Below are 57,671 nucleotides of genomic sequence, written 5' to 3' on the forward strand. Positions count from 1 at the left end.
GGCTGGCAAATTGTTTCAGGTCAAGATATTCCTGAAACAGTAGTCGCTACTCCAACTGGAGTGCCAACAGTAGTTGTGAAAGTAACGCATAGCACAATTACTGTTACTCCAGAAACACCAGAAAAAGATATTCCAACAGGTCCAGTATCGGGCGATCCAAGCAAGAACTACGAGAAGATGGAAAGTATAACTGCTTCACCAACTCGTACGATTGTTGTAACTGATCCAAGCGGTAGGACTACTAAAGTCACTCAAACTGTAAACTTTACTAGAACGGCAACGTTTGATGAAGTAACAGGCGAGATAACTTACAGTAACTGGGCAAGTTCTGAACCAGCAGAATGGTCAGAATACACAGCACCAGAAGTGGCAGGCTACACCGCAACTCAAATGGTAAAATCACAAGCTGTTAGCGCTGAAACTAAGAATGAAACAGTAAGCATTTCTTACACTGCAAATAACCAAACAGGTAAGATTTCTTACGTTGATAGTCAAGGCAATGAAGTTGGTCAAACTGCATTAACAGGCAAGACTGATCAAAGCGTTGCAGTAACTCCAGAAGCACCAACAGGCTGGATAATTGTAGCAGGCCAAGATATTCCTAAGAGTGTTACAGCAACAGCTACTGGTATTCCAACAGTAACTGTTAGAGTAGAGCACAGTACAACGATCGTTACTCCGAAAACCCCTGAAAAGGATATTCCAACAGGTCCAGTACCTGGTGATCCAAGCAAGAATTACGAGAAGATGGAAAGCTTAACAGCTTCACCAACTCGAACAATTGTTGTAACTGACCCAAGCGGTAAGACTACTAAGGTCACTCAAACTGTAAACTTTACTAGAACAGCAACGTTTGATGAAGTAACAGGCGAGATAACTTACAGTAACTGGGCAAGTTCTGAACCAACAGAATGGTCGCAATACGCAGCACCAGAAGTGGCAGGTTACACTGCAACTCAAATGGTAAAATCACAAGTTGTTAGCGCTGAAACTGCAGATGAAACAATACGCATTTCTTACACTGTAAATACTCAAACAGGTAAGATCTCTTATGTTGATGGCGATGGTAAGGAAGTCGGTCAAACCACAATATCTGGCCAGACTGGCGAAACAGTCAACGTAACTCCACAAGTTCCATCGGGTTGGAAGATTGTACCAGGTCAAGATATTCCTAAGACAATAACAATTAGCGAAAATGGTATTCCAACAGTAACTGTAAAAGTAGAGCATGGAACAGTTATCGTAACTCCAGACACACCAGAAAAGGATATCCCAACAGGTCCAGTACCTGGTGATCCAAGCAAGAATTACGAGAAGATGGAAAGTTTAACAGCTACACCAACTCGTACGATTGTTGTAACTGACCCAAGCGGTAAGACTACTAAGGTCACTCAAACTGTAAACTTCACTAGAACGGCAACGTTTGATGAAGTAACAGGTAGAGTTACTTACAGCGATTGGAAACTTCAAAATTCAAATGCTTCTAATCATGCAGCCCAATGGGATAGTTACACTCCTCATGTCATTACTCACTATGTTCCAAGCGTAGCTGAAGTACCTGCTAAAGTAGTTAATTCACATACTGCTAATAGCCAAGTTGAAATTACTTACGCTCCTGCTTCAGAAAGCCAAGTAATTCGCTATGTTGATCAGAATGGTAAAGAAATTAGTACCCAAATTGTTTCAGGTAAGTACGGCTTAGATACAACATTTACACCAAAATTACCTAACAACTGGCAAGCTGCTAATACTATTCCAACTTCAATCAAGATTGGTGAAAATGGTGGTTTAACTACAATTGTCATTGAAGCTAAGACTGAAAAAGTACAACAATCTAAGACTGTTACTGAAACTATCCATTATCACACTGCTAATGGCAAACAAATCGTTGCCGATAAGGAAATGAAAGTTAACTTCACTAGAACTGGTGTAAAGAATCTTGTAACTGGTGAAATTACTTGGAATAGCTGGAATAATGCTGAAGAAATCTTTAATGAAGTTCCTTCTCCAAAAGTTTCTGGATACACGGCTTCTCCAGCTAAAGTTGCAGCTCAAACTGTAACTCCTAACTCAGAAGACCTAGTATTTAACGTAATTTACACTAAGAATTCACAAACTTATCCAACAATTCCAGAAAATAAACCAAATAAGCCACAAGAAGAAAATGTTTCTAAGCAAGAAACTAAGACTCAAGATAAACTCATTCACGAATATGGATATAAGAAACGTGCAGATGGTCGTTTAGTAGACCATACTGGTCATGTATATCCAGCAAGTAGCAAAGTTAAAGAAAATGGAGCTATCTACAGTGAAAAGGGTGAACTATTATCAGTTGGTTCAAGAAGAAAACATGAATTGCCGCAAACTGGTCTTCATGACAATAGTTTAATTGCTGCAATTGGATCACTTCTTGCTGGTATTAGTATCTTTGGTTTACTTGGTGGACGGAAGAAAAAGGATGACGATAAATAAAACTGAATAGGTTTTGAAAGAGGCAATTTGCCTCTTTTTTTTAACTCTCGTGCAAAATAGCTCATTAATTGCTAGACTGAATGTAAGAGTTTTAGAGAAAAGGGTGAAAAAATGCACGGCAAACAGAATATTCAACCAGATGATGAGATTAAGCTTCATTGGCTTCTATTAGGTGAGTTATTTACCTGGATTGGAGCTAGTTTTATCTGGCCATTGACTTCGGTTTATTTAAATAAGAGATTACACGTATCTTTGGCGATGATTGGAATTGTACTGCTCTTTAACTGTTTAGCTAATATGCTTGGCTCCTTTGTTGCAGGTTGGGCGTATGATCATTTCAATCCCTATTATTTAATTATTGCAGGAGCAGGTTTAGATGCCTTAGTTTTGTTTGGAATGGCTGCTAATCATACTTGGCCGATTTATTGGGTTTGGATGACTTTGACTGGGCTACTTGGTGGATGGAATGGGGCTTTAATTAATTCAATTGCAACTAGTATTAAGTCTAAGCCTGGCAGGTATGTTTTCAATACGATCTATTTTGCACAAAATCTAGGTGTGGTACTTGGTACTTTAATCGTAGGTTATATTTATGATTACTCTGTTACGATTTTATTCATTATTGCGGCCAGTCTTTTCGTAATTGTATGTATAAACTCAATTATTAATTATCGTCCAATTATTAAGTTTCATTTGGAAAGAAAAGCTCAGCAAAATACTAATAGTAAAAATAAGATAACCCCAATGCCTAGTGCTAATCTAAAATTAACTATTGGCTTTTTTACTACTTTGGCTGTGATCTGGCTAATGTACATGAACTGGGAGTCTAATCTTTCAGTTTATATGGTTTCTTTGGGCATTCCATTTCACTTATATAGTTTACTTTGGACAATTAATGCCAGCATTATTGTGATTGTACAGGCTTTTTTAAGTCGTTTTCCTAATACTTTTAAGAATTTATTCCATCAAGTTGTGTTCGGAGTTACAATGTTTGCTATCTCTTTTGTAACTTTAATTTTCGCAAAAGATTATGCACATTTTGTATTCTCAATGGTTACTTTGACTTTAGGTGAATCCACTGCCATGCCCGCAATGCCAGCCTATGTAAATGATTTATCTCCAGTTGAAAGTAAAGGAAAATACCAAGGATTAACAATTTCAACGTCTGCGATTGGTAGAGCCTTTGGTCCTTTATTCGGAGGACTAGTGATTGATAAGTTCGGCTATATCAATTTCTTTATTGTAGCTGCAGCTGGAATCTTTATGATGTTGGCAATTATTGTGCCGCTCCACGCACAATTGAAAGATAAGTTGAAAATATTTAGGTAAACTTTTACATGATTTTTCTCTTTAGATGAAAACCTTTACAGAATGTAAGCGATCTCTTCTATTTGTGAAAGCGCCATCTTATAATATAGATGTGCGGTTAAGTAAAAGGAGATACACAATGAGAAAAATTTCACCTGAAGTTGCAAAACATATGGACAATTTATCTAATGAAGCTGGAGTAATCAGCGCATTAGCAATTGACCAAAGAGGATCATTAAAGAGAATGTTAGCTGAAGCAGCAAATAAACCTGCCGATGAAACAACAATCGTAGATTTTAAAGAAGCTGTTTCTAAAGAATTAACACCATATGCTTCCGCAATTTTAACGGATCCAGAATATGGTCTTCCTGCAACTAAGGTAAGGGATAAGAATTGTGGTTTATTACTATCTTATGAAAAGACTGGTTATGACACCACTGAACCAGGTAGAATGTGTGATTTAATTGCCGACCAATCAGCTTTAAGAATTAAAAATGATGGTGCCGATGCAGTTAAATTCTTGCTTTACTACGATCCAGACGAAAGTGATGAAATTAATGATAAGAAGAAGGCTTTCGTTGAAAGAGTAGGAGCTGAAACTAAAGCAAACGGTCTTCCATTTTTCCTTGAATTATTAACTTATGATGGCAAGATGGATGACGTTAAGAGCGAGGAATATGCTAAAGTAAAGCCTGAAAAAGTATTTAAGACAATTGAAGAATTTTCAAAACCTCAATATGACGTTACTGTTCTTAAGGTTGAAATTCCATTCAATATTAAGTACGTAGAAGGTTTCAATGGTGACAACAATGTTGTTTATACTCAAGAAGAAGCAAAGAAGTTGTTGAAGAAACAATCAGACTTAACTGATTTACCATACATCTTCTTATCAGCTGGTGTAACAAGTGAAGAATTCATTGCCGAAATTAAGATGGCTGAAGAAGCTGATGCAGACTTCAACGGTGTTCTTTGTGGACGTGCAACTTGGAAGCCAGCAATTAAGCCATTTGCTGCCGAAGGTGAAAAGCAAGGTAGAGAATGGTTATCAACTGAAGGTAAGAAGAATATCGAGAACTTGAACGATGCACTTAAGGGTGCTAAGTCATGGAAAGATAAGCTCGAAGTTGAAGATTAATAGATTAGTTTAATAACTAGAAAAAACAAGGCTAGAAAGTTAGCCTTGTTTTTTTGCTTTTTTTAAATTAATTGATTTTTATAGAAAGAATGCGATAGTTATGCACTTGAAAAGATAAATGCAAGCAATTAGAATGAAAAAAGATGTTAATGGAGGAGAAAAATGAAGGGATTAAGAACTATAGTAGCTATGCTGTTAACTACAACAGCTCTAGTTGGTATGAATGGCTATTGTGCAAAAGCTACTACAACGGGAAATGACGATACAGTTATTGTCAAAAAATCAGATAGTGAAGAAAAAAAGGATAGTTTAAATATAGAAAACGAAAAAAATAAATCTGATTCTACTGAACAAAGTAAGTTAGATGAATTGAACAAGAAGGCTAATAGTGCTGGTAAGTCAGACTCTAAGCCTGAAAATAATAATCAAACACCTGCTAAACCAGCAGCTAAGCCAGGTTCAGAAACTACAAATACTGAAAAAACAACAACTAAACCTGAAACCAACACTCAAGGATCTGATGAACCAGCTGTTAAACCTGAGCCTAATACTCCAAATTCTACCGAATCTGGATCAAAGAAGGAACAAGACACTGAGACTGAAAAGCCAGAGATGAAGAACGAACCTAAGTCCGACAAGACTAAGGCAGAAGCAAAATCATCTACTGTAAAAATTGTGGATAGCAACGATAATGCAGCTGCATCCGTTGTTTTAACAGGTTCTAATACTGCGGTTAAAGTCTATGATGAAAAGACCGTGAATGGCACAACTTACTACAAGGTTGAAGCAAATCGCGGGGTTAAAGCTGATAAAGCACATGTTGTTTCTATTGGTGGTCAAGCAACTACTAAACACTTGCCACAAACTGGTGCTAAGAATGAAATTATTGCAGCAATCTCAGGCTTAACAGTTGCTTCAGTTGGTATTGCTAGTGCAATGGGCATGAGCCGTAGGAAAAAGAATAACTAATTTATAAAATTTAAACATTTATACAAAAAGAGTTGATAAACAAATGGTTTATCAACTCTTTTTTCTATCTTTAAAATCAAGCATTAACAATAATTATTGCCTAGCAAAACCTGTTCTAACTGAATAAGCATCTGAAAAGATCCGAGTCATAATCTGTAAAGGTAGTCTAGAACGTACTTCATAGTCGGGGAAGTAGTTGGTTTTAGACATGTATCCCATAAAAGTTAATGTCGAAAGCGAAGCGAGTTGGCCGTTGGGATTAGTAGTAAAGGTAATAATAGGAACATCGTGGTGAGATAAGCTTTTAGCTGCATCAACTAATTCGGGCGTATTGCCGTTTAGGCTAATAAAAATAACCAGAGCGTCTTGTTTAATTCGCTTAGAGGCGGTTTTAATAATGTTAGGATCAGCATGGAACTCGACATATTTACCAGTTAGTTGAAGTTTAACCATGATTTCTTGACCAATCGATTCGGATAAGCCACGCGCAAAGATATAGACTACTTTTGCTTGTTTGGTCATAGAAATACTATCTTCAATATTGCTATAGCTAAGATTATGGAGAGTATTATTCATCTCAATCTCATTTTTGGTGATTACGCTCTTAATTTTATCGTCAGCGTCATTTAAAACGTCAAAGTTGCTATTAGAACGATCTTGCAACTTTAAAGATTCTCGATAAGAAGTATAGCCACTATAGCCCATCTTTTGCATTGTTCTAACAATAGTAGCTGTTGAAACATGAGCAAACTGGCTCAATTTTACAATTGACATTTTTGCAATTTTTTGCGGATTGTTTTGAACTATTTCCCATAAATGTAATTCCGCATTACTAAGATCATTATTTTGCATATTAGTACTTCCCTTTCTGTAAAACTTTACCACTTATTTTATAAAACGCTTTCAATTCAGAAAATCCTTACGTTCATATCTAAGTATACTAATAATGTAAGCGGTAAGAAAAGGGAGAAAACTCATGATTTATACAATAACACTTAATCCAGCGATCGATTTGGTAATTATTACTAAAAAATTAGAATCAAATACTGTTAATCGAACTGAAAATTTTGAGCTTCAACCTAATGGTAAGGGTGTAAATGTATCGTTTATTTTGAAAAAAATGGGTATAAAAAACATGGCGACCGGAATTGGAGGAGGCTTTACTCTTGATTACATTACAGCAGGTTTAGAGGAAAAAGGCATCAAGACTAAGTTTCTTAAGGTAAAAGAACCAACTAGGATTAATGTCTTTACACGAGTTTTAGATCAAAATGTGGAATACAAAGAAGTAAATCCTGGTCCAGAAGTTGGACAAGATGTTCAAGATAAGTTCTTGAAATACTTAAAAGACACCTTAAAAGCAGACGATACTTTAATTATTTCAGGTAGTTTTTCAAGAGGAATTAAAGCAGAATATTTGGTTGAAATTGCGAAGATTACAGCAGAAAAGAAGGTCAAACTAGTAATTGATTCTAGTTCTAAAGTTGTGTTAGATACGCTTGAGTATCAGCCGTATTTATTAAAACCAAACGATCAAGAGCTAGCTAGTTTCTTTGATCTGAATGAAAAATTAGATCAGAAAAAGATTATTGAATTAGCTCGTAAGTTAATTAGTGCTGGCTGTCAAAATGTCTTGGTTTCACTTGGAGAGAATGGGGCAGCCTTAATTAATAAAGATCATGCCTACTTTGGCAATGCACCGAAAATTCAAGCACTTAATACGGCTGGTGCTGGTGATACAATGCTTGGAACCTTTATTGGAGAAAAAGAAAAAGATAAAAGTGATACTGCAGCTTTAAAATCTGCAATAGCAGCGGGTAGCGATACAGCTAGCCGATCTGGGTTAACAGATTTTAAATTAGAAAAATATTTAAACGAAATTCAAGTAAGTGAAATTAAGTAGTAGGAAGGATGAAATAAGATGGCTCAGTATGATTTAGTTGGGGCAACGGGATGTGCTACTGGAGTTGCCCATACTTTTATGGCTGAAGAAGCTTTAGAAAAAGCTGCCCAAAAATTAGGCTATAAGATCAAAATTGAAACACACGGGCAAACTGGTGTTGAACACGAACTTACACCAGAAGAAATAAAAGAGGCAAAAGGTGTTGTTATTGCTTCTGATGTTGACGTTGATCCAGATCGGTTCGCTGGAAAAAGAGTGGTAATTGTTCCAGTTGCCAAAGGTATTAAAGAACCTGAAACTTTAATTAGAGAGGCATTAAGTTCGGACACGCCAATTTATAAGCCAGGGCAAACGGCTAAAAGTTCTACTGGAAAAAGTAGTGCTGGTGCTGAGAAATTAGGTACTAAAATTTATACTTCATTAATGAATGGTGTTTCCCACATGTTGCCATTTGTTGTGGCTGGTGGTGTTTTAATTGCTGTTTCATTCTTCTGGGGTATTTATTCAGCTGACCCTAAGAGTAGCCAGTATAATCAATTTGCCTACATGCTAAATACAATTGGTAGCACAACAATGGGATTGATGGTTCCAATTTTAGGTGCTTTTATTGCAGAAGCTTTAGCTAAAAGATCAGGGCTAGTTGTTGGTTTTGCAGCCGGGATGATTACTAGCGTTGGTGGTGGCGGCTTCTTAGGTGCGATCATTGTTGGTTATTTAGCTGCTGTTGTAGTACTTTTATTGCAAAAATTAATGAAACCATTGCCAGACAAAGAATTTAGAGGATTAAAATCAATTTTCTTGTTGCCTGTATTAGGGGTATTCATCACTGGTGCAATTATGTTCTGGTTGAATGGACCAATTAAGGCAATTAATACAGGAATGATGTCTTGGCTAAAAGGTTTTGAAAATTCAAGTCCAATTCTTTTAGGTATTATCATTGGTGTAATGTGTGCCTCTGACTTTGGTGGACCAATTAACAAGGCTGCTTATGTAACTGGTACTGCACTTCTTGCTCAAGGTAATTACTACTTCATGGCAGGTGTATCTGCTGCATGTATTGCACCGCCTCTAGCAACTGGTTTTGCAGTTTTGTTAAACAAGAAAGCATATTCTAAGAACGAGCGTACTGCCGGATATGTTAACTTCTTATTAGGATCAACGCACATTACAGAAGGTGCAATTCCATTTGCGGCTAAACACCCATTATGGAATATTCCAGCATTTATGGTCGGTTCCGCAATTGCAGCAGCTTTGACTTATGTTTCTAGAATTCAAGTTCCAGCTCCTCATGGTGGTTTTATTATTTTGCCACTCGTTAACAAGCCATTTCTATGGGTATTATGGATCGTAGTCGGTGCACTAGTTTCCGGAATTTTACTAGCTTTAATTGCCGGTAAATTTGCTAAGACAGAACCACAATTTGAAGATGGTCCAGATATTGATGTCTTTGGTGAAGAAGAAAATGTTAACAAACCAGTAGCTGAAAAAGAAACTACTGACTATAACCCTAAAGATATTTTGGATACTCAAAATATTAAAATTAATGTTGATGTTCCAGATAAAGATTCAGCACTAAAGTATTTAGCCAACTTAGCTGTAAAGAATGGCTTAGCTTCTGATAGCGAGGAAGTTTATGATAAATATTTAGCTAGAGAAAAGGAAAGCCCCACAGGGATGACTGATGGTTTTGCAATTCCACATGCACAATCTACTGCTATTAAGCAATCTGCCATGCTTGTTTTGAAGTTGAAAAATCCGATTGATTGGAATTCCTTAGATGGGCAAAAGATTGATACGGTGATTTCTTTCTTAATTCCAGCAAAGGACAGTAAGACTCACTTACAGTACTTATCTAATACAGCTAAGTTGCTTACGCATAAAGACTTTATTGAAAAATTGAAGCAAGCTAACACGCCAGAAGGGATTAAGAAGTTATTTGATAAGGAATAGAAAGTTGGATTTTATAATTATTTAAGTTTTAGACGTTTAATTATCAAAAAAATTAGAAAGCCTATTAAACCTAAACTCATTCCTAGTAAAGTTGGTTTTAAACTTGAATTGAGTTTAGGTTTTTTCTTATCTTTTTTTGTCGAATGTTTTATATTGCGTGTTGCTTTTTTAGTAGAAGAATTATGTGTTGTTTTTTTAGATGAATTAGAGCGTGAAGCATTAGAATAAGAAGATGTACTTTTGTTTAAAGATGATTGGTAGTTAGTTGAATGTTTATAATTTTCTTCTTTAGTTTTATTAGGATCATAACCTAGATATTTTTGGAATAAATAAAGAGCATGCGAGCTGGGATTATAACCAGCTCTATCAGAAGGAAGGGGATGTCCTAGAAAAGACATATAAGAATGATAAAGATCATGAAGATTTACATTACCTTCATCGTCCACTTGTAAGCCATCTTCATTAAGTTTAGGATTAGCTGTTTTATTGCTATTTTCATTATTTTTTATGTTATCTATAGCTTGTTGAGTTTTTTTGTAGGTTTCAGAATTGGTTTTAACCATTGTCCATTTAATTTCTGTTACTCCACTTTTATTTTTCCAATTTACTGGAATCATAGCTGAAGGACTGCCTACAAATGCGTAACCATCAATATGAACAGGATTAATACCATCGGCATCAAACATTCGATGAGGACTATTTGTATATCCAACTTGAGTAGCTAATAAAAATCTTCCTAGATATTTATCTGTATCTTGATCATAAACTTTCGCATATAGTTTTTGTACACTACGTTCATGCGTTGAGGAAGATTGAATTTTTGAATTAATATTTGTATTTTCAGCATAGACTATATTATTGGAAAATATACATAGAAAAACTGTAAATAAAATTGAGGTTAAACTAAACAATTTTTTGCTGTATGTTTGAAGTAATAAATTATTTCTTTTCATAATATTTTTCTCCATTATTTTTACCTATCTCTATTATCTAGGAGTAGAAATAAAAAGACTAGAAAAGAATAAACAAATGTTAGATTTTAATAATAGACTAAAAATTTTAATAATGATATCATCTATATAACCACTTATGAATTACAAGGAGGAATTAATTAATGGCATTATTCAATGTACGTGGCGGTGCTGGTGATATCACTAAGCCAGATCTTAATGCAAGACCACAAGATAATCTTTACTTAGCAGTGAACTCTGAATGGATTGAAAAAGCAAAGATTCCTTCAGACCGTTCAAGAATTAGCTCATTTGACGGCATTGACTTGAATATTGAGAAGAGCTTAATGCAAGACTTTGCTGATTTTGCAGATGGTAAAAAGAAATTGCCAGAAGTTCCTAATTTTGAAAAGGCAGTTGAACTTTATAAGATCGCTAATAATTTCGATAAAAGAAACGAAGATGGTGCGAAGCCAATTAAGGCTGACCTTGAAGAAATTACTAGTTTGCGCAACTTAGCTGATTTGAACTTAAGAGCAGCTGATTTCTATAAGAATGCCTTTGACTTGCCAATTAGCGTTTCTGTTGATGCCGACATGAAGGATACAAAAGTTCACGTTGTTTACTTTGGCGGACCTGGTTTGTTCTTGCCTGATACAACTACTTATGACAATCCTGCAGCTGCTGATTTATTAAAGGTATTGCAAGACCAATCTGAAAACTTGTTGAAGATGGCTGGTGTAAGTGAAGCGGATGCTAAGAAGTATGTCGAAGATGCATTGAAGTTTGATAAGAAACTTTCTAAAGTTCTTAAGTCAACTGAAGAATGGGCAGATTATCCAGCAATGTACAACCCAATGTCTTTGGCTGAATTTGAAGCAAAATTTGATAGCTTTAAGATTGATAACTTCTTAACTAGTTTATTTGCTCAAAAACCTGAAAAGGTTATCGTAACTGAACCAAGATTCTTAGATCATGTTGAAGAATTGATCAACGAAGATAATTTTGACGAAATTAAGGGATGGATGGTTGTTAAGTTCATTAACGGCGTAGCTGCATATCTTTCTCAAGACTTCCGTGAAGCTGCCTTTCCATTTAGTCAAGCTTTATCAGGTCAACCTGAATTATCTTCTGGAACTAAGCAAGCTTACCGTTTAGCTAATGGTATGTTCAGTGAAGTAGTTGGTGTTTACTATGGTCGAACTTACTTTGGTGCAGAAGCTAAGGCTGATGTTGAAGATATGATTCATAAGATGATCGATGTTTATGAAAAGCGTATCTCTGAAAATGACTGGCTATCTGAAGACACTAAGAAGAAGGCAATCGTTAAGTTACGTGCTTTAATTTTGAAGATTGGTTATCCAGAAAAAATTGAAAAAATTTATGATCGTCTTCAAGTTACTCCTGAATCAGAAGGTGGCAGTCTTTACTCAAATGAAAGTGCTGCTGCTGTTGAATCAATTAAGTACAACCTTGAAAAATTGACTGAACCAGTTGATAGAACTGTTTGGTTAATGCCTGGTAACTTAGTCAATGCATGTTACGATCCACAAAGAAACGATATTACTTTCCCAGCTGCAATTTTGCAAAAGCCATTCTATGACTTAAAGCAATCACGTAGCTTGAATTACGGTGGTATTGGTGTGGTTATCGCCCATGAAATTTCTCACGCTTTTGACAACAATGGTGCTAAGTTTGATGAATTCGGTAACTTAAAGAACTGGTGGACTGATGAAGACTTTGCTGAATTTAAGAAGCGTACACAAGATGAAATTGACTTGTTTAACGGCATTGAATATGGTCCAGTTACCTTAAACGGTAAGCAAATTGTTTCTGAAAACATTGCTGATCAAGGTGGTTTGACTGCTGCTGTTGAAGCTAATAAGGGTGAAAATGGCAACATGAAGGAAGTCTTTGAAAACTTTGCTCGTGTTTGGGCAAACAAGCAACTTCCTGAATCAATTAAGACGCAAGTCTCAGTTGACGTTCACGCTCCTGGTCCTGAAAGAGCTAATGTTCAATCACAATGCCAAGAGGAATTCTACAAGGCATTTGATGTGAAGCCAGAAGATGGTATGTGGCTTGATCCAGAAAAACGTGTTGTAATTTGGTAGAAATTAAATAAGAATTATTAAGAATCAAATGGTAAAAAGCTGTTTGATTCTTTTTTCATAGTTTGCAAAAAAATTTCGTTAATAATATTATGGATTGGTATTCTTATTATCTAAGATAATCTTCTTAATTAGAAAAGGTTAAAAATGTTAGAAAAAATAAAAACTAATAAGTTTTGCCAATTTATTTGGCCATATCTATTAATTGCTTTGGCCACTACAATCGTTATCTCGCCACAATTAATTTCGCATACTATTCTAGCTAGCGATGATACAGCAGATACTTTGTTTCACTATAGTCGTTTTTATGATGCAGGAATGCAGTTAAAAACTGGAATTTTTAGTATCTTTCAAACTAATTTTACTTTCCAGCAAAGCGGCAGAATTATTAATGCGATTTACGGGCCATTATTTGCCTACTTTAATGGAATTTTAGTTCTTATTGCTGGTAATTGGTTTAACTACCAAGTCATTTTAGCCTATGTCATTTCGCTATTAGGCGCTGGTAGTATGTATTACTTACTTCAAAAAGTAGGTATTAATAAGCTACTAGCTACAGTAATGGGAATTATTTACATTAATATCGGGATGATTCCAGCCTTTATTAACCGTAGTTCATTTAACGGTTGGGGACAAGCATTAATGCCGTTAGTTGTGTTATGCGGCGTACGCATGATTCAAGATAGAGAAAAGCCAATTAACTGGATTCAGTTAATGTTAGTAATGAGTTTGTTAGTGCAGGTTCATGTTTTAAGTACCTTAATGGCAGCTCTTTTATTACTTCCTTTCTTTATCTATTCCTTAATTATTAATCAAAATTCTAAAAAGATATGGATACCTTTTATTAAGGCTGTTGTCGGAACAATTGTACTATCAGCTAATGTCATTGGGGCCTTTTTAGTTTTAATGCCGAATAATCACCTAGCTGCAAATACTGAATTTGATCTATCTCGTGGTGGCTTACGTCCACATGTGCTATGGCATAATGAATATGGCACAGCCTTTGCCTATATTTTGCCAATTTTTGTTTTATTAATTATTGCGCAATTTGTCTATGTTGTAATGCACTACAAAAAAGATAAATTAAATACTTTCGTGACTATTTGGGGTACGGTCTTACTAGGATTATCTTCATTTGTTTTTCCTTGGGGATTGGTTCAAAGTATTTTTCCAAGTTTAAAGTCATACTTCCAATTTCCGTTTAGATTAACTGTTGTTGCCTATCCGCTAATTCTGCTAGGGATGACGCTAACTGTTAATCATTTACTAAAGCAAGGAGTTAAGCCGAGGGTAATTGGAATTAGTTTAGTAGTAGTTCTTCTTTTAGAAGCTGCTTTGCCGAATATCATTACTAATCACATCTTTACTGTTGCTTGTGGAAAAGATACGCAAGTTCAAACAGTAGCTAAAGCATCAAACAGTGATCAGATGCTTAAGATATTGAAATGGCACTACTTGCCTGATTATTTACCAACTAAAGACAAGTCTATTGACCAAAACGCAGCTTATCTTTACAAAATAAATGTAGTTGATCAATATCAAAAATTTAATCATAAAGTTGCTAAAAATGGTGATTTGATTCTTTCTTGGAAAGGAAAAAAGGATAAAGATATTGTTTTGCCCGTTGTTTTATACAAGCAAAGTGAATTAACTGTGAACAGTAAAAAATTCACTGGTGCAAAAAACGTAATTGGAAATCCAATTATTTCTCAAAAATCAGGTCTAAATCGTGCTGTTTTACACTTTATTGCTCCGGCTTGGTTCTATGTAGTCAGCGCAATTTCGTTAATAGCATGGCTTAGCGTACTCGTATTTTACTTGTGGAAGAAATTTATTAATAATAAAAACAATAAAATAAAAGTTGCTTAATCATATACAAAAGTAGTCTTTTAATAAGATAGTCTTATTAAGAGGCTGCTTTTTCTTTGTATGGTTTTACTTACTATTAATATCAATTTATTTTTTGATTATTACATGGCTATAGCTGTCTTGTTATGTTATGATTTAATTGTAATCATTGAAACCGCTTTCTATGGTTTCAGAGGAGGAAAAATAAGTTGAGTACACAAGAACGTTATTCTCATGATGAGTTAAGAAAAGCTAACAAAAAATTTAGTCGGGTTCGTTCTACTATTGAATCTGCCTTTTATGGCAACAATGTACACGAAGTAACTAGTGTTGCTGAAGCTTATAATTTAGCTAAGAAACAATCTGGTGTTATCGAAACTGACCTACCAATTTTACATACTAAGGAACTAGGTTTGCCACAAGGAGCAAAGCAGTTAGTTTATAACCACGGTAAAATTTTGGGTAGAACAGCAAGTGCACGTCACTTTGTTGATGATCCAAAAGAAGATCCAGAGGCATTAGCAGGTAACTTACGTGAAGATATTTATAAGGGCCACGATCAAAAATTCTTAAAGGCAACAGTTCTAGTGGGATTAGACCCAACCTTTACTGTTAAGGCACATATTATGATGCCAGAGGATCAAGCCTTTAACTTACTTTCATATATTTTGAATTTCCACTTCTTTGATGAAGAAGCAGAGAAGATTTACAAGAATTCTAAAGTATATGACGAAGGAGATATTTACTTCTACTTCGATCCAAATACTCAAGATGAAGATTATCCTAAAGGTTTTGGCGTCTTTGACGCACCACATAACTGTGCTGCAGTCTTTGGCTTACGTTACTTTGGTGAATTGAAGAAGGGTACTTTAACTCTTGCTTGGGCTATGGCTCACAGAAATGGTTATACTGCTTGTCACGGTGGTGAAAAGTCATTCCACTTTAAAGATAAGGACGATAAAGTATTTGCCTTCTATGGCTTATCTGGTTCAGGTAAATCTACTTTGACTCATGAAATGTATGATGGTAAATATGATATCACCGTTTTACACGATGACGCATTTATTATTTCTCGTGAAGATGGTTCTTCAGTAGCATTGGAGCCTTCATACTTTGATAAGACTCACGACTATCCAGCAGGTCACCACGAGACCAAGTACTACACTACAATTATGAACTGCGCAGTTACTCAAGATGAAGATGGTAAGAAAGTTATTGTAACTGAAGACTTACGTAACAACAATGGTCGTGTCATTAAGACTCGTTACACTTCACCACATAGAGTTGACTATGAAGATGCACCAATTACTGCTTTGTTCTGGATTATGAAGGATGGATCACTACCACCAATCTTAAAGGTTGATGATCCAGTTTTAGCAACAACAATGGGACTTACTTTAGCTACTAAGAGAACTAGTGCTGAAAACTTACCAAAGGGCTTTGACATGAATACTTTGGTAATTGAATCATTCGCAGACCCATTCCGTGCTTATCCAGTATCTGGTGACTACTCAGACTTCAAGGAATTATTCACTAAGCGTGGAGCTTCTTGTTACATCTTGAACACCGATGCCTTTATGGGTAAGGACATTCCAAAGGAAGTAACTAAGAAGCTAGTAGAAGATCTTGCTAATGGCAGTATCAAAGATAGTGATTGGAAGCCATTTGGTAACTTCAAGGGTGTATCTTACTTGCCAATTGAAGGTTATGAAGTTCACCTAGAAGATCCTGAATACCAAAAGACCTTAGCTAAGAGAATGCAAGACCGTTTAGACTGGTTGAACAAATATGATGAAGAACATCCTACTCAACCAATCCAAGAAGAAGCTAAGAAGACTTTGGAAGGTATCATTAAAGAATTAAATTAGTTAATTGAAAAAATCCCCTATCAATTTCTATATTAGAACATTGAAAAACGCATCCCAATTGGGATGCGTTTTTTGTATGTCTATATCTATTTATTACTCTTTGAGTTCGCCTTCAGCTCGAAGTCTCTTTTTGATATCTTCAAATTTCTTTGGTGCGATGCGAGTAATATGTTGTCTTCGTTGATCTCCTAAGATCAATGGTACCCGTTCAATAACTGTATCAGCATAATCTAAGCCAAACCATGAAGCTGGGTTAGAAGATAGATTTTGAAGCCATACACGTGCTTCAACTAAGAATTTTTCATAACTTCTAAGTTGTGTTTGTGGACTAATTACATCGTTAACGATGACGAATGAAAAATCACCAACATCTCTACCAGGTGTAGTAGTGTATTCCTGCGGCTGTGATTCAATCGTGCCATCAGCAATTAGATCATGTACGATTTGACGTAAGTATACATTCACACTAGTTTGCTGCTTGAATCCTAGGAAGAGCTGAACGTTAATTACGTTCTTAGTTCCGTAAGTATTAACGGCGTATTCAGCAGTAAATGGCTCATTAGTAACGTTAACTGTTACGAACCAGTATGCTCGTGCACGTTTTGGACGTTTATCTAAGATAGAGTAGAGAATTTCTCGCTTAATGAATTTATTGTATTTAACTTTGGCCATGTAAACGAGGTTAGTAGCAAAAGTAGGGTAATCTTCATCATGACTCAAGTTTGTTAACATATCTACATATTCATCAAGCCTTACATAAGCATTGCGCGATTCACGTTTGTCTCTGATCTTATTACCATAGAACCAAACATACATAATGATTCCGATGAAACCGGCAATAATTAATGATACGTAACCACCATGTGTAAATTTACTCAAGCTGGCCAACATAAACATGATGTCTAAAAAGCCAAAGAAAATTAAGAATATCCAGTTCCAGATTGTACGAATGCCCTTCATTGCTAACCATTCGTAAAGCAAGATTGTTGTCATTAACATTGAAATAGTAATTGACAAACCATAGGCTGCTTCCATGTGAGCGGAAGTTTGGAATAAAAGAACAATCGCAATTGTTGCAATACAGATCATCTTATTAACAGAAGGAATATAAATCTGTCCCTTTTTAGTTGAAGGATACATAATATTCATTCTTGGTAAGAACTTCAATCCACTAGCTTCAGCTACTAAAGTAAATGAACCAGTAATTAAAGCTTGTGAAGCAATAACGGCGGCAATAGTAGCTAAGACAATGGCAGCTAGACGAATATTTTGTGGGATGATTTCAAAGAATGGGTTGAAATCACCGTTTCCAGCGTTATAGTTAGGATTATTTAGAATCCAAACGCCTTGACCAAAGTAATTGAGTGATAAACAAACAAAGACATATGGCCAAGAACCAATAATATTCCCTTTACCAACGTGACCAACGTCAGAATATAATGCTTCTGCACCAGTAGTAGCAAGGAAGATGGATCCTAAAATAAAGATTCCAACCTTGTTATATGGACTAAATAGAAGCTTAATTGCGTAATAAGGGTTAAGAGCTTGTAAGATAGATAAGTCACCCATCATATTCATCAAGCCCATAACACCTAAAAAGGTAAACCAGATAAACATAATTGGTCCAAAAGCTTTACCAATAATACTTGTTCCCATTCGCTGAATCGAAAACAGAATCAGCAAAATTACTACCGTAATTGCAATAACAGCTCCCTGCGTAGAAACTGGAACGTTGCCGTGACCAAATTCAATTCCTTTTAACCCTTCAATAGCTGTTGTAACAGTAACAGCAGGAGTTAATGTACCATCAGCTAAAATTGCAGCTCCACCAATTAAAGCTGGAAGCACTAACCATTTTGCACGTTTACGTACTAAAGTATAGAGAGCAAAAATACCACCTTCACCGTGGTTAGTAGCCTTTAATGCAATAAAGACAGTCTGCAAAGTTGTTAATAAAGTAACTGTCCAAAGTACTAGAGAAATAGATCCGACAATGAAGTCACGATTTACGTGAGCAATCCCACCATTTCCGGCGACAATCGACTTCATAACATATAACGGACTGGTTCCAATATCACCATAGACAATACCAATCGCAATTAATAATCCCGCGGCCGATATATTTTTCCGTGTTTTTTCATTCATTTTTATTCTCCCAATAAATAGCCAAAATGACTAAATATCTAAATAACGTAAAAAAAGAATGCCAAAAAAGGGACATTCTTCTTTAAACATATCTATTTTCATCTATTTATGCAATAGTTGCAAGTATCTATCGGAGAATAATTTAAAATAATTATCTTAGTTTGGTTCTGTGAATAGATTTAACATCTTGCGAACCTAGAATTAATGGTACGCGTTCAATTACTGTATCGGCATATTCTAATCCAAACCAAACAGCAGGATTAGAGGATAAGTTTTGAAGCCAGACCCGGCTTTCAACGAGCCACTTTTCATAGGAACTTAGTTGAGTTTGAGGACTAATTACGTCATTTACAATTACAAACTTAAAGTCACCAACATCTCTACCTGGAGTAGTAGTGTATTCTTGTGGTTGCGATTCAATTGTGCCATCTTTAATTAAGTCATGGACAATCTGACGTAAGTAAACATTAACTTTTTGCTGCTGCTTAAATCCTAAGTATAGTTGAACGTTAATTACGTTTTTGGTGCCATAGGTATTAACTGCATATTCAGCAGTAAAAGGTTCGTTAGTTACGTTTACAGTTACAAACCAATAAGCATGAGCTCGCTTTGGACGCTTATCTAAGATTGAATACAGCATGTCACGCTTAATAAACTTGTTGTATTTAACTTTGGCCATGTAGACCAAGTTTGTTGCATATAGCGGAATATTTTCGTCATGGCTTAGATTGCTGAGCATAGTAGTATATTCGTCTAAGCGAACATAGGCATTTTCGGCTTCACGTTTATCACGAACTTTATTACCAAAATACCAAACATACATAATTGCCCCAATAAAGGCTGCAATAATTACCGTGACATAACCACCATGTAAGAATTTAGCTAAACTAGAAATCAAGAACATGGTTTCAATTGCCCCGAACAAAAGCAAAAAGATTAGTCGCAAACTAAAGTTAACTTTTCTAAGTGATAGGTATTCAAAGAGCAGAACTGTCGTCATGAGCATGGTTACAGTGATTGCTAAACCATAAGCCGCTTCCATGTGTTCAGAGGTTCTAAATAAGAAGACAATTCCGATTGTAGCAGCGCAAAGCATCTTATTAATTGACGGAATGAAAAGCTGTCCCTGTTCAGTAGAAGGATAAATAATTTTCATTCTCGGTAAAAACTTCAAACCACTAGCTTCAGAAACTAGGGTAAAGGAGCCGGTAATTAAAGCTTGCGAGGCAATGATTGCGGCTAGGGTAGCTAGAATTATTGCAAAGAACTTCCACTGGCTTGGTAGAGCTTCAAAGAATGGGTTAAAGTCTGTGGCACCAGCATGATAATTAGGGTTTTCTAAGATCCAAACGCCTTGACCAAGATAGTTTAGGGCTAAGCAAATAAAAACGTAAGGCCAAGAACCCATAATATTACCTTTACCAACGTGTCCAACATCTGAATAAAGGGCTTCCGCACCAGTAGTAGCTAAGAATACTGCTCCTAGAATTAAAACACCGACTTTATTAGCAGGACTAAATAAAATTTTGATAGCTAAAAGTGGATTGAGTGCTTCAAGTAAAGACCAGTCATGACTTAAGTTCATAATTCCAGTTAACCCTAAGAAGGTAAACCAGGCCAGCATGATTGGCCCAAATGTCTTACCGATAACGCTCGTTCCCATTCTTTGGATAGAGAATAGGAAAAGCAAGATGACAATTGTGATCATAATGACACTATTTTGATTTGGCACTGGAATATCGTTACCAAATTTCATATTTTTAAGACCTTCAATAGCGGTTGTAACAGTAACTGCTGGTGTTAAAGTGCCATCAGCCAGTAAAGCAGCTCCTCCAACTAAGGCAGGGATAACTAGCCATTTAGCCTTTTTTCTAACTAAAGCATAAAGAGAGAAAATTCCACCTTCACCATGGTTAGTTGCTTTAAGGGCGATTAGAACATACTTAACAGTGGTTAAAAGTGTAATCGTCCAAAGAATAAGTGAGATGGAACCAACAATATATTCGCGGCTAACATGAGCAATTCCACCGTTTTCGTTTACGATTGCTTTCATAACATAAAGTGGACTTGTACCAATGTCGCCGTAAACAATTCCAATTGAAACTAAAAGTCCCGCTAAGGTGACTTTTTTACGTAAATTACTATTCATAATGAGCTTTCCTCTTAAAAAGTATTAAATAACATTTTGAATAAACAAAAAAGAATGTACTGTAATAATACATTCTTTTTATTTTCGTTAGCACTATTTTGGCTCTTTGGAACCTAATATGCAAATAATAAATTGTGATTTTTTTATGAAAGAGTTTGTTTGATTTCGTTACGACGATCAGTGTACCATTTGTTCCAATCTTCGTAAGTCTTCATATTTTGTGGATCTACGCCAGTTTGCTTTTGAATATTGTTAAGCATATCCATAAAGCGTTCTGCATGAATATTTAATACGTGCTTGACTAAGTTTTGACGGCTGAAGGCCATGTTGTTAGTTAAGTAAGTGTTAATTTCAATAACGTCATGATTACCATCGTAAACATCCATAATTTCAAGATCGCTTTCGTCGAATTTTGAAATATAGAAGTTAGCAAATGTCTTTAAGTAATCAGGTTGTTCTTTAAATTCAGTAGCTGGCATTTCTACACGATTTGCCTCTGGCATAACTACTTCAAATTCTTCTTTTTCTTGAGTTTCTTCGGTGTTCTTCTTGTCTTCAGTCAAAGTTAAGAGCTCCTTTACTGTTTAGCTGTACAAAAATTCAATATAATCTTACATTGAATTACAAGCAAAAGCAAATTTTGTAGGGTTTATTGGAAGTTTTCTACATCTTGTTTAGTGTATGAATCAATTGTAGTGTGACCATTATTAGCAGCTGATCTCATGAAGTTAACTACTTTTTGGTCAGACCAAGAGCTAGTATCAACACCAAGTGAACTTAATTGGTTACGAGTTTGTGCAATTACTCGACCAGTAACTGTTTGACCATCTATCATCATGCCACTATTTGAGTTTGATGAAGAATTAGTATTTGAGCTATTGTTAGCATTACTATTTGAAGTGGTAGCATGGGATGATTGTTTGCTTGCTGCAGAGTTGTTTTGAGTGTTAGCAGTATTTGAATTACTTTGGTTAGAGCTAGAACTAGTATTGGTATTACTACTATTAGATGAATTAGATTTTGAACTAGTAGATTTGTGTGAAGTAGTTGCTTCATCGTCATCATTAGCATCTAAATTATCAGTATCAATATCGTCGTTAACGTCTTCGCCATTTAATTTAGCATTAGCAACTTTACGTAAATGCTTTACATTTTTCTTTACTTTTTTGTAGTACTTACCATTAATGTAAGATAAATCTAAAATTTGATCGCAAGATTCAACTGTTGCTTGATAGTTACCATCACGATAGCTTAATTTAGCTTGCTTGTATAAAGGATTGATATCGTGAGTGATATGGTCTTGTACCTTGTTAATCGTCTTATAAAGCTTAGCAGCTTGCTTAGTCATTACAGAATAGCCATTAGTTTTGTTAGCTGCCTTGTCTAATTCACCTAAAGCATCTTTAAATTCGTACTCTCTGATTTCTTCTTGAGCATCCTTCATAGCGCCTGCTTGATCGGCATAGGCTTTTGATTCAGAAGTTGCTTTTACATCGTGAGCATCTTCAAATTTTTCTTCAGCTGCTTCGTACTTTTGACTAGAGGCAGCATCTTTTCCTTGACTCATATAAGTAGTGTACTTGTCTGAGCCATTATTAGATGAGCTATTTGATGAATTAGAACATCCAACTGCGAATAAGGTAATAAAGAATGCCATAATGGAAACTCCGATTTTTGATCGTTTCATTGTTTCTTCCTCCTATAAAAATGAATTTATCTTACTTAAATTATACCAAATTTAACTCATAAAAAATTCATTGAAAAAATTGGCACAAGTCTTTGTGGTAAATCGTTAGTAATAGTGTAAGGCAATTCACCGGTGATGACTTACAAAATATATTTAGTTACTAATTAGATTATCAGAGGTAGAAAAATGGAATTTGTTTTAAAAGATCAATCAGTTCAATTTACTTTTGCAGGTGAAAAATACAGCAATGGTAAGAAAAACAGAATTTTGAAGAACGTTAAAAAGCAAGCTAGTGCTGAAGACGTGATGAAAGTTGGCAAGGCTTTGTCTAAATTGCAAAAAGATGATGGTATTAAAAGTGCTAGATTAATTTCTTATTCAGATATTCAAGCTTAAGAAATGAAAGAATAATATATAGAAAATTTTAAAGGAGAATTCAAAATGACTACTACTAAAACTTTAAGACTTACATTTAAAAATGCTAAAAATAAAAAAGTAAACTTATCATTACCTGATGCAGCAGAAAATTTAACCGAAGAAGAGGTTAAAACTGCCATGAACGAAATCTGTGAAGCTAACTTGTTTGTCAAGGAAGAAGTTGATCAATATCAGGCTCCTTTATCTGCTCAATATGTTGAACGTACAGTTACTTCTGTGTTTGATGATAGTGAAAAGAATTAGAGCAATATTTTATGAGATAAGGGTCTTAATTAAGTTATTAAATAAACTCTTGAAAGGGTAATGTTTCGGCATTACCTTTTTTATTTTGAGACGAAAGTATGTAATTTATGTTACTTTTTTATTTCAGAATGTCTGTTCGGTTGTATCTGACAACTTGCCACACTACAATAAAGGGTGTATGTAAATTGGAGGGAGTTTAAGCAATGAAAAAAAGAACATTCACTGGTATTGCTACCGCGGCACTTATCACAACTGCCGGTATATCAGTTACCAACAACCTTAAACCAGAAAATCCATTAAAAACTGGTGAAGGTACTGTTCAAGCTGCAACATATCAACAAGAATTTTTAAACAAAGCTATTCCAGCTGCTACAACTGCATCATCTAAGTATGGTACTTATACTTCAGTTATGCTTGCTCAAGCAGCGGTCGAATCAGCTTGGGGTCAATCAGGTTTGGCACAATCGCCTAATAATAACTTATTCGGTATTAAGGGCTCTTACAATGGGCAATCAGTAAATATGAATACTGGTGAGTACGGCAGCAATGGTTATTACACTACTAACGCTGGATTTAGAAAGTATCCATCATATACTGAATCATTTGAAGATAATGGCTCTTTATTACGTAACCAAATGGGTAACTATTACTCTGGTACGTGGGTAGAAAATTCAAAGAATTACGCTCAAGCAACTCAAAATGGTTTACAAGGCAAGTATGCAACTGCGCCAAACTATGCTCAGACACTTAATAGTGTTATTGCAGCTAATGGATTTGATAAGTACGATCCCGTTACCCAAGTTGTTAACGAAAATCGTACAGTCGCACAAACCACACCAATTATGAGCGCCCCAGTTGACGCTAGCGTTGGTACTCAAGTTGGTACTGCAAGAACTGGTCAAAACGTAAATGTTACTAAGTACATCACTTATAACAATGGTGTTAAGCGTGCATATATTGGTACTGGCTGGATTAACGCACTTGCATTTAGTCCAATTACTACTAATACAACTACTAAGCAAAATACTGCCGCTAATACTAATAATCAAGCAAGTCAAGCAGTTAAGACGCCAGTAGCACAAACTCAACAAGTTAAGAGTCAAGCACCTGCAGCTCCAGTAAAAACTGCAACTGTAAAAGTAAAGAGTGCCGCTGAAGTTAAAACTCTAGTTCAAGCTACCACTTTAAACGTTAAAACTGAAAATAAAGCAGCACAACCTGTAAAGCAATTAGCTGTTTCATTAGCTGTTGCACCTAAGAAGGTTGAAGTTAAGAAGAACGTTGTGAAAGCTGAACCAGCTAAGACAACTCCAGTGAAAACTGAAACTACTAAAACTGAAAACAAAGAAGTTAAGACTGCAACTCCAGTAGTTAAAACTACTGATACAGTTAAAAAAGTTGAAACTCCAGCAGTTAAACCAGTTGAATCTGTAAAGAAGGAATCAACTCCAGTTGTTAAGACTGCTCCAGTTACTGTAACTAAAGAAGCTGCAAAGACCACCGAAGCTCCAGTAGTTAAACCTAAGAAGGTTGAAGTTAAGGAAATTAAGACAACTCCAGTAACTACTAGTGCTAAAACTGTTGTAAAGCCTGTTCAAAGTTACCAAAGTGCAGTAACTACTGCTGCAAACAATAACTATGGTACTCAATGGATTAGTACTAATACTGCTCCTAAGGCTGCATCTACTGTTTTAATTAAGGTTACTAAGACTGTTGATGTTTTATCAGCACCAGATGGTCAAAAATTAGACCAACAAGTTGAAGCTGGCTCAGAATTTGTTGTTATTGCTTCTAAGTACTACAATGGCAACTTATATTACGAAATTAGTAATGGTAAATGGATTATGGCAAAATATACTACTCAAGAAGCACAAATTACTGCAAAATCTGGTGTATTAACTATTAATTCTAAGCCAGACTATGGTGTACCAGTATGGCGTGTTCCAGGTCAAGATCAAATTGCTGGTAAGTTCTTGAAAGACGGCTCAAGCTGGAGATACTTCCGTGTAGCAAACGTTCAAGGACAAACTTGGTATGACCTTGGCGGAAATCAATGGGTATCTGCCAAGTCTGTACTAGTTCGTTAATGTATAAATTGGGATAGAATTTAATTCATTAAAATTTTTTGGAGGAGAAGTTTTTAATGCGTTCAACAAATAAAAAATTTATTAGTGCATTGGCTTGTGCTAGTGCTATGACAGCTTTGGCAATTGCTGATCCAATGGGTATTACTAAGACCCATCAAGTAGTACAGGCTGCAACTGATAATGTACCTGCAAAATCTGCAGGTGTGGATGTTTCAAGCTGGCAAGGTACTAATTTGACTCAACAAGCTAAGTCAGGTGCTAAATTTGCTGTAGTTAAAGTATCTGAAAGTACAAACTACCAAAACCCACATGCTCAAGGTCAAATTAATAATGCTGAACAAAACAATATGATGCCAATGGGTTACCACTATGCTCACTTTGGTGCTGATAGCAACAGAGCTGTTCAAGAAGGTAATTATGCTGTTAATTCAGCTCAACAAGCTGGTTTGCCACAAGGTTCATATTTAGCAGCTGACTGGGAACAAGATGCACATAACAACACTAACGGTGGTCGTGAAGCAAGTGCTAACGCAATTACTAGCTTTATGGATACTGTTCACAATGGTGGCTATAACCTAATGCTTTATTCAAGTGAATGGTTATTAAAGGCTAAGGTTGATACTAACAAGGTTACTCAAAAGTATCCAAATTCATTATGGGTAGCTTCTTATAAAACTATGGGTCGTCAAGATCAACCTGACTATAACTACTTCCCATCAATGAATAATGTTGCTATTTGGCAGTATACTCAAAATTGGCGTGGTCAAAACGTTGACGGAAATGTTAACGTACTCCCTCTTTCAAATAAGAGTAACAACGCTAGCCAAGCTAACACCAATACTTCGAACGTTCATACTAATGGCCAAAGCAGTAGTCAAGCCCCTTCGAATCCATTTGTTAATACTTCTAACAAGGCAGTTAATACTAACTGGGTTAAACAAGAAGGTACTTTCACTACTGGTGGTGCAATTAACTTGAGAACAGGTGCAAGTACTAATAGTAGTATCATTGCTCAACTTCCAGCAAACAGTGAAGTTAAATACGATGCTTATAGCACTAGGGGTAACTACACATGGTTAAGACAGCCACGTGCTAACAACCAATATGGCTACTTAGTGGGACGCGCAAATGGTCAAGATTGGGGTACTTTTAAAGTTGCTCCAGTTACTAACCATGTAACTAAACCAACTACTAACACTGTTAAGCCAGCTAACAAGCCAAGTCAACCAGTACACGTAAATACAAACAATAATGTAAACAATAACTGGACTAAGCAAAACGGTGTATTTATTACCGGTGGAGCAATTAACTTAAGAACAGGTGCAAGCACCAATAGTAAGGTAATTGCATTATTACCAACCAATACTGAAATTAAATACGATGCTTACCGCACTGAAGGCCAATATACATGGTTGAGACAACCACGTGCAAATGGTCAATACGGTTATTTAGTAGGACGTGATAATGGTCGTGCATGGGGCACTTTCAAAGCAGGTTCTGCTACTTCAACTAAACCAGCAACTAATAATAAGCCTGCACAAAACACTAACAAGCCAAGTCAACCAGTACACACTAATACAAGCAATAATGTAAATAGTAACTGGACTAAGCAAAATGGCCTATTTATCACAGGCGGCGCAATCAACTTAAGAACAGGCGCAAGCACTAACAGTAAGGTAATTGCATTATTGCCAACAAATACTGAAATTAAATACGATGCTTACCGTACTGAAGGTCAATATACCTGGTTAAGACAACCACGTGCAAACGGTCAATACGGTTACTTAGTAGGACGTAACAATGGCAATGCATGGGGCACATTCAAGGTCGGTTCCGCTACTTCAACTAAACCAGTAACAAATAATAAGCCTGCACAAAATACTAACAAGCCAAGTCAACCAGTACATACTAATACAAACAACAATGTAAAGAGTGACTGGACTAAACAAAATGGCGTATTTATTACCGGTGGCGCAATTAACTTAAGAACAGGTGCAAGCACTAACAGCAAGGTAATTGCATTACTTCCAACAAACACTGAAATTAAGTACGATGCTTACCGTACTACTGGTCAATACACATGGTTAAGACAACCACGTGCAAATGGCCAATACGGTTACTTAGTAGGACGTAACAACGGCAATGCATGGGGCACTTTCAAAGCAGGTTCTGCTAAGGCTACAACTCCTGTTGTTCACCAAAATACTCAAAAAGTAGTAGCTACAACTAACAATAATGCTACTTGGACTAAGCAAAACGGTACTTTCATTACCGGTGGCGCAATCAATTTGAGAACAGGTGCAAGTACCAAGAGTCCAATTATTGAAACTTTACCAATCAACACTGTAATTAAGTATGATGCTTACTACCGTGCTGGTAAATATGTATGGTTAAGACAACCACGTGCCAACGGTCAATACGGCTATTTAGTAGGTCGTTTAAACAACCAAGCATGGGGAACTTACAGATAGTTTTCAAAAATAAATGAATAACTTGAAAAGACATGATCCGAATAGGAATCATGTCTTTTTTGTCTTATAATAAATTATGAAAAAAGTATGGAGGACATAGTTTTGATTTATACAGTAACTTTAGATCCTAGCGAAAGTGTAGTAGGTAAGGGAATTAATATTTCACTTGTTTTAAAGAAATTAGGTATTGAATCGATTGCAACTGGTATTGTGAATCATAAAAACGTAGAACAAGTTGCAGAAGAACTTGATAAAGCAGAGATTGAAAATCAATTTATTGAACAAAAGCGTGGAATTAAGATCACCGCTAAAAATCAACAAAAGTTATTAGATTATTTGAAAGTCTTAAAAGCCGGCGACATTTTAGTTATTGCCGGTGGTTTTGCCAAAGGAATTGATCCAGTTTACTTAACCGATCTTGCTAAAGTAGCTGATAAAAAGGCAGCAGGCTTAGTAGTGGATGTTCCTTATGAAAACGTACTTGATATCTTACCAATGAATCCTTTATTGATTAAGCCAAATGAAACGGAATTAAAGCATTGGTTTGAAAAAGATAATCAAAAGGTAACTACGAAGGAATTAATTAATATGGCGCATGACTTAGTAGTTAAGGGTGCACAGCATGTTCTTTTGTCTTTAGGTGCAAATGGCGCTGCAATTGTTAATATGATGGATGCCCTGATGGCACATGCACCTGAAATTGAAGAAGTAGTTGATAGTACGGGTAGTGGTGATGCGCTCCTTGGTACTTTTCTTGCCGGGATGCTAAAAGGCTATATGCCAGTTAAAAATTTGTCAGATGCAATCGCAGCAGGAAGCGATACAGCTCGAAGCGACTGGCTTACTGATTTTAGAACTACACCAGCACTTCAAAAGCAGGTAATTGCAAGACGTATTACCTTTGAAGAAGCAGAATAAAGAAAATAAGTTGGCTTTTTAGGGCCGACTTATTTTTTGATGCTTTTTTTAGTATAATGACAGTAATTTTATAATAAGGGAGAAGAAAAGTGGACTTATCTCTATTTATTGTTAGTCTAGCTGCTCTAGTTATTCCAATTATTATGGCACGGTTCAAGATCAATGCTATTCCAACTGCCGTTGCTGAAATTGTAACTGGAATAATTTTAGGTAAGAGCTTATTAAATACAATTAAAATTACCAGTAGCGTATCACTTCTATCGAATTTAGGCGTGATATTACTGATGTTTCTATCTGGAATGGAAATCAATTTTGACTTATTCAAGAAAAAAGATTTACCTGATACTAAGCAAAGTAGCATTAATCCAGCTCGGATAGCAGTTTTTTCTTTCGCAATGATTACAGCTATGGCACTTATTTTAGCTGAGGCATTAAAATTAATCGGACTCTTTAGCGATGTAATGCTAGCAATGATCATCTTTATGACTGTAGCTTTAGGAGTGGTTATTGCAACCTTAAAAGAAAAAGAAATCTTATCTCGTCCAATTGGACAAACAATTTTGCTAACGGCAGTTTTAGGAGAAGTAATACCATTACTGCTTTTAACTATCTATGCTTCGATTAATGGTGGTAATGCAGGAAAATTATGGTTAATCATTTTATTATTCCTAGTGGCAATTCTTTTACTAAAAAGATTTAAACAGCCATATCAATGGTTTAACCGAATATCTAAATCTACTACGCAATTGGATATTAGACTAGCCTTCTTCTTAATTTTCACTTTAGTGACAGTTGCCGAACGAGTAGGTGCTGAAAATATTCTTGGAGCCTTCTTAGCCGGAATGGTTATGAAATTACTTGAACCAAGCGAAGCAACGATGGATAAATTAACTTCTATTGGTTATGGCTTTTTTATTCCAATTTTCTTTATTACAACTGGTGTTAAGCTAGATCTTAAGACTTTAATCACTAATCCGAATGCCTTAATGTTAATTCCAGTTTTGGTTTTATTCCTGCTTTTATCAAAGCTGCCAATCTTTTTAGTTTATGTTCGTAGCTTTAATAAGCGTAATAGTATTGCAGGAACATTTTTAATTATGACTACAATTACGATCGTGCTTCCAACGTTAGAAGTTGCTCGTAAGTTAAATGCAATTACAGAAACTCAATCAGATGCCTTTATTTTAGCAGCCGTTGTGGTATGTATTTTAGGACCAATTTTGTTTAACTCAATCTTTAAGCTGACTAAAGAAGATAAGATTAAGCAAAGAGTTGTTATTATGGGAACAAATGTGATGACTGTACCGGTTGCGCAGGAATTACATGATAACTGGTACGACGTTCTTTTAGTAACTCATAAGCAAGAAAATTATGATACTTATAAGAGTAAGGTCGCTAATTTAAAGTTGATTTCAAGTCTTGAAGAAACTTGTTTAGAAAAAGCCGGCGTCTTTAACTGTGATATTTTGGTCGCTGGATTTATTGAAGATGAATTGAACCGTAAAATTGCTCGAATGGCTAAAGAACATGGCGTTCAAAGAGTAATTGCAAGTCAAGAGCGACCAAAGCCAGAAACGATTAAGAACTTAACCAATGAAAAGATTGAAATCTATAATCTCTTTAATGTTCAAACTTCAGTTTTACGTGCTTTGATTGAATCGCCATCTATTCTAAGAATTCTAACTGATACTAAGAACGGTCTTTTTGAAGTTACGGTTAGAAATCATAAATATGCTGGTCAAAAGTTGATGAATCTTGACTTTATTGAACAAATGACGGTAAGTCGAATTTGGAGAAATGGTACTTGGTTAGTACCGCATGGTAATACAATTATTGAAACTGGTGATCATTTAATCTTTACAGCTAAAGGTGAAGATGCAGAAAGAGTACGAGAAGAACTAGGAAGAAAAAATTAATAAAATAAAAGGGCAGGATTTTAATTCCTGTCCTTTTGGTTAACGTTGACTTTTAGCTTCTTGTAAAACAGATAAGGTATTTAAACTATGGACAAAGGCGTGATCAGCTTCTTTGAACTTATGCTGATCAATAATTTTAGTAAATTCAATAAACTCAGCCACCATTCGGTGAGAATACTTATTGTTGTTGATAACTTTAACTTCTTGTCCTTTTAATTGCATTCCGACTTTAGGTATTTCATTAGGATGACCATAAATAATAAGTGCACCTTTTTCACCTTCAATAGTGCTGACATTAGGTGAAAAACTGTCTTTAGCGGCGATTGAACTAGCTTGTTTGTCAGAATAACTGAGGTGCAGGATGCCTGAGGTGTCGATATTTTTCTGCATTGTAGGGAAATAATTGATAGATTCTGGCTTACCAAATAACTTGATAATAATATGCAAATTGTAAATTCCTAGATCCATCAAAGCGCCACCGTCTTTTTTAGGATCAAAGGCTGGTTGAATATCTCCAGCTAGAAAGGCATCATAACGGCTAGAATATTGAGTGTAATTAAGGTTAACTACGTGAATTGGAGCAATTTTATCTAGATTTTCTTCGATAAATTTAAAGTTTTCTAAATAAATGTTAGTTATGGCTTCAATAATGATCAACTTCTTTTGATCAGCGACTGCTTTTAATTCTCTTGCTTCATCAACAGTTGCAACAAAAGGCTTTTCGCAAATAACATTTTTACCTGCTTCAAGGGCTTCTTTTGAAATAGAAAAGTGCAAACTGTTTGGTACCGCTACATAAACAGTATCAACATCAGGATCATTAAATAAGTCAGCATTATTATCGTACAATTTATTAATCTGATACTCTTTTTGTAAATCTAGGCCAATTTTATGACTTCTCTTAGTAGTTGCAAGAGCTGTAAGTTCGAGATCGGGAATTTGATCAGCAATTGTTAGAAAATCATGGACAATTTTTCCAGAACCAATAATACCTAATTTCATAAGTTTCTCCTTTAATTTGATTTAATATTTAGTTTTTTTGCATTTTTAGTAACCGAGGTTGGAATCTTTAGTTTCTTAACTTGGTTAACATCATATAAATGAAGTGATAAGGTGCCTTCTTTTTTACTATAGTACGTAACTTTGTAGTATAGATCGGTTAGTTCTTTTTGGCGGTTAACCTTAACTCGAAGTTCAATTCTTTTTACATTACTTGACTGCGGGTCACTTGTGGAAGCTACTGAAGTGGCTTTTTGCATGCTTTTAATGACATCTTGATCATCGCCATGGTAAAAAATTACATAGCCATTGAAGCCATTAGATTTGAGTTTTAACTGCTTAAAAGCATCATCAGAGAATTGCTTGAAGTTATGAGCTGTATAGAGTTTTTTGTAGCCAGAGTAAACTTCATTAAAGATTGCATTTTGCTTAATATAATTCCACGTTTCATTATTATCACGATGGTAGACATAGTGATCGTTAGTCCAGAGCTCGGAATTTGTATCTGATTTTGGAATGCTTTTCATTGTGATATGAATTGTATTATTAGGACCAACGACGTAATTTGAGTACATTTTGCCTTTTGAATTGGTAGTTTTAACATCAACACGAGCTGTTTTGATAGCAGTATCTGCTGCTTTGGTTAAGGCAGCTTTAGGACTAGGCTTGCCAAAGGCTAAGATGGCACCCCAAATAATTACTACTAAAATAATAATGGCTAAAATTAAAGCGGCAATTTTGCCGCCTTGATTGTTAGGAAAAATAATCTTTTTATTTTTTGCTTTATTTTTCTGCATTAGTTTTTCTTTCTAAAATGATTATTGATTGTTTTGCTCAGCTTGAGCTTTCTTGATCTCTTCAGCGTCAATCGCATTCTTCTGAATATCAGCAGGAACTGCTAAGTCGGTATGTTGGCCAAGTTGATCATAAGTTAAGTTCCAAGTGAAGTTGTATTTTCCACCAGCAGTGTATTGAGCCTTGAAAGTCATCGACTCAATCTTTTTTGTTGCAGGATCAACTAAATAAGTAACTTTTAAGTTCTGTACTTGAGCTGATTTAACTAGACGAGCTACTTGCATGTTTTGTGAACCTGGAGTGTTCATAGCGTCAATGACAAGTGAATTAACTGCATTCCATAGGCTAGAATCAGTACCATTAAAGCTGATTTCATAGTTGCCGTTTTTCTTTTGAACAGTAGCCTTTTTAACAAGTGCTTTATTGATTTTCTTAAAAGTTGCAGGATCAAATCTTTCTTTTACTTGATCTGGATCAAAAGTATCGGCATTAACCGAATTTTTAATCCAGTGCCCTTTATTTTGCTCTAAAAGAAGGTACATGTCTTTTTTAGTTAACCACATTTGTTCCGTTTGTGATTTTTTCTTTTGAGTCAAGGTGTAAGTAAGATTCGTTACATCGCCTTTATCTTTAAAAAGACCTTCCGATTTTGATTTTTGACTCATTTCATCAGAATTAATTGTTTGAGTGAAATGACCGCTGGCTAAGCTAGAATTAAATTTGGCATTAATTAGTGAACTTGCAGAAGGCTCAGGATTAGTTTTTGATTTACTGGTATTCTTTGAACAAGCTGTAGTTATAGAAACTAAAATTGCTCCCAATAAAAGTAGCAAGCCGAATTTTTTCTTCATAAAAATATTCCCCCAATAAATGTATCTATCGTATACTATTTTACTCTATTTTCTGTTGAAAAAAGTATTATAAGAGCTTAACTTTAGTGCTTTTTAAGGACATTTAAAATATTTCGTAACTTACTACCCTTGACTTGCAAATTTTTAACTGCTTGTGTTACTTCGATGCAACCAATATATTTTCCATCTTCGTTGTGGAGACTATAGAAAGAAATATTTATCGGCTGTTCATCTTTAGTGATCATAATTGAAATATTTTTACGATTACCTGCGTGCATTTGGTTTAAAACTTCTTTAACGTGTCTTTGGCTATGGCCGGGATGCACCTCAAAAACAGTTTTACCAATATCTTTTTTTGTTCGCTTGAAGAGGCGATTTTTATTCATTGATGACCAGACAATGCGGTCATTTTCATCTAAAACGTCCATTTCTTGTGGAATAGTTCTAAAGATTGCATTTAGCTGTTCAAGTGAGAGATGACCTCCGTCTAAATTGATATTATCCATAGGTAATTCTTCCAATCTATCCAAATTAATATATCTATTGTTATTTTAACATTAAAAAATTGTGGATTAATAAAGCTTTTTTTCGTAATTCCTATGAAAATTTCTCATAAGCGTGTAAAATAGTTAATGAAACATTGAATTTTAAAGGAGATACAGTTCATGTCGAAATTAGTTTTAATTCGTCACGGTCAAAGTGAATGGAACCTTTCTAACCAATTTACTGGTTGGGTTGATGTAAACCTTTCAGAAAAAGGTGTTGAAGAAGCTAAGAAGGCTGGTCGTTTAATTAAGGAACACGGTCTTGAATTTGATCAAGCTTACACTTCATTATTAACTCGTGCTATCAAGACTTTGCACTACGCACTTGAAGAAAGTGACCAACTTTGGATTCCAGAAACTAAGACTTGGAGATTAAATGAACGTCATTACGGTGCTCTTCAAGGTTTAAACAAGAAAGCTACTGCTGAAAAATATGGTGATGAACAAGTTCACATTTGGCGTCGTTCATACGATGTTTTGCCACCAGCTATTGATGATGACAACGAATTTAGTCAAGCACATGACCGCCGTTACGCAAACTTGGATCCACACATCGTTCCTAAGGCAGAAAACTTACACGTATGTCTTGACCGTGTAATGCCATTCTGGGAAGATCACATTGCTCCAGATTTACTTGACGGCAAGAACGTTATTATTGCTGCACATGGTAACTCACTTCGTGCTTTAACTAAGTACATTGAAAACATCTCAGATGATGATATCATGAACTTAGAAATGAAGACTGGTGAACCAGTTGTTTACACATTTGACGACAAGTTAGATGTTGTTAACAAGGAAAAGCTTGACGACTAATTTTTAGTTATTGAGTATTAAAGAACTCCGACGAAAGTCGGAGTTTTTTTGTTATAAAAAATTTTTTACTCTTTTGCGTAATTAAATATGTAGCAAAAATTTATAATTTATGCGCATGTGTGTATAATTATTAGCAAGGAGAGAAAAATTGGTTAAGCGAAGAGACATCATCAAGGATCTACTTAGTAAGGGAATGATAATTGATGAAGGTAAGAGAAATAATAGACACGCCCGAGTGGTAAATCCCTCAAATGGGATGAAAGCACCTTTAGCTCGCCATAGGGAAATATCATTTTTTACAGTTAAGGCACTTTATAAGGAATTAGGTCTTGAGGTGCCTGATAATTTAAATAGATAATGATTGGAGAAAAGATTGATATGAAAAAAAGAATCGTAACTTATCCAGCAATTTTTAAGCCAATTGCAAAAGATGTTTACTTTATCAGTTTTCCCGACGTTAAAGGTGCTATAACAGAAGGACATGGATTGGCAGATGCTTTTGATATGGCTTCTGATGCATTAGCAACAGTTTTATTTGATGAAAAAGAATTTCCAAAAATGACTGATCCTTCAAAAATTAAGGTTAATGATGAAGGAGCTTTTGTTGCTTTGGTATCAGCTGATTTGTCAAAAGCAGCTTCTAATTTTGAAAAAACAATTCGCAAAAATGTAACAGTTCCTTTGAATCTAGCAACAGAAGCTGAAAAACATCATTTGAATTTTTCTAAAGTACTAACAGAAGCTTTGAGAAAAAAGTTAAGTTATCAGAATTAAAAAATAAGCAAAAAGCCTCCCAAACGGGAGGCTTTTTAAGTGTGACTATTATATTTTTATATTTAAGTTTTGATTTAACTAAGAGCTAGTCTTATAATTTTTACCAACTAGCCTTACGTACACCAGGAAGTTGTCCCTTATGTGCTAGTTCTTTGAAGCGTAAACGTGACATACCAAACTTACGCATATAACCATGTGGTCTACCATCGTGTAAATCACGGTTGTGGTAGTGAGTTGGATGAGCATCAAGTGGCAGTTTCGCTAATGCTTCTACGTCACCAGCTTCTTTTAATTCGTAGTATTTTTTAATTAATTCGCGCTGCTTAGCAGCTTTAACAATTTTTGATTTTTTTGCCATATATCTTTCCTTTCGAATATAGAATTTGAATGTGATAAAGATTAACTATAATAATTTGGGCTAACTTAAAGTAAGCCTATTGTATTAAATTATTAATAATTTGTCAAAAAGAAAGTATTTTAAAAAGAATTAGTTTAAAATAAGTAATGATTGATTAAAGAAGGGAAAAGAAGCCGTGGGTATTTTTAAAAGAATACTTCATAATGAAGACTTGCGACAGCTGATTATTTATGTATTAATTGGTGTGTTAGGATTAGGTGTTGATTTTGGAATTTTCGCACTCCTTACCCATTTTAAGATGCAAGTCGAAGTAGCTAATTTTATTTCATCATCTTGTGGGTTAATCAATAACTTTTTCTGGAATAGTTTTCTTAACTTTAAGGTTCACGATAAGTTGTTAATAAGATTCGTTTCTTACTATTTAGTTGGACAAATTACGACTTTATTTACTACATTATGTTTATTTATCTTCGTAACTCAGTTAGGCTATAATCAACTAATTGTTAAGGCCGTTTCTACATTTATCGCTACCTTAATTCAATTCGTAATTAATAAGTTACTTACATTTAGAAAAATTAAAACTACTAAGTCAAAAGTAGACGTTAGAAAGTAATCAGAAAGCCTGTTAAAATATGAAAAAATTGTCAATTATTGTTCCGTGTTATAACGAAGAGGAATCTGTACCACTTTTTTATCCAGCTGTGAATAAAGTAATGGATACAATTCCAGATTTAGAGCCAGAATATTGGTTCATTAATGATGGTTCAAAAGATAATACTCTTAAGGAAATTAAAGAATTACGTAAAAAAGATCCAGAACATGTTCACTTTGTTTCATTTTCAAGAAACTTTGGTAAGGAGTCTGCGCTTTATGCTGGACTTCAAGCTGCAACTGGAGATTATGTAGTCGTAATGGACGTTGACTTACAAGATCCACCTAAGTTTTTACCACAAATGTATGATTTGATTAAGACTGGAGAATATGACTGTATTGGAACTCGTCGTGTTGACCGTACAGGGGAAGCTAAGTTTAAGTCTTTCTTAAGTGATATGTTCTATAAGGTTGTTAATAAGATCTCTGATACTGAAATTGTACCAGGTGCTCGTGACTACCGAATGATGACTCGTCAAATGGTAAATGCGGTTTTAGATATGCCTGAATACAATCGTTTTTCAAAGGGAATCTTCTCTTGGGTTGGATTTAAGACTAAGTATTTGGACTATCACAATGTTGAACGTGTAGCTGGCGAAAGTGATTGGAACACTTGGAAATTGTTCAAATATGCAATGGACGGAATTGCGGACTTTTCACAAGCACCACTTAACTTAGCTGTTTGGATTGGTACTGGATCATTTGTTTTATCAATTATTGGCTTGATCATTGTGATTATTCGCAGAGCACTCTACCCTGGTTCAAGCATCTTTGGTTGGGCTTCGATGGTATGCATTATTTTGCTGCTGGGTGGTTTGCAACTACTATGCATTGGTATTTTAGGTAAATATATCGGCAGGGTATATATCCAAGTTAAGAATCGACCAATTTATATTATTAAAGAGAAAAAATAAATATGGCAAAAAGTTTCGGAATTATCACCTAAATTCCGAAACTTTTTTTGTGAGATTATAAATTTGAAAAGTGAGATAATCTTAACGAGGGAGAATTTTAGAATGAAAAACTTTAGTCAAAATACGTGGATAAAAATTGCTTTATCTATTCTTGGAGTTTTGGCTGCAATTTTGGTTTATGTGCCTAACTACGCAGCAGTTGATCAGGGACTTAAGGGTAGATGTGCAATTTTCTTTATTATTGCAGTGGTCTTACTCTGGCTACCAATGGAATTAAAAAGCAGTATTTTTGCTTTGAATTTCTATTATGAATTAGGATTGATTTTAATTATTGTCTTTTTAATGACTAATCAAATGGCAATGAATTTCGTTATTGGTCTAGTTATTGCTTTGCTTTTATTAACCTGGATTGGGATGGTAATTTTTAAAAATAATCTTGTCATGAAACAAAAGAATAGTGAATTGTTAATTATTAGGTTAGTGATGATGCTGGTTTTAGCCTATTTGGCCTATATCAGCGGTTTTGCGGCACTAATGGGTGCTGAAATTTTTACTGTACAAGGACAAACTTGGCTACTTATTTTAGGATTTCTACTTTGTGTATACTATCTAGTTTTAGCAGGAAGTATTTGGCAGCCTTGGTTTAGAAGATGGACTTCTTGGATCATGATTTTAGCGGCAGTTGTCCTGCACATGATCTTTGCAAGTGCAACCTCGTTAAATATTATCTTTTTGCCAATAATCGGTGAAATAATTATGCTAATTTTAGTCTGGCGTAGCAATCGGATCTTAATGAAAAAGAAAAGGATTTCATAATTGACTCTTGCCAGACAGTATTAATCCCTGATAGAATAAATTGTTTAAAAGTTTAGGGAGAGATACAAAATTATGAAATATGTTTATTTGTTTTTACCAGCAATTGGCTGGGGACTGATGCCCCTTGTTATTGCTAGTGTAAAGAATAGTACAGTTTATAATCAAATCGTTGGTACAGTTGCAGCTTCATTTATTTTTGGTGCAATTGTAATGGCAATTATGCATCCAGCAATGAGCTGGTCACTATTTTTGCTTTCTGCATTAGGTGGTGCTTGCTGGGTAATTGGTCAAGTTGGTCAATACATTTCTTATGAAAAAATTGGTGTTTCTGAAACAATGCCGATTTCAACTGGTTTGCAGTTGATTGGTGTACCTCTTGTAGGTGTGCTTGCTTTTGGTGAATGGGCTAGTCCGCAAGCTAAGCTTTATGGCTTTATTGGTATTCTAGTATTAATTATTGGAGTTGTTTTAACTTCATTAACTGATCGCGGAACAAGCGAAGGTAATAAGTCTAATCAGATAAGTACAATTATTTTGCTTGTTTTAACTTCACTTGGCTACATTACTTCAAGCTCAATTCCAAAGGCTTTACATGGAAGCAGTATTTCAATCTTCTTTGGTCAAACCTTTGGTATGCTTGTAGCTGTGTTTATCTATACGCTTGTTACTAAAAATTTACATGTTTGGAAAGAAAAATCTACTGTTCAAAGTGGTGGAGCAGGCATTCTATATGCAATTGCTGCTTTAGCTTACATTCTTTCCGTTCAAGATAACGGAGTTAACATGGCCTTCGTTATTTCTCAACTTTGCGTAGTTATTTCTACTTTAGGTGGCTTGATTTTCTTACATGAAAAGAAAACTCGCAACGGTTTGATTTTTACCATTGCAGGCCTAGTTTTAATTATTGGCGGTGCAATGTTAACTACATTATTCTAGAAATGAAAAAAGGCATCCCAGAGGGATGCCTTCTTTGTATCAACTTGTCCTAATTCTTAAATATTTTTAGTATTAGAACACTTTTAATTGTATTAGAACCAAATTAAAAGTCAAGTTAAATACAATAGAGGTTTAAAAGGTATATTGTACGTAAAAATTAAATAACAAATTAAGAAATAAAGAATCCAATAATAAACTATATGTTATCGCTTACAGTTGACATATTGAGTGTGGCGTGATATTTTCAGAATAGGATCGGTCGAAATTGTTTAGGAGGACAATGGATGCTAACAATTGAAAACAACCAGTTAAAGGTTGAAATTAATGAGGTCGGTGCTCAGCTTACGCACGTAGTCGATAAGACTACTAATGCCGACTACATTTGGAATGGGAGCGAGTGGGAAAGACATGCTCCAATTCTTTTTCCGGCAATCGGAAGATCAAATGACAATAAATATATTTTAAATGGGAAAACATATGAAATGAAGCAACATGGCTTCGCTCGTGACTATCCTTGGACAGTTGTTGATAAGGGAGACGATCGAGTAAGTCTGACTTTAACTGAAAATGAAGAAACTCTAGCTGTTTATCCATTTCATTTTAGTCTGATGGTTACCTATACGCTAGAAGCTAATCAATTAAAGGTAGAATTTTTGGTTAAAAATAATTCAGAAGAAACGATGCCATTTGGACTTGGTTTTCACCCAGGCTTTAATGTGCCAATAGCTGGAGATGAATTGAAATTTTCAGATCATGAGTTAACTTTGAGCCCAGAAGTGACAGAATTAACTCAATTTCAAATTGATCCAATTCCATTTAGAAATGGTAAGGTCATTCCAGTACCTAATGCACAAAAGGGAACTTTGCCGCTATCGTATTCAGAATTTGATGATGGTTTGATCATTATTAATAATCCAGGTTTAACCGGGATTGAGTTAAGTAGTGCCAAATCAGAACATAAAATTTCTTTAACGTTGGAAGATTTCCCATATGTAGCACTATGGACCATGACTGATCCAGAAGCTAAGTTTTTATGTATGGAACCTTTTGCTGGCTTGCCAGATATTAAGAGCAGTGAATTGACCAACTGGATGGAAAAAGAAGGCAATAACTTCCTAGCACCAGATGAAAATTCACATTTTTCAACTACAATTACTTTAGAATAAATATGAAAAGAGGGAAGCTGTGTGAAGTTTTCCTCTTTTTTTACTAATTGTTTAAGATTTGGCATAATAAAGTTTTCAGAGTGTAATTTTGCTATAATATCCTTGTTTTAAGAAAGTTTGAGAAAGAATATTATGGATAATAAGCCCAAAGAACCTGTTCTCTCAAGAGTTGAGCTGAACAAAGAAAAACATAGTAAGAAAAAGCCAATCCGTATTATTATTGCGGTTATTTTAGTGCTGGTTTTAGGACTTGGAGCCTATGCAGGATCTGTTTATTTAAAAGCTAAAAATGCCTTTGATAAAACATATGACCCAAAGACTGCTGTAAAACAAGATAGCTTTTCTGGTAAAGAACCATTCAATATTTTATTATTAGGGACAGATACGGGAGCTTTTGGTAGAAAAGAAGTTCGCGGGAACTCAGATACAATGATTTTGGTAACCGTTAATCCGGCTAAAAAGAAACTTTCTCTAATGTCGATTCCGCGTGACACCATGGCAAGAATGATTGGCACCGAAAACTTTAGCGTTCATAAGATTAATGCCGCTTATAATATTGACGGTGCCAAAATGGCAATGAAGACTACAAGTAAGGTCCTTAATGTGCCAATAAAATACTATATTTCAATGAATATGGGCGGAATGAGAAAGATTGTAGACGGCGTTGGTGGCGTTACAGTGACGCCGCCTCTTACCTTTACTTACGATGGCTACACCTTTACCAAAGGTAAAAAGGTACACTTAAATGGTAGTCAAGCCTTAGCTTACTCTCGAATGCGCTATGACGATCCTCGCGGAGACTATGGTAGACAATTACGGCAGCGTGAAGTAATTATGTCCGTTTTAGAACATGCAATGTCATTTAGTACGCTAAAGAATTTAGATTCAATCTTAGGCTCTGTTTCAACTAGTTTGAGAACTAACTTAACTTTTGATTCAATGGTCAAAATTAGTAAAAACTACCGTAAATGTACTCAAAACATGTCCAGCGACTATTTGCATGGAGTAGGAGCAATGATTGGAGATGCTTCATATCAAGTAATGTCTGATAGAGAATTGCAACGAACATCTAATATTGTGAGAAATGATCTTGGTTTAGATTCAATGAATATTGATAATAATGAAACTTATCAAAATTCAATGAATTCTCAATTTGATTGGACCAGTGGTGATTCTAATCAGGTATACTACATATATGATCCTTATACGGATGAATTATGGAACGGAGATCGTGCTTATTAATGAATGAATTAATTTCACTAGTAATAGGATATTTCCTCGGAAATATCCTTTTTGCTATGATTGTCGCAAAAATATTTTTACATAAAGATCCGACTAAATATGGCTCAGGTAATCCTGGTACAGCTAATATTGGTGCAGTTTTTGGTAAAAAATGGGGTATTCTCACTTGTATTGGAGACTTAGCTAAAACTTTGGCAGCGTTATTAATTGTCTACTTTCTTTATCATGGTAATCGCTTAGATTTATCTTTTGCTGGTATTGGAGTCGTCTTAGGGCATTCATTTCCGTTCTGGAATCACTTCAAGGGTGGTAAAGGAGTGGCAGTTACTGCATTGTGGATTGTCTTTTTTGACTGGCGAGCTGGTTTGATTGCTTTATTAATTGGCTTGTTTTTAGTGATTATTATGAAAAATCTTACTATTCCGCCACTTGTATATATGTTGGGGTTCAGTATTTTTACTTGGCTTAACTTTGGCTGGGAACAAGGATTAATCTTTTTAATTGCTACTTTAATCATGATTTTTCAATTTAGAAAAGATATTGTCGACTTCTTTACTGGACACGGTAAGCGAGTAGATGTTTTGGTAACAATTAAGAAAAAGTTAGGGATATACAAATGAAATCAGCTTTAAGAAAAACAATCCAGTGGATCTTACTTTTGTGTTTGTTGCTGGGAATATTAATTCAAACCTTAGGCTTTTGGAATTATAATCCAACGTCAGTTTCTACTAAAACGCGAATTGGCATGGTAATTAGCTTAATTCAATTGATAGTGGTTGTCTGGTATGGGATGAGTTACGGCAATAAGGAGTATAGCTTTAAAGAGGCAGTTAAGAACTGGCTTGAAGGCGTCGTTACTCTTATTATTTTCTATTTAGTATTTGTCATTTCGTTGCCGCAGTTTTTCTCAGCTTGGAATTTATGGGGAATCTTTTTCCCAGTTTTAACTAGTACATCAGCTTTATTTAGCGGAATTATAATTTCTTTATTCTTTCAACCATTTATTTTTAGATTACAAGAGAAATTAAATACTAAGCAAAATGTGTTGCTGCTGACAGCCATTACAGTTTTGATTTTTGCCTTAAGTGCAGGAAATTCGCTTTTAACTAGTTATAGTATTTTTGGCCTTTACTTAGCTGTACCTTTTGCCTGGGGAATGCTTATTTCAAAGATTAAGGCATCTAAGAAAGTAGTTCTTGGCTTAGTAGTAGCAACGATTATTTTGCTACCAGCAGTTTATTATCTTACGATTAAATTAATGCCGATTCAGACGCCGCAAGGATTCATCTTTTCTCAGATGAATATGTCTTGGAATACTAGTCTTTTAATGGCGCCATCATCACCATTGATGATTTTATTTGTCGTTGCTGGAGCATTATTATTTAGAAGTTTAATGCTTGGAGTATCTCACAGAGTATTTTCAATTCTAATTCCAGCCATTATCTTTGGCACTACTTCTTATGGGATGAGTTTGTGGAAGGAAAAATTGCAACTTTTGCTTGCACCTGTAAGTAAGAAAGTTACTGTTTTATTGATTCTTTCTTTATTAGTTGCAAGTTTCATTATTAATTTTGTTTTTGTTAAATTTTTCCTTTCAAATAAGCGCGCTCAGAAATTTTTGAATAAATTTGATGAAAATAATCTGGATGGTCTTATTAAACTTTTAGAAGCGGGAGTAGACTTTTTAAAGCGACACTCTAAATCAATTATCTTATTTGCATTCCTGATGTTCTTAAGTGTCATTGGCTTTTATACTGTTCGAGACATTCAATCTGCAAGTGACTTTTGGGTTGCTCTAGTCTTTATTTTTACTAGCAAATTTGGCACCTTAGTTTTATCGTTGATTTTCTTATTTGCAATTTATGAGATCTTCTATGTAATCACTACTAGGTTCTGGGTATCCGCAAGTATTCCAACTGTTTTGGCTTTAGGAATTGCAATTGCAGATGGAATTAAGATGGATTTAAGAGAAGAGCCTGTCTATCCAAATGAAATTAGTGAGATAGTCAATTGGAAAACGTTAATTCCAATGATTGGTGTGCAGACTCTAATTTACATTCTTGTTGGTATTGCACTTTTAATTGCAATTATTGTTTATCTAGAGCTAAAGCACCCACATAACTTAAGAAGAAAGAAAAAGAGTTGGCTTGTTTTAATTGGTAGTCTCTTAATTTTGATTACACCGGTGTGGTTTAATGATGAAAATTCAGCGATTTACTATATTTCAAAGGGTTTTGATAATAATCCTGACTTTAGAAATCCACCGGATAGTACAGCTAATAACGGTGCTGTCTTAACTTTCTTAGATTTCATCAAAGTGCCAATTATGGAAAAAGTTGATGGTTATTCTGAACATGCCATCAAGCAAATTACTAAAAAGTATGAAAAAGAAGCTATTGCTATTAATAAGACTAGAAAGAACAAGTTATCCGATCAAACAATTGTCTTTAATCTTAGTGAAAGCTTTGTAGATCCAAAAGAATTCCCAGGAGTCAAAATTTCTGATAATGTTAGAGATCCGATGAAGTATATCCGTAGCTTAATGTCGCAAACGACTTCTGGCAAGATGCTTAGTGCTGGATATGGTGGTGGAACTGGAAATATGGAATATGAGTCCTTGACTGGATTTAATATGGGAAACTTCTCGAGTGCTCTTACTCCATATACTCAGGTAACTTCACGTTATAATTTTTATCCAACAATTGGGATGAATTTCCCTTATAGTAGTGCAATTCATCCGTTTAATGGTACTTATTATGGCCGAATTGATAATTATCGCCGGTTTAAATTTAATAAGTTTGCTTATTTAGGCTCTAAATATAAGATCTATGATAAAAAGTCGCTTGGAACGAGTCCATATCTTTCTGATGAGACGGCTTACCAGAATGGCTTGAGACAAATTAAGAGTAGAAAAAATGGTCAATTTATTAACTTGATCTCAATGCAAAACCATATGCCATATGGTGATTATTATTCACCAAATGAATATAAGGATAATGTCAGTGGCTCTTCTCTTGCAGATGATAATGTTAAGACTAGCTTTGCGGCATATACAAAGGGTGTTGAATATACTGATAAGGCAGTGAAGAAGTTTATTAAAGAAATCGATGAAATTAATAAGCCAATCACGCTTGTCTTTTATGGCGATCATTATCCATCAATTATTGATCAATCGTTATTATCTAAGTATCCAATTAAAATGCATTCTACTACTTACTTTATTTATTCAAATAAGTACGCTCGTGAGCATGGTGCTAAGAATAAAATTGTTCCAGATAAGTATATTGCAACGAGTTCCTTTATTCCGATGGCTTTAGAGCAAACGAATTCTAAAGTTACAGCTTACCAAGCATTACTTACTCGGATCTACAAGGATCTTCCTGCAATGACAATTAACTATAGTAGCAGTGATGGTTTTGAACTAGTTGATCAAAACGGAAAGAAAGTTTCTGAAAAGAAGTTAACTAAGAAACAAAAAGAATTATTGAAGGACTATCAATTGATTCAATATGATATGTCAGCGGGTAAGGGATACACTTTGGACGTTAAAAGCTTTTATAAATAAGCAGTTGACTAAATAACTATTCTCCCTTATTATCATAGGTAAATAAAAAGTAGCAGCTTAATTCAGTGTTCAGAGAACTAGCGGTTGGTGTGAGCTAGACAGGTTGAGTTTGCGAATTACAATAATGGGGTTGTTCCCTTATCAACTGTTTTAAGGCGCATTAAGCGCAAACGTGGGTGGTACCACGGCTAATGAAGTAATTTAGTCGTCCCTAGATTTCGAGAGAAGTCTAGGGACGTTTTTTGTTAGGAGAAATTATTATGGCAAAATTTGACATTTTAGAAGATTTAAAATGGCGCGGTGCTATTAACCAAGAAACCGATGAGGAAGGTTTACGCAAGTACTTAGCAGAGCATGATGATTTAGCTCTTTACTGCGGAACTGATCCAACTGGTGATTCCCTTCATATTGGACACTTAATTCCATTTATGATTTTAAAAAGATTCCAAATGGCTGGCTACCATCCAGTAATTTTGATTGGTGGAGGAACTGGTTCAATTGGTGACCCATCAGGTAGAAAGACCGAACGTGTTCTTCAAACTGCTGAACAAGTTAAGCATAATGAGGAAAAGTTGACTGCTCAAATGAAAAAGTTATTCGGTACGGAAAACTTTGAAATTAAAAACAATGCTGAATGGCTTGGTAAGCTTAACTTGATTGACTTCTTACGTGACTACGGTAAGTTCTTCCAAGTTAACAACATGATTAATAAGGACGTTGTTGCTAGTCGTTTGGAAAATGGTATTTCATTTACTGAATTTTCGTACCAAATTTTACAAGCTATTGATTTCTACCACTTAAACAAAGATAATGGCGTTCAACTCCAAATTGGTGGTAGTGATCAATGGGGGAACATTACTGCTGGTATTGATTTAATCCACAAGCTTGAAGGTCAAGAGCGTCCAGCATTTGGTTTAACTATTCCATTGATGCTTAAGGCTGATGGTACTAAGTTTGGTAAGTCTGCTGGTGGTGCTGTTTGGCTTGATCCTGAAAAGACCAGTCCTTACGAATTCTACCAATTCTGGATTAACCAAGATGATCGGGACGTTGTTAAGTACCTTAAATACTTTACTTTCTTATCTCGTGAAGAAATTGAAGACTTAGCCGAAAAGACTGAAAAAGAACCTTGGAAGCGTGCAGCTCAAAAGAGATTAGCAGAAGAAGTAACTAAGTTTGTTCATGGTGAAGAAGGCTTAAAAGAAGCTCAAATGATCACTGAAGCACTATTCTCAGGTAACGTTAAGAGCTTGTCTGTTCCTCAAATTGAACAAGCTTTGAAGAATGCCCCAAGTGCTGAAGCAACTCATGAAGCTAAGAATATCGTTGAATTCTTAGTTGAAACTAAGATTGAACCATCTAAGCGTCAAGCACGTGAAGATGTTAAGAATGGTGCTATTTACGTAAATGGTGAACGTCAAAACGATATTGACTTTATTATTGAACCTGACAATGATTTTGAAGGTAAGTACGTAATTATCCGTAAGGGCAAGAGAAAATACACTTTAGTTAAAATTAAATAGTAATTAAAAAGAGAAGACGAGGGATGCTAGAGGCACTCCTCGTCTTTTTTGTTATAATTAAACTGTGTATGCCGTTTTAGCTCAGGAGGTAGAGCACCGCCGTGGTAAGGAGGAGGTCCCCAGTTCAAATCTGGGAAACGGCTTAGTTATTAAATAAGCTTAGGCTAGCAGAAGCTTTTTTGATGGATGATGCATTAAGGGATGGTCAAAACGACTGTCCCTTTTTATAATGGAGATAAAATATTGTAATTTATGAAAGAAGAATAGACATGGCACATGAACTTACACTAGAAGAAATTGAAAAATTTCAACAAGATTATCAACAAAACAAACAAAATAAGATCGCTGAATTAGCTGTTGTGAATAACGGCGTGCAAAAAGCCAGCTTCAACAGTGAAGGAATTCGTGATTTAAATCGCACCTTCTCAATTGAAATTCCAACTGATAATGTGACTGATCAAAAACAATCAGGTCGTTGCTGGTTGTTTGCGGCATTGAACGTTTTACGTCACAAGTTCGCTAAGCAATATCATGCAAAGAACTTTACTTTTTCACAAAGCTATCTCTTTTTCTGGGATCGAATCGAAAGAGCAAATATTTTCTTCAATCATATCTTAGAAACTGCGGATAAACCTGTGGATGATCGAACTGTGCATTTTTATTTGCAAGCTCCAGATACTGATGGTGGACAATGGCATATGGCTATCTCCTTGATTAGAAAATATGGCTTAGTGCCAACTTATGCACAAGATGAAAGTTTTACTGCTAACAATACAGCAGCGTTTAATCAAGCCTTGAACATGAAGTTACGTGAAGATGGACTAGTTTTACGTAAACTTGCTCAAGAAGGAAAAGAAGCTGAAATTGAGCAAAAACGCCAAGAATTTTTAAGTGAAGTTTACCGTATGGCTGTGATCGCTTTTGGACAACCTGTGCATAAGTTTGATTTAGAATTTAAAGATGATGATGGTAATTACAAGTTAGATCAAAATCTTACCCCACTAGACTTTTTCCACAATTATTTTGAAGATGATTTGGATGACTACGTTGTTCTCTTTAATGCACCAGATCATGAATATGACAAGCTTTATGCTTTTCCATTTGAAGATAATGTTGAAGGCGGTAGTCCAATTAGATTTTTGAATACGAAGATTGAAAATCTTAAGGAAGCAGCTATTAAGCAATTAAAAGATGGTGAAACGATCTGGTTTGGTTGTGATGTAGGCAAGCAAAGCGACCGTCAAAAGGGAATTTTAGCTGCTGATTTATATGAAACAGATACTGTTTTTAATATTGAAACTAAATTAAGTAAGAAAGAGCGTCTTGAAACTGGTGCTAGTGGCTCTACTCATGCAATGACCTTGGTTGGTGTGGATGTAGTTGATGGTAAGCCTCGTCAGTGGAAGGTTGAAAATTCTTGGGGAACTAAAGTTGGTGAAAAAGGCTACTTTGTAATGGATGATAAGTGGTTTGACGAATACCTCTTTAAGGTTGTAGTGAAGAAGCAATACTTACCTGAAAAATTAGTAAAGATTGCTGAAGGAGAAGCTACTCCAGTTCCTTGCTGGGATTCAATGGCTTAATTTTGGTGATAAACAGATGGATATTGAATTAGTTAAGCAGTTTACCCAAGATCATTTAAAAGGTGAAAAAACAGGACATGACTACTATCATGGACAACGAGTAGCAAACTTAGCTACAAAAATGTATTTAAGTGATTATCCCGATGCGCATGCAGATAGCCGAGTTGTTGCTATTATTCAGACCGGTAGTTACTTACACGATACAATTGATGAGAAAATTTGCGATGACCCAAGTAAGGTAGTTGCAGAAATTAAAGAGTTACTACCTAAAGTTGGATTTACTGAGTTAGAAGCACAAGATATTTTATTTACGATTCAGCACATGTCTTTTTCTGCAAATATTGAACATCACTACAAGTTACCCTTGAGTGGACAATATGTGCAAGATGCAGATCGAATTGAAAGTTTAGGTGCAATCGGAATCGCACGAGCATTTACTTATGGCGGAAAGCATGGAAATAAGATCTATGATCCAGAGATTAAGCCTGAAAAGTTAGTAAGTCATGACCAATATCGTAACCATGTTGAGACAACGATTAATCACTTCTATGAAAAATTATTTGATTTAGAGGGATTGATGAATACTCCTGCTGCTAAGAAAGAAGCACATCGAAGAACTGAATATATGCGTGAATTCGTTCAAGAATTTATGGATGAATGGAATGTGTAAGATAATAAAGCTAGCTAATCTTTTGGCTAGCTTTATTATTCACTTAATTAAGGGGATGAAGTCATGTCTTATATTGCAGATTATACTAATAGTTATGACATTCGTGGACAACGAATTACAATTACTGCGCCTGCTCGTTTTGACGAGAATACTGGTAAGGTAATTGCTGACTTAGAACTTGATGATCATGCAGCAAAATTAGCTTTGGAAAAGTATCGGAGAAAGTTTGGCATTATTTCACCAACTGATCTTAAAAATTTACGACATCATTGGAATTTTAGTAAAGAAAAATTTGCTGAAGTTTTGGGATGGAATGTGGCAACAATAGCTCTTTATGAAGCCGGAGCTGTGCCATCGATTAGTGATAATCGTTTACTAAAGATTTTGATTAAAAATCCCAAACTTATGGAAAAGTTTATTGAAGATAGTGAAAAAGAAGAATTATAAAAGGGATCTGTGTCTATAGCGACGCAAATCCCTTTTTATCAATATATTTTATTTTCACTAAGCAAGTGAATCCCAAGCTGGAAGTGGAGTAAGCTTGCTTTCTGCAAGTTTCTTTTGATCGTCAGTTAAGAATTCTTTTCTAACAACTACTTCATAAACAAACTCATCAAACCATTTATCACTCATTGTGAAGTAACCCTTACGGCCTGACTTTTCACTCCATGAGTTTTCAACTTTCCACTTACGGATTTCGCCTTTGTCTAAGTCGACACCAACTAAGGTCATTGCGTGACTAACTTCACCTTCGCCAGTAGCTAATCTTTCAGCCTTAGTCATGTAAGTATCAACGTCAAATAATTCGTCGGTCTTGTATAACTCAGTATCTAAGTAACCAGTCTTGCGGTCCATTTCTTTTAAGACATCATTACCAAACCAAACGCTTTCGCCATCCTTAAGTTGCTTGATTGCAGCTTCTTTTAAGTATTCGATTGGTACATTCAAGAAAGTAATTGGAAGTCCGCCATTAACGTTATCTTCGAATGGAAGTGAGTAAAGCTTGCCATATTCGTGGTCAGGTGCATTAGTCAAGCAAACGTAGTCATCGAAGTTAACATCCCAATACTTGTTGAAGAATTCAACTGGAGTTAAGTTCTTATCTAAGTGCAATTTTTTATCGTCGTCGCGATACTCTAAGTCAAAGGTCTTAGGAGGCTCGCCAACAGCAATCGCAGTCATACGGTAGATTTCACTTAAGAATTCTTTGCGCTTCTTTTCAACTTCTTCAGTTTTGCCTGCTTGAACTAATTTACGTAAAACTAAGGCATCTTTTCTTTCCTTACGAGCTAAAGCATCAGCTAAGCCAGCAGTGTGATTGGTATTAAAACTTTCAGGCATTGCATTAGTTGGGACAACACCGTACTTCTTAACTAGTGAAGCAGCCATTGCCCATTGACCACCATCTGAACCGGCAAAGTTCATGTATGCTTTAACAGTACGATCATCTAATGGCTTATCAGCAGAATCAATGATTGCGTCGTAGAAGATATTTGCACGTTCGATTTTATCCCAGAAGAAGTTATATGCTTGAGATAAAGTGAAGTTCTTAGCCTTATACTTTTTACCAAAGTCATGACGTAAGGTGTTTAAAGTAGCAAATAACCAGCAACGTCCTGATTGCATTTGGTTAGTAACATTATCAGTTTCCACTTCAACAGAGAAAACATCATTTAAGCGGTTAGTAACTGTTGGGTTAAATGAAGCTTCTAAAACACCGGAACGCATTGCTGCGCGAGAAACAACTTCATTGCGTGAATTATCAAAGTCATTACGGAATTGATCAATTTCTTGTAGGGTTAATTCATGAGACATGTAATTTTACACTCCTTTAATTTTTTTATCATGTTTTTCATTATCTTTACTATACAGCAAATGACGACTTAATACACTAATTTTGTTGAATGAAAGTAGCTTTCATAAGTATGACAAGGGACAATATGAAGTATAATATTGATAATAATATCGGAGGTAAGAACTATGAAAAAGAATATTTTTGTATCAGGAATTACCCTAATGACAATGCTTCTTGCTGTAGGTTGCAGCAATAGTGCCAATCAATCTAGTACTAATAACGAAGCAAAAAGCAGTAAGACAAGTCACAAGAAGAGTCATAAGGCTAAGAAACACACTACTAAGAAAGATAAGACTGATGTAGATACTGATGATTCAGAAACTACTAATTCTGATAAGAAGAGCGATAAGAGTAGTGAAAATTCAAGTAATACTACCAGCAAAAAGACTAATAAGAACAAATCAACTGACTCTAACAATTCTTCTGATTCAACTGGATCAACTAATTCGAACAATGCATCAAATTCAGCTGCATCTAACACCCAAACTAATGGTAATAGTCAAAATGCATCATCATCTCATAATGCTTCAGATGCCATGTTTAACAAGATGGTTTCTGACACAATTAAAGAGCATGGTTATTCAAGTAATTATGGTCCAGACAACTTTACCTTAATTGATGGTGGCAATGGTCAATACTCTTTAGCTGAAAAGTCAACTGGAACAATTGTTGGTCATTATTCAGTCAAGAATGGTGAACTTTACAAGCAAGACATTCTTACTGGAAACGATGTTAAGGTTAAATAATGGTTTACTATCAAAAAATGACGCCAGAAGGCTATCAAGAAATTAAAGACGAGATAGCCCGTTTAAAAAAAGATCGACCACGTAGAATTAAAATTTTGCAAGAAGCTCGTAGTATGGGAGACTTGTCAGAAAATTCAGAATATACGACTGCTAAGATGGAATTAGGGCATTTGCAGAGTCGACTGCGTTATCTAGATAAACAATTAAGATATTCAGAAATTATTCAAAAAGATAAAAGTGGCACAATTGATTTAGGTTCAAATGTAAAACTGCTTTTTGAAGGTGATGATGATGCGGAAGAATACCGGATTGTTGGTAGAATGGAAGCAGACCTGGCTAAAGGGAAAATATCTTTTGATTCTCCTTTAGGACAGGCCTTAATGAAGCAAAAAGCTGGTGCAACAGTAACTGTTGAAGCACCAGCTGGAAGTTATGATGTAAAAATTATTGCAGTAAATTAAAAAGCACCTCGCTTTGCGGGATGCCTTTTTTTGTAAGCAATCAAATTTATTCAATTGTGATTGTGTTTTCTTTGTCTTCTTCAGTTAATTTTGGCAAGGTAATGGTTAAAACGCCGTCGATGTCCTTAGCAGAAATTTCTTTAGAATCAACATCAGGAATACGATAGCTTCTTTGAATGTGACCAACGCTTCTTTCACGGTGAATAAGGTTGCCATTCTTGTCATCTAAGTTGTCAAATGAGTCGCGGCTACCTGAAACATTCAAGATGCCATCTTTATAAGAAACTTTAATGTCTTTCTTATCCATTCCTGGCATGTCGACTTTAACGATATAGTCCTTGTCTGTTTCAGCTACATCAGATTGCATAATGTTCTTAATTGAACTATCGTCAAAAAAGTCTTTTGGAAAACTAAACCAATCGCTTAATTGATCCATCATATTATCATTGTTACGATTCTTCATCATTTCGTTTGCCATAATAAAACTTCCTTCCATTACGCTCTCTACACTTTCTATTGTAGTAGGTCAGAATAGAATGTAAAATATTTAGCACTCTAATTGACAAAGTGCTAATTTTAGCACAAAAAAATAGGATTTAGAGTAATTCTAGATCCTATTTTTCATGATTAGTCTAAGTCTTTGCCGTTAGATTCAATAACTTTCTTGTACCAGTCAAAGGAATCTTTCTTTGAACGCTCAAGTGTTCCTTCACCCTTGTCATTTTTATCAACGTAAATAAAGCCATAACGCTTGTCCATTTGACCAGTTCCAGCTGATACTAAGTCAATGCATCCCCAAGGAAGATAACCCATCAAGTCAACACCATCTAAAACGACAGCCTTTTCCATTTGTTCAATGTGCTTTCTTAAGTAATCGATTCTATATGGGTCATGAACTGAGCCATCAGCTTCGCGTTTGTCATAAGCACCAAGACCATTTTCAACAATAAAGAGTGGCTTGTGGTAGCGATCAGTTAAGTGGTTAAGAGAAATTCTTAAACCTTCTGGATCGATTTCCCAACCCCAGTCACTACGTTGCAATGTAGGATTTTCAACAATTGCTTCTTGTAAGTCAGTTAACTCATCAGGTTTAACTTTCTTACTTGAGACAGTAGTTGATTGGTAGTATGAAAAGCCAACGTAATCAACAGTACCTTCCTTTAAGGCAATCTTATCTTCTTCAGTAATATCTGGACGGTAGCCATTTCTTTCAATGTAGTCTTCAACTGCGTTTGGATATTCACCATTAACGTGAACGTCAGAGAAGAAGTCACGTCTTTGTTCAAACTTATCAGCAAGTAAGACATCGTCTGAAGATGGAGTTAAAGGCCGAACAGGTGAGTAATTAATCATACAGCCAATTTGGAAGTCTGGATTAATCTTGTGTCCTTCTTTAACTGCTAAAGCAGAAGCAACTAATTCATAGTGAGCTGCTTGATACATTGCTGCTTCTTTTTCTTTATCGCCCATTCCATTCTTGAATAAAATTCCGGAGTTAGTTGCCATCAAGAAGTCATTGTTAAAACTAGATTGGTTGTCAATTTCGTTAAAGGTCATCCAGTACTTAACCTTGTTCTTGTAACGCTTGAAGCATACGCGAGCAAAGCGAACAAAGTAGTCAATTAATTTACGATTAGTGAAACCGCCATATTCTTTAACTAAGTGATAAGGAATTTCAAAGTGAGAAAGAGTGATTACAGGTTCAATACCGTATTTGTGGCATTCGTCAAATAAGTCATCATAGAATTTAAGACCTGCTTCATTAGGTTCTTTTTCGTCGCCCTTAGGAAAAATTCTAGTCCAAGCAATTGAAGTACGAAAAGCTTTAAACCCCATTTCAGCCATTAATTTGATATCGCCCTTGTAATGGTGGTAAAAATCAATAGCATCATGGTTAGGGTAGTTCTTACCAGGGATGACGCCATCTGTGATTTCACGTGGTTTAGTTGCGGATCCTACAGTCATTACATCGGCAACTGACATTCCTTTCCCGTCTTCATTCCATGCACCTTCAAGTTGGTGGGCAGCAACAGCGCCACCCCATAAAAAGCCTTTAGGCATAGTGTATCCAGTCATATTCAATACGTCCTTTCTAAAGTAAGCGTTTTCGAAGTTCATTCTACAAATTAAAATCTGACTTGTAAAGCTTAAAAGTATAGAATTTTATTTTTCATAAGAAAACAGTCTTCATTGTTGCAACCGTTTTCAATTAGTGGTATTATACAGGTGTTGTCTGAATTGTTCGGGAACAATATTGAAAGGGCAGATACAATAATGACTAAAAAAGATCAGAGTTTAGAACAAAAGAAACATGACATGAGTGTAAGATCTATAAATTTTAGCCGCTATTTAATGATTCGTTATTTTTCTGCGGCGTTCTTATTCACTAATCTATTTTGGTTAGTTTTTGCAATTTGCTACAAAGATATTGGTGCTTCGATAATTTCGGGATTATTGTTTGTTTTATTATTAGTAGCTTCAGTTGAGCAAGTAAGTAAATGGAATGTGAGAAATACTGATTTAAAATTTACGAAACTTTATTATCAACTGCAGCTAGGTGCAAATGTAATCTTTGCTATAGGTTGCTATTTACCATTTGGAAAGCTTCTATTTCCTTTTATGACTACAAATGATGTCGCAAATGTAATTGTTACGATTTTAGTAATTGGAATGCTAGGTTCCATTTTGATCTTAAGAAGAATTAGTAACATTCAAAATGGTCGCGACAAATATGCACGAGCAATTAAGACATTTGAAAGTAATAGACAGTAGGACAAATTGAGGGGGATGTACTATGTCTGACACTGCGCAACCATCATTTAAAGATAAAATGATGAAGATACTAGGCAAGTTCTCAGGTTCACGTTTTGTACGTGCAATTATGGGTGCTGGTTATTCGATTATTGCCTTTTCTATCATTGGATCAATGTTTTTGGTCTTAACAGTTTTAACTCAAGTTATTACTGCTAAAGGATTTGTAGATTTTTACAACAATACATTTGGACGTTTTAACAATATTTATACTGTTATTTACAACGCCACGATGGGTATTATCGCAATTTACTTTGCTGGATCATTTGCTTATAACTATGCAGATATTTATCGTAAAGAAGAAAACTTATTGCTTGATCCATTGAACGCAGTTTTCTTAACTTTAATGGGTTTATTCATTACCGTTCCACAATTAGTATGGAAGGGCGGTAACACTGTCTTTGTTAACATTTTGAAGAAAGATAATGTTATTGCTGGTGGTTATGGCGTTTCTGGTTCTGGTTTAACTAGAATTGGTGCTACAGGTATCTTTACTGGTTTAATCGTTGCCTGGTTAACTGTTCAAATTTATCGTTTCTGTATTAAACACAATTGGCGAATTAAAATGCCCGCATCTGTTCCATCAGGTGTTGCTAACTCATTTACTGCTTTGATTCCTGGTTTTGTGATTGCGATTGTCATTGCTTTAATTGACGTTATCTTAATTGTTCTTGGTACAGATATTTTCCAATTATTGTTTATTCCATTCTCATTTGTTTCAAACATTGCTAATACCTGGTGGGGAGTTTTAATTATCTTCTTCCTGATTCACTTCTTATGGTGGTTTGGTATTCACGGTGCTACTATTATTTCAAGTTTCTACCAAGCAATTGTTTTATCAAATATGGCTGCTAATGCTTCGGGTGCTCATTATGTCTTTGCTGGTGAATTCTCAAATGCATTCGTAATCATGGGTGGTTCTGGTGCTACTTTAGGTATGGCACTTTGGATGGCCTTTGCTTCAAGATCTAAACAATTACGAGAACTTGGTAAGCTTGAAGCTGTTCCTGCTGTATTTAACATTAATGAACCTTTACTATTTGGTTTGCCAATTGTTTATAACGTACGTTTATTTGTTCCATTCTTACTAGCACCTATGACTTGTTCAATGGTTGCTTATGCAGCTATTGCAACTCACTTAGTACCTAAGATTATTGTTCAACAACCATGGCCAATTCCTGTAGGTCTTGGTGGTATGATGGCCACTGCTAGTTGGCAAGGTGCTGTTTTAGCTTTAGTCAATGCTGTAGTTGCATTCTTAATTTGGTACCCATTCATTAAGCATTACGACAATGAATTGCTTAAGAAAGAGCAAGCTGGTGCTGAGAAAGCTTAATTATAAAATATAGACTTTGAAAATTCTCATAGTTAGAATATAACTATGAGAATTTTTCATTTAGGGATGTAAATAATGAAGAAATATGAATTAGTTGCGGATAAAATAAAAGATTATATTAATAAAGAGCAACTTCATCATGGTGATAAATTGCCAACTATAACTGACTTAATGAAGAAATATCAAGTCGGAAAGTCAACTATTTTGCAGGCAATTACTTTACTTACACAGCGAGGGATTGTCTATAAGGTGCAAGGGTCGGGCGTCTTTGTTAGGCCTACCGGGCAAGATGGTTATATGTCTCTAACAGACAATGCTGGTTTTGCCCATGTATTAAAAAAGCCGACTACGGAAGTAATCGAGTTTTCGGAGAAGAAGGCACCTAAACCAATCAGTGAACATCTTCATTCTAATGAAGAATGCTACTTTATTAAAAGATTGCGCAAGCAAGATGGTAAGCCCTTTGTCTTAGAAGAGTCATATTATCGTAAAAGTATAATTCCCTTCATGAGTAAAGAAATCGCAGAAGGCTCAATTTTTGATTACATCCGAGAAGGACTAAAGAAAGAAATTCGGTTTTCTGATAAGTATATGCGTGTTAGAAAATTAACTGCTGACGAGGCAAAATACCTTGAATTAAAAGAAGGAGATCCTTGTTTAGAAGTCTATGATACCTTCTATCTAGCCAATGGAACTGCTTTTGATAGTTCTAAATTAGTTTATAATTACAAAAACTCTAAATTTTACGATCAAAGTTCTGATGATATTATTTAACAAAAATAGCCCTAATCTCGAAATATTGAGACTAGGGCTATTGTTATTTGGCGTAAGCTAACACATTATTCTTCATTTGTTTTAGTTGTTTTTTAGCACCTTGTTTTAACTGCCAGTTGTAAAACCAGGTACCAAGATTAGAATGTTTCTTTTCATCAAAACTAAGAACGTCTTCTTTAAAAGTGATCTGACAGCCACGTTCATTGTCTTCTAAGTAATAAGCAATTTTAACATCTAGCTTAGCAGACTTAAAAATCGAAACGTATTTCTTGCTGAATTCGTACTCAGTAATTTCAGCCTTTACATTCCTTTGCTGGTAGGTAGTTCCTGCAGCGATTTTGATTGGTAGGTCATTGCCACGCGCTTTTTTTATTGCTTGTGTGAGCTGCTTATTAAGGTAATTAAAGAAATCTTTTGCTTTAAACTTTGCTTGGTCTGTAATTGTAATCATTTTGCGTCTTTCTAATATTAATTTGTCAAAAAAATAGAGCCTAGAAAATACTAGGTTCTATTTTTATTTTAGTCTAAATCTTTGCCATGGGATGCAATAACCTTTTTATACCAGTTAAAGGAATCTTTAGGATACCTCTTTAATGAGCCGTTACCCATGTCATCGCGGTCTACATAAACAAAACCGTAGCGCTTCTTCATTTCGCCAGTTCCGTTTGAAACTAGGTCAATTGCTGACCACATTGTGTAGCCCATTAATGGAATCCCGTCTTCATTAACTGCTTCTTCCATAGATTTAATTTGGGCACGAAGATAGTTAATGCGGTAATCATCATGAACTTTATGATCTTCAGTTAATTCATCTCCCCAGCCAAGACCATTTTCGACAATAAACAGTGGCTTGTGGTATCTATCCCAGAGATCATTTAAGGCAATTCTTAAAACATCAGGGTCTGTTGCCCATCCCCAA

At 35.3% G+C, this 57,671-nt stretch carries 51 protein-coding genes and 1 tRNA gene (2 of these 52 running past the window's edge); 36 read left to right on the top strand and 16 right to left on the bottom strand.

Annotation, left to right across the window (positions count from 1 at the left end; genetic code table 11):
* The 4 genes from F3I00_RS00820 to F3I00_RS00835 form a co-directional block, all read left to right on the top strand.
* On the top strand, positions 1–2,472 hold the 3' portion of the coding sequence (locus tag F3I00_RS00820) for an MBG domain-containing protein (RefSeq protein WP_201288367.1). 9,594 nt of this gene lie to the left of the window's left edge; only the last 2,472 of its 12,066 coding nucleotides appear in the window; its start codon lies beyond the left edge, outside the window; the stop codon is at positions 2,470–2,472.
* 111 nt (positions 2,473–2,583) lie between these two features.
* Positions 2,584–3,801, top strand: a complete 1,218-nt coding sequence (locus F3I00_RS00825) for an MFS transporter (protein ID WP_020806622.1) — start codon at positions 2,584–2,586, stop codon at positions 3,799–3,801.
* 118 nt (positions 3,802–3,919) lie between these two features.
* Positions 3,920–4,915, top strand: a complete 996-nt coding sequence (locus tag F3I00_RS00830) for a tagatose 1,6-diphosphate aldolase (protein WP_020806621.1) — start codon at positions 3,920–3,922, stop codon at positions 4,913–4,915.
* A gap of 162 nt (positions 4,916–5,077) precedes the next feature.
* Positions 5,078–5,884, top strand: coding sequence for an LPXTG cell wall anchor domain-containing protein (locus F3I00_RS00835; protein ID WP_020806620.1), 807 nt, complete (start codon positions 5,078–5,080; stop codon positions 5,882–5,884).
* Between the two features lie 93 nt (positions 5,885–5,977).
* Here the strand turns inward: F3I00_RS00835 and F3I00_RS00840 are convergent, their stop codons facing one another.
* Positions 5,978–6,736: a MurR/RpiR family transcriptional regulator gene (locus F3I00_RS00840; RefSeq protein WP_020806619.1), complete on the bottom strand. Its 759-nt coding sequence runs from the start codon at positions 6,734–6,736 to the stop codon at positions 5,978–5,980.
* A gap of 124 nt (positions 6,737–6,860) precedes the next feature.
* On the opposite strand from F3I00_RS00840, the gene pfkB reads away from it, so the two are divergent.
* Together pfkB and F3I00_RS00850 are read left to right on the top strand one after the other, a co-directional pair.
* On the top strand, positions 6,861–7,787 hold the full coding sequence (pfkB, locus tag F3I00_RS00845) for a 1-phosphofructokinase (protein ID WP_020806618.1): 927 nt from the start codon (positions 6,861–6,863) through the stop codon (positions 7,785–7,787).
* Positions 7,788–7,805: 18 nt separating this feature from the next.
* Positions 7,806–9,737: a fructose-specific PTS transporter subunit EIIC gene (locus tag F3I00_RS00850; RefSeq protein ID WP_020806617.1), complete on the top strand. Its 1,932-nt coding sequence runs from the start codon at positions 7,806–7,808 to the stop codon at positions 9,735–9,737.
* 17 nt (positions 9,738–9,754) lie between these two features.
* Here the strand turns inward: F3I00_RS00850 and F3I00_RS00855 are convergent, their stop codons facing one another.
* Positions 9,755–10,690 (bottom strand): hypothetical protein, encoded by a 936-nt coding sequence (locus F3I00_RS00855; protein ID WP_020806616.1) that lies wholly within the window; start codon positions 10,688–10,690, stop codon positions 9,755–9,757.
* Between the two features lie 161 nt (positions 10,691–10,851).
* Between F3I00_RS00855 and F3I00_RS00860 the strand changes: the two genes are divergently transcribed.
* The 3 genes from F3I00_RS00860 to F3I00_RS00870 all read left to right on the top strand — a co-directional run bounded on the left by F3I00_RS00860 (position 10,852) and on the right by F3I00_RS00870 (position 16,514).
* Positions 10,852–12,801, top strand: coding sequence for a M13 family metallopeptidase (locus F3I00_RS00860; RefSeq protein ID WP_003649590.1), 1,950 nt, complete (start codon positions 10,852–10,854; stop codon positions 12,799–12,801).
* 144 nt (positions 12,802–12,945) lie between these two features.
* On the top strand, positions 12,946–14,667 hold the full coding sequence (locus F3I00_RS00865) for a cell division protein (protein WP_065169556.1): 1,722 nt from the start codon (positions 12,946–12,948) through the stop codon (positions 14,665–14,667).
* Positions 14,668–14,855: 188 nt separating this feature from the next.
* A complete protein-coding gene (locus tag F3I00_RS00870; RefSeq protein ID WP_020806614.1) occupies positions 14,856–16,514 on the top strand; it encodes a phosphoenolpyruvate carboxykinase (ATP) in 1,659 nt (552 codons plus the stop codon).
* 93 nt (positions 16,515–16,607) lie between these two features.
* Here the strand turns inward: F3I00_RS00870 and F3I00_RS00875 are convergent, their stop codons facing one another.
* The 4 genes from F3I00_RS00875 to F3I00_RS00890 form a co-directional block, all read right to left on the bottom strand.
* On the bottom strand, positions 16,608–18,659 hold the full coding sequence (locus F3I00_RS00875) for a KUP/HAK/KT family potassium transporter (protein ID WP_020806613.1): 2,052 nt from the start codon (positions 18,657–18,659) through the stop codon (positions 16,608–16,610).
* Between the two features lie 151 nt (positions 18,660–18,810).
* On the bottom strand, positions 18,811–20,808 hold the full coding sequence (locus tag F3I00_RS00880) for a KUP/HAK/KT family potassium transporter (RefSeq protein ID WP_020806612.1): 1,998 nt from the start codon (positions 20,806–20,808) through the stop codon (positions 18,811–18,813).
* A gap of 143 nt (positions 20,809–20,951) precedes the next feature.
* Complete coding sequence (locus F3I00_RS00885; protein ID WP_003649582.1) at positions 20,952–21,371, bottom strand: hypothetical protein; 420 nt, start codon at positions 21,369–21,371, stop codon at positions 20,952–20,954.
* Positions 21,372–21,457: 86 nt separating this feature from the next.
* Positions 21,458–22,495, bottom strand: coding sequence for a hypothetical protein (locus tag F3I00_RS00890; RefSeq protein ID WP_020806611.1), 1,038 nt, complete (start codon positions 22,493–22,495; stop codon positions 21,458–21,460).
* Positions 22,496–22,681: 186 nt separating this feature from the next.
* On the opposite strand from F3I00_RS00890, the gene F3I00_RS00895 reads away from it, so the two are divergent.
* The 6 genes from F3I00_RS00895 (at position 22,682) to F3I00_RS00920 (ending at position 30,568) form a co-directional block, all read left to right on the top strand.
* Complete coding sequence (locus F3I00_RS00895) at positions 22,682–22,891, top strand: hypothetical protein (RefSeq protein WP_003649580.1); 210 nt, start codon at positions 22,682–22,684, stop codon at positions 22,889–22,891.
* 45 nt (positions 22,892–22,936) lie between these two features.
* Positions 22,937–23,176 (top strand): DUF2922 domain-containing protein, encoded by a 240-nt coding sequence (locus tag F3I00_RS00900; RefSeq protein ID WP_003647935.1) that lies wholly within the window; start codon positions 22,937–22,939, stop codon positions 23,174–23,176.
* Positions 23,177–23,379: 203 nt separating this feature from the next.
* Positions 23,380–25,263, top strand: a complete 1,884-nt coding sequence (locus F3I00_RS00905) for a glycoside hydrolase family 73 protein (RefSeq protein ID WP_020806610.1) — start codon at positions 23,380–23,382, stop codon at positions 25,261–25,263.
* Positions 25,264–25,319: 56 nt separating this feature from the next.
* Positions 25,320–27,734, top strand: a complete 2,415-nt coding sequence (locus tag F3I00_RS00910) for a GH25 family lysozyme (RefSeq protein ID WP_020806609.1) — start codon at positions 25,320–25,322, stop codon at positions 27,732–27,734.
* An 87-nt stretch (positions 27,735–27,821) separates the two neighbouring features.
* Positions 27,822–28,652, top strand: a complete 831-nt coding sequence (locus F3I00_RS00915) for a PfkB family carbohydrate kinase (RefSeq protein WP_003649577.1) — start codon at positions 27,822–27,824, stop codon at positions 28,650–28,652.
* An 89-nt stretch (positions 28,653–28,741) separates the two neighbouring features.
* Entirely contained in the window at positions 28,742–30,568 is a 1,827-nt protein-coding gene (locus F3I00_RS00920) for a monovalent cation:proton antiporter family protein (protein ID WP_020806607.1), read from the top strand.
* Positions 30,569–30,607: 39 nt separating this feature from the next.
* Here the strand turns inward: F3I00_RS00920 and F3I00_RS00925 are convergent, their stop codons facing one another.
* From F3I00_RS00925 to F3I00_RS00940, 4 genes are all read right to left on the bottom strand, one after another.
* A complete protein-coding gene (locus F3I00_RS00925; protein ID WP_020806606.1) occupies positions 30,608–31,570 on the bottom strand; it encodes a Gfo/Idh/MocA family protein in 963 nt (320 codons plus the stop codon).
* A gap of 11 nt (positions 31,571–31,581) precedes the next feature.
* Positions 31,582–32,364 (bottom strand): hypothetical protein, encoded by a 783-nt coding sequence (locus tag F3I00_RS00930; RefSeq protein WP_020806605.1) that lies wholly within the window; start codon positions 32,362–32,364, stop codon positions 31,582–31,584.
* A gap of 21 nt (positions 32,365–32,385) precedes the next feature.
* Complete coding sequence (locus F3I00_RS00935) at positions 32,386–33,213, bottom strand: DUF6612 family protein (RefSeq protein WP_020806604.1); 828 nt, start codon at positions 33,211–33,213, stop codon at positions 32,386–32,388.
* Between the two features lie 83 nt (positions 33,214–33,296).
* Positions 33,297–33,719 (bottom strand): PAS domain-containing protein, encoded by a 423-nt coding sequence (locus F3I00_RS00940; RefSeq protein ID WP_020806603.1) that lies wholly within the window; start codon positions 33,717–33,719, stop codon positions 33,297–33,299.
* A 159-nt stretch (positions 33,720–33,878) separates the two neighbouring features.
* Between F3I00_RS00940 and F3I00_RS00945 the strand changes: the two genes are divergently transcribed.
* The 3 genes from F3I00_RS00945 to F3I00_RS00955 all read left to right on the top strand — a co-directional run bounded on the left by F3I00_RS00945 (position 33,879) and on the right by F3I00_RS00955 (position 35,345).
* Positions 33,879–34,571, top strand: a complete 693-nt coding sequence (locus F3I00_RS00945; RefSeq protein WP_003650693.1) for a 2,3-diphosphoglycerate-dependent phosphoglycerate mutase — start codon at positions 33,879–33,881, stop codon at positions 34,569–34,571.
* A 148-nt stretch (positions 34,572–34,719) separates the two neighbouring features.
* Positions 34,720–34,929: a hypothetical protein gene (locus F3I00_RS00950; protein WP_020806602.1), complete on the top strand. Its 210-nt coding sequence runs from the start codon at positions 34,720–34,722 to the stop codon at positions 34,927–34,929.
* 20 nt (positions 34,930–34,949) lie between these two features.
* A complete protein-coding gene (locus F3I00_RS00955) occupies positions 34,950–35,345 on the top strand; it encodes a type II toxin-antitoxin system HicB family antitoxin (RefSeq protein WP_024273004.1) in 396 nt (131 codons plus the stop codon).
* A gap of 100 nt (positions 35,346–35,445) precedes the next feature.
* On the opposite strand, the gene rpsN is transcribed toward F3I00_RS00955, so the two are convergent.
* Positions 35,446–35,703, bottom strand: coding sequence for a 30S ribosomal protein S14 (gene rpsN / locus F3I00_RS00960; protein WP_003649568.1), 258 nt, complete (start codon positions 35,701–35,703; stop codon positions 35,446–35,448).
* 175 nt (positions 35,704–35,878) lie between these two features.
* Between rpsN and F3I00_RS00965 the strand changes: the two genes are divergently transcribed.
* The 13 genes from F3I00_RS00965 (at position 35,879) to F3I00_RS01025 (ending at position 49,216) form a co-directional block, all read left to right on the top strand.
* The gene (locus tag F3I00_RS00965) at positions 35,879–36,316 is read left to right on the top strand and encodes a GtrA family protein (RefSeq protein WP_003649567.1); all 438 of its coding nucleotides are present in this window, start codon (positions 35,879–35,881) and stop codon (positions 36,314–36,316) included.
* Between the two features lie 19 nt (positions 36,317–36,335).
* Positions 36,336–37,268, top strand: a complete 933-nt coding sequence (locus F3I00_RS00970; protein ID WP_003647925.1) for a glycosyltransferase family 2 protein — start codon at positions 36,336–36,338, stop codon at positions 37,266–37,268.
* Between the two features lie 102 nt (positions 37,269–37,370).
* On the top strand, positions 37,371–38,084 hold the full coding sequence (locus F3I00_RS00975; protein ID WP_020806600.1) for a hypothetical protein: 714 nt from the start codon (positions 37,371–37,373) through the stop codon (positions 38,082–38,084).
* Positions 38,085–38,156: 72 nt separating this feature from the next.
* On the top strand, positions 38,157–39,020 hold the full coding sequence (locus F3I00_RS00980; RefSeq protein WP_003649565.1) for a GRP family sugar transporter: 864 nt from the start codon (positions 38,157–38,159) through the stop codon (positions 39,018–39,020).
* Between the two features lie 284 nt (positions 39,021–39,304).
* Complete coding sequence (locus F3I00_RS00985) at positions 39,305–40,186, top strand: aldose 1-epimerase family protein (RefSeq protein WP_159310958.1); 882 nt, start codon at positions 39,305–39,307, stop codon at positions 40,184–40,186.
* 132 nt (positions 40,187–40,318) lie between these two features.
* Positions 40,319–41,428 carry an LCP family protein gene (locus tag F3I00_RS00990; protein ID WP_020806598.1) on the top strand — a complete coding sequence of 370 codons (1,110 nt, stop codon included), beginning with the start codon at positions 40,319–40,321 and terminating at the stop codon, positions 41,426–41,428.
* A complete protein-coding gene (locus F3I00_RS00995; protein WP_003649562.1) occupies positions 41,428–42,048 on the top strand; it encodes a glycerol-3-phosphate acyltransferase in 621 nt (206 codons plus the stop codon). Before F3I00_RS00990 ends, F3I00_RS00995 begins: the two co-directional genes overlap by 1 nt.
* Positions 42,045–44,993, top strand: a complete 2,949-nt coding sequence (locus F3I00_RS01000) for an alkaline phosphatase family protein (protein WP_065169732.1) — start codon at positions 42,045–42,047, stop codon at positions 44,991–44,993. Before F3I00_RS00995 ends, F3I00_RS01000 begins: the two co-directional genes overlap by 4 nt.
* 260 nt (positions 44,994–45,253) lie before the next feature.
* Positions 45,254–46,516: a tyrosine--tRNA ligase gene (gene tyrS, locus F3I00_RS01005; RefSeq protein ID WP_020806596.1), complete on the top strand. Its 1,263-nt coding sequence runs from the start codon at positions 45,254–45,256 to the stop codon at positions 46,514–46,516.
* A 70-nt stretch (positions 46,517–46,586) separates the two neighbouring features.
* Positions 46,587–46,659 (top strand) — tRNA-Thr (locus tag F3I00_RS01010).
* 126 nt (positions 46,660–46,785) lie between these two features.
* Complete coding sequence (locus F3I00_RS01015) at positions 46,786–48,099, top strand: C1 family peptidase (protein ID WP_020806595.1); 1,314 nt, start codon at positions 46,786–46,788, stop codon at positions 48,097–48,099.
* Positions 48,100–48,115: 16 nt separating this feature from the next.
* On the top strand, positions 48,116–48,769 hold the full coding sequence (locus F3I00_RS01020) for an HD domain-containing protein (RefSeq protein ID WP_003649558.1): 654 nt from the start codon (positions 48,116–48,118) through the stop codon (positions 48,767–48,769).
* A gap of 63 nt (positions 48,770–48,832) precedes the next feature.
* Positions 48,833–49,216 carry a transcriptional regulator gene (locus F3I00_RS01025; RefSeq protein WP_003649557.1) on the top strand — a complete coding sequence of 128 codons (384 nt, stop codon included), beginning with the start codon at positions 48,833–48,835 and terminating at the stop codon, positions 49,214–49,216.
* A 57-nt stretch (positions 49,217–49,273) separates the two neighbouring features.
* Here F3I00_RS01025 and F3I00_RS01030 read toward each other — a convergent pair whose 3' ends face one another.
* Positions 49,274–50,584, bottom strand: a complete 1,311-nt coding sequence (locus tag F3I00_RS01030; protein ID WP_159310959.1) for a C1 family peptidase — start codon at positions 50,582–50,584, stop codon at positions 49,274–49,276.
* 165 nt (positions 50,585–50,749) lie between these two features.
* Between F3I00_RS01030 and F3I00_RS01035 the strand changes: the two genes are divergently transcribed.
* Positions 50,750–51,370, top strand: coding sequence for a hypothetical protein (locus tag F3I00_RS01035; RefSeq protein ID WP_020806593.1), 621 nt, complete (start codon positions 50,750–50,752; stop codon positions 51,368–51,370).
* The gene (gene greA, locus F3I00_RS01040; protein ID WP_020806592.1) at positions 51,370–51,831 is read left to right on the top strand and encodes a transcription elongation factor GreA; all 462 of its coding nucleotides are present in this window, start codon (positions 51,370–51,372) and stop codon (positions 51,829–51,831) included. Before F3I00_RS01035 ends, greA begins: the two co-directional genes overlap by 1 nt.
* Before the next feature lie 46 nt (positions 51,832–51,877).
* Here greA and F3I00_RS01045 read toward each other — a convergent pair whose 3' ends face one another.
* The gene (locus F3I00_RS01045) at positions 51,878–52,309 is read right to left on the bottom strand and encodes an Hsp20/alpha crystallin family protein (RefSeq protein WP_003647914.1); all 432 of its coding nucleotides are present in this window, start codon (positions 52,307–52,309) and stop codon (positions 51,878–51,880) included.
* A 149-nt stretch (positions 52,310–52,458) separates the two neighbouring features.
* Positions 52,459–53,907, bottom strand: coding sequence for a 6-phospho-beta-glucosidase (locus F3I00_RS01050; protein WP_021314878.1), 1,449 nt, complete (start codon positions 53,905–53,907; stop codon positions 52,459–52,461).
* A 198-nt stretch (positions 53,908–54,105) separates the two neighbouring features.
* Here F3I00_RS01050 and F3I00_RS01055 point away from each other — a divergent pair, with 198 nt between their 5' ends.
* The 3 genes from F3I00_RS01055 (at position 54,106) to F3I00_RS01065 (ending at position 56,752) form a co-directional block, all read left to right on the top strand.
* Positions 54,106–54,603: a hypothetical protein gene (locus F3I00_RS01055; protein ID WP_020806590.1), complete on the top strand. Its 498-nt coding sequence runs from the start codon at positions 54,106–54,108 to the stop codon at positions 54,601–54,603.
* 22 nt (positions 54,604–54,625) lie between these two features.
* Positions 54,626–55,978, top strand: coding sequence for a PTS cellobiose transporter subunit IIC (gene celB, locus F3I00_RS01060; protein WP_020806589.1), 1,353 nt, complete (start codon positions 54,626–54,628; stop codon positions 55,976–55,978).
* Between the two features lie 75 nt (positions 55,979–56,053).
* A complete protein-coding gene (locus tag F3I00_RS01065) occupies positions 56,054–56,752 on the top strand; it encodes a GntR family transcriptional regulator (protein ID WP_003649549.1) in 699 nt (232 codons plus the stop codon).
* Between the two features lie 43 nt (positions 56,753–56,795).
* Here F3I00_RS01065 and F3I00_RS01070 read toward each other — a convergent pair whose 3' ends face one another.
* Both F3I00_RS01070 and F3I00_RS01075 read right to left on the bottom strand, forming a co-directional pair.
* The gene (locus tag F3I00_RS01070; protein WP_020806588.1) at positions 56,796–57,203 is read right to left on the bottom strand and encodes a DUF3284 domain-containing protein; all 408 of its coding nucleotides are present in this window, start codon (positions 57,201–57,203) and stop codon (positions 56,796–56,798) included.
* Positions 57,204–57,271: 68 nt separating this feature from the next.
* Positions 57,272–57,671, bottom strand: the end of a protein-coding gene (locus F3I00_RS01075) for a glycoside hydrolase family 1 protein (protein ID WP_020806587.1). Its footprint extends 1,094 nt past the window's final position; only the last 400 of its 1,494 coding nucleotides appear in the window; its start codon lies beyond the right edge, outside the window; its stop codon occupies positions 57,272–57,274.

Origin of the sequence: Lactobacillus sp. JM1 (genome assembly GCF_009834385.1) — a bacterium.
Taxonomy (GTDB): domain Bacteria; phylum Bacillota; class Bacilli; order Lactobacillales; family Lactobacillaceae; genus Lactobacillus; species Lactobacillus paragasseri.

Excerpts from the sequence above, each read along its gene's own strand:
- F3I00_RS00970 (WP_003647925.1), top strand. The coding sequence starts at position 36,336 with ATGAAAAAATTGTCAATTATTGTTCCGTGTTATAACGAAGAGGAATCT.
- F3I00_RS00895 (WP_003649580.1), top strand. The coding sequence starts at position 22,682 with ATGGAATTTGTTTTAAAAGATCAATCAGTTCAATTTACTTTTGCAGGT.
- F3I00_RS00910 (WP_020806609.1), top strand. The coding sequence starts at position 25,320 with ATGCGTTCAACAAATAAAAAATTTATTAGTGCATTGGCTTGTGCTAGT.
- F3I00_RS00865 (WP_065169556.1), top strand. The coding sequence starts at position 12,946 with ATGTTAGAAAAAATAAAAACTAATAAGTTTTGCCAATTTATTTGGCCA.
- F3I00_RS01030 (WP_159310959.1), bottom strand. The coding sequence starts at position 50,584 with ATGTCTCATGAATTAACCCTACAAGAAATTGATCAATTCCGTAATGAC.
- F3I00_RS00995 (WP_003649562.1), top strand. The coding sequence starts at position 41,428 with ATGAATGAATTAATTTCACTAGTAATAGGATATTTCCTCGGAAATATC.
- F3I00_RS01050 (WP_021314878.1), bottom strand. The coding sequence starts at position 53,907 with ATGACTGGATACACTATGCCTAAAGGCTTTTTATGGGGTGGCGCTGTT.
- F3I00_RS01025 (WP_003649557.1), top strand. The coding sequence starts at position 48,833 with ATGTCTTATATTGCAGATTATACTAATAGTTATGACATTCGTGGACAA.
- F3I00_RS00990 (WP_020806598.1), top strand. The coding sequence starts at position 40,319 with ATGGATAATAAGCCCAAAGAACCTGTTCTCTCAAGAGTTGAGCTGAAC.
- F3I00_RS00940 (WP_020806603.1), bottom strand. The coding sequence starts at position 33,719 with ATGGATAATATCAATTTAGACGGAGGTCATCTCTCACTTGAACAGCTA.
- F3I00_RS00925 (WP_020806606.1), bottom strand. The coding sequence starts at position 31,570 with ATGAAATTAGGTATTATTGGTTCTGGAAAAATTGTCCATGATTTTCTA.
- F3I00_RS00930 (WP_020806605.1), bottom strand. The coding sequence starts at position 32,364 with ATGCAGAAAAATAAAGCAAAAAATAAAAAGATTATTTTTCCTAACAAT.
- F3I00_RS00900 (WP_003647935.1), top strand. The coding sequence starts at position 22,937 with ATGACTACTACTAAAACTTTAAGACTTACATTTAAAAATGCTAAAAAT.
- F3I00_RS00905 (WP_020806610.1), top strand. The coding sequence starts at position 23,380 with ATGAAAAAAAGAACATTCACTGGTATTGCTACCGCGGCACTTATCACA.
- F3I00_RS00880 (WP_020806612.1), bottom strand. The coding sequence starts at position 20,808 with ATGAATAGTAATTTACGTAAAAAAGTCACCTTAGCGGGACTTTTAGTT.
- F3I00_RS00945 (WP_003650693.1), top strand. The coding sequence starts at position 33,879 with ATGTCGAAATTAGTTTTAATTCGTCACGGTCAAAGTGAATGGAACCTT.
- tyrS (WP_020806596.1), top strand. The coding sequence starts at position 45,254 with ATGGCAAAATTTGACATTTTAGAAGATTTAAAATGGCGCGGTGCTATT.
- F3I00_RS00850 (WP_020806617.1), top strand. The coding sequence starts at position 7,806 with ATGGCTCAGTATGATTTAGTTGGGGCAACGGGATGTGCTACTGGAGTT.
- F3I00_RS00915 (WP_003649577.1), top strand. The coding sequence starts at position 27,822 with ATGGAGGACATAGTTTTGATTTATACAGTAACTTTAGATCCTAGCGAA.
- F3I00_RS00875 (WP_020806613.1), bottom strand. The coding sequence starts at position 18,659 with ATGAATGAAAAAACACGGAAAAATATATCGGCCGCGGGATTATTAATT.
- F3I00_RS00935 (WP_020806604.1), bottom strand. The coding sequence starts at position 33,213 with ATGAAGAAAAAATTCGGCTTGCTACTTTTATTGGGAGCAATTTTAGTT.
- F3I00_RS01035 (WP_020806593.1), top strand. The coding sequence starts at position 50,750 with ATGAAAAAGAATATTTTTGTATCAGGAATTACCCTAATGACAATGCTT.
- F3I00_RS01000 (WP_065169732.1), top strand. The coding sequence starts at position 42,045 with ATGAAATCAGCTTTAAGAAAAACAATCCAGTGGATCTTACTTTTGTGT.
- greA (WP_020806592.1), top strand. The coding sequence starts at position 51,370 with ATGGTTTACTATCAAAAAATGACGCCAGAAGGCTATCAAGAAATTAAA.
- F3I00_RS00840 (WP_020806619.1), bottom strand. The coding sequence starts at position 6,736 with ATGCAAAATAATGATCTTAGTAATGCGGAATTACATTTATGGGAAATA.
- F3I00_RS01055 (WP_020806590.1), top strand. The coding sequence starts at position 54,106 with ATGACTAAAAAAGATCAGAGTTTAGAACAAAAGAAACATGACATGAGT.
- F3I00_RS01015 (WP_020806595.1), top strand. The coding sequence starts at position 46,786 with ATGGCACATGAACTTACACTAGAAGAAATTGAAAAATTTCAACAAGAT.
- F3I00_RS01045 (WP_003647914.1), bottom strand. The coding sequence starts at position 52,309 with ATGGCAAACGAAATGATGAAGAATCGTAACAATGATAATATGATGGAT.
- F3I00_RS01070 (WP_020806588.1), bottom strand. The coding sequence starts at position 57,203 with ATGATTACAATTACAGACCAAGCAAAGTTTAAAGCAAAAGATTTCTTT.
- F3I00_RS00955 (WP_024273004.1), top strand. The coding sequence starts at position 34,950 with ATGAAAAAAAGAATCGTAACTTATCCAGCAATTTTTAAGCCAATTGCA.
- celB (WP_020806589.1), top strand. The coding sequence starts at position 54,626 with ATGTCTGACACTGCGCAACCATCATTTAAAGATAAAATGATGAAGATA.
- F3I00_RS01065 (WP_003649549.1), top strand. The coding sequence starts at position 56,054 with ATGAAGAAATATGAATTAGTTGCGGATAAAATAAAAGATTATATTAAT.
- rpsN (WP_003649568.1), bottom strand. The coding sequence starts at position 35,703 with ATGGCAAAAAAATCAAAAATTGTTAAAGCTGCTAAGCAGCGCGAATTA.
- F3I00_RS00830 (WP_020806621.1), top strand. The coding sequence starts at position 3,920 with ATGAGAAAAATTTCACCTGAAGTTGCAAAACATATGGACAATTTATCT.
- F3I00_RS00975 (WP_020806600.1), top strand. The coding sequence starts at position 37,371 with ATGAAAAACTTTAGTCAAAATACGTGGATAAAAATTGCTTTATCTATT.
- F3I00_RS00835 (WP_020806620.1), top strand. The coding sequence starts at position 5,078 with ATGAAGGGATTAAGAACTATAGTAGCTATGCTGTTAACTACAACAGCT.
- F3I00_RS00860 (WP_003649590.1), top strand. The coding sequence starts at position 10,852 with ATGGCATTATTCAATGTACGTGGCGGTGCTGGTGATATCACTAAGCCA.
- pfkB (WP_020806618.1), top strand. The coding sequence starts at position 6,861 with ATGATTTATACAATAACACTTAATCCAGCGATCGATTTGGTAATTATT.
- F3I00_RS01020 (WP_003649558.1), top strand. The coding sequence starts at position 48,116 with ATGGATATTGAATTAGTTAAGCAGTTTACCCAAGATCATTTAAAAGGT.
- F3I00_RS00855 (WP_020806616.1), bottom strand. The coding sequence starts at position 10,690 with ATGAAAAGAAATAATTTATTACTTCAAACATACAGCAAAAAATTGTTT.
- F3I00_RS00890 (WP_020806611.1), bottom strand. The coding sequence starts at position 22,495 with ATGAAACGATCAAAAATCGGAGTTTCCATTATGGCATTCTTTATTACC.
- F3I00_RS00825 (WP_020806622.1), top strand. The coding sequence starts at position 2,584 with ATGCACGGCAAACAGAATATTCAACCAGATGATGAGATTAAGCTTCAT.
- F3I00_RS00985 (WP_159310958.1), top strand. The coding sequence starts at position 39,305 with ATGCTAACAATTGAAAACAACCAGTTAAAGGTTGAAATTAATGAGGTC.
- F3I00_RS00980 (WP_003649565.1), top strand. The coding sequence starts at position 38,157 with ATGAAATATGTTTATTTGTTTTTACCAGCAATTGGCTGGGGACTGATG.